The organism is Sphingobium sp. TomTYG75 (genome assembly GCF_054771635.1).
Map to the genome: position 1 here is coordinate 57672 of NZ_BSRE01000002.1, position 57671 is coordinate 115342.

Consider the following 57671-nt stretch of genomic DNA (forward strand, 5'->3'; position numbering starts at 1 on the left):
TGACATTGAGACGATGGCGCAATTCGCAGTGCTGCAACCCTATCTCGAAGCGAAGAGACAGGAGATCGAGCGCTGGAATAGCGAGCAGGGCGCGGACGGCACCGTCAATGGCCGACGATTGACCAATGTCGGCACTTTCCGTGCCTATGTGCTGGCCTATCTGCAATCCCGCAGCGACATCGCGCAGGACAAGACGTTGCTGGTGCGTCAGCTCGCGCCTAGCGAGAACGGCCTGCCGATGGAAATCTATGCCTTCGCCACCAGCACGGTCTGGGATGAATATGAAGGCATTCAAGGCGACATATTCGACCACCTGATCGCCATCCTGCCCGATTTCGACCTGCGACTGTTCCAGCGTCCGACCGGCGCCGACGTGACGGCATTGGCGACGGCCTAGGGGCCGATGTCGATCGCCTCTGGCTGTGACTTGCGGCCTGCGCCGGTGAAGCCCAGGCGCTGTGCGACTGCATCGTTCCAGCCATAGGGGTCCGCGCGGAAGGCGATGTCGCCCGAAGGCCTCATAAAGACATTGCGGTAGAGCAGGCGCACCGGAATCTCGCGCGGCAAGGCGACAAACTGCTCCTGCCCGGATTGACGCGCCGTCAGCCATTGATCGAGGACACCCTCATCGGACGCGAGCATCTCCGCAAAACCAAGCGCATCTTCGACCCGGACGCAGCCATGGCTGAGATGCCGTTCGCTCCTGTCGAACAGGGCGGGCGCGGACGTGTCGTGCAGATAGATGGCATGACCGTTGCGCATGTCGAACTTCACCTGCCCCAGCGCATTGTCCGGCCCTGGCTGCTGGACGATCCAGCCGCCGCGCAGAACCATGTTGTTGCGCTGGAGATAGGCGGCATCCACATGCGCCAGCTCCGTGTTCTGGATGGATTTCGGCACGGTCCATGTCGGATTGGCGACCAGCCGGAATATCGGCGAGCCGAGCAAGGGTGTCGGCCGGTCGGGGCGGCCCGCAACCACTTTGCGCTGATCCACGACTACGCCATCACGGATATATTGCATGCGCGCGGCCGCGATGTTGACATCGATACGCGTCGCTGGCTGCGACCGGGGCATCCAGCGCCGCCGCTCCATCGCAACGGCAAGCGCGCGTGCACGGTCCGGTGCCCGCAGATTGAGGACGCTGAATGTGTCAGGGCCGATAATGCCATCTGCCGCTATGCCGTAGTCCTCCTGAAGGCGCTTGACCGCGCTTTCCATCGAGAAGGTGTAGAGCGCACCTTCATCGACAGTTGCCGGGCGCGACCCCGCGCCGACCCGGGACAGGAGATAGTCATTGTCCGCAAGCTGCGCCGCGATGGCAGGGATTCGAGCGTCCCGGTCGCCGACATGGATGAGCCCATCGTCGGGCAAAGGCTTGCGTGCATCTTCCAGCGCTTTGGCGGAATATTCGCGATAGGCCGTCGACAGCCGGCGATACTCGTCGGTCTGGGGCGCTAGGCTGGCGAGCCAAGCGCCAACTCCCTCTTCCTTCATGGCCCCTGCCAGTCCAGCGGGCACATCTGCCGCTGGCCTGGGCAAGGTGTAGATTTCGCGCAGGGAGGCGGGATTGACGACGCCGCGCGCGAGCGCCGATGCATAGGCGAGCGCAAGTCGGGTGAGCTTCAGTTCACGCTGGAGCGCGCTGTCGGACGCGGACGGCCGCGCGCCAAAGTTAATTTGATCAAGGCCATGTTGCGATCGCCGATCCAAAGCGCTGAGCAGTTCCTGTTCGGCCGTAAGTGACCAGCATGCGCGCCACCCCGCCACTTCATAGAAGCGACGGACATTTTCATCCCGGGCGGCGGCGCGCAGTTCCTCGCCCAACGCGGCAACGTCCATGGCCGTCGCGGAGGGGGGCTGGACAGCTGACAGCGCCGGACGATGTGGCAGACCGCTGGCGGAAATCGCGACAAAAGGCAGAAAGAAGGAGCGAAACTTCGAATTCCTCATTGTCGATGAACGGCTTGTCGACGATTTGGCTCCCTCCGCAGGCGGAACGAGCAGCCGCCTCCCCGGTTATAGAATCAACGGCGACAATGATGGCACCGGACGGCTTGGCCGGATACCGCGTTCCCCGCCCCGGAACGATGCGGTGGACCCACCTCCGTTTTCACGGCGGGATATCGCACCGGCGACGAGGGAAAGGACCGCTATGTTCTTCGATAATTGGTGTGGTCTCTGGCGAGTGATGCTGGTGGGCACCGCCGCCTATGCCGCGTTGGTCATCGTGCTCCGGTTCAGCGGCAAGCGGACGCTGGCAAAGCTGAACGCATTCGATCTTGTCGTGACCGTGGCGCTCGGATCGACGCTTGCGACGGTGCTGCTGACCAAGGACGTCGCGCTGTTCGAGGGAATGGTTGCCTTTGTCTTGCTGGCGCTACTGCAATTTCTCGTTGCCTGGAGTGCGTGCCGCTTCCGCATTGTCGCGCGGTTCGCCAAATCCGATCCCAGGATCCTTCTTGCTGATGGCCATATTCTGGAAGATGCTCTGCGCGAGGAGCGCATATCGCCGGACGAGGTGAAGGCGGCCGTTCGCGGCGCGGGGGTGGGCGACCTTTCGGATGTAGCCGCGGTCGTGCTGGAAACAGACGGCAGCCTGAGCGTCATCGCGCGCGATCGTGCCGGGGCACGAACCGCATGGCCGCAGGAGCGTGGGTCGTGAAGGCTCGTCTGCTCCGCTTGGCCGATATGCTGCGGCAAAGCTACTGGTTCCTGCCCTCCATCATGGCCTGCGGCGCGATATTGCTGGCAGGAGGCATGATCTGGCTGGACAGTTATGAAGGCTCGGTTTGGATGGACCGCTTCGCCTGGTTGCGCGCCTCGCGCCCGAGCGGGGCGCGGCAGCTTCTGTCGGCCATCGGCGGTTCGATGATTACCGTCGCGGGCACTGTATTTTCCGTGACGATCGCGGCGGTAGTCTATGCCTCCGGCCAATATGGACCCCGCTTGCTCAGCAACTTCATGCGGGACCGGGGTAATCAGGTCACGCTCGGCACCTTCATCGCCACCTTCCTCTACTGCCTCATCGTCCTGCGAACGGTGCGTTCGCCCGAGGAGTCCGGCGGCGTGGGCTTCGTGCCGAACATCGCCCTGCTGGTCGCGGTGCTGCTAGCGCTCTGCTCCATCGCCGTGCTGATCTTCTTCATCCATCACGTCCCCAGCAAGATCCACATCAACAATGTGATCGAGGATGTCGGGAAGCGCCTGCTTCGGGAGGTAGGCCATCGTTTCCCGCGCTTCCTGGGCGAACCCGCCGATCGGGGTCGTCACACAGGCGACACTATCGTGCCCGAACCCTTTCGGCAGGATGGCGAAGCGGAAGCGGCTGCGCCGGTGCGGCTGGTGACGGCGAGCCATACGGGCTATATCCAACTGGTCCGCGACGAGGACCTGCTCCAGCTGGCGTCGCGCCATGATCTGGTGCTCCGCCTGCGCTATCAGCCGGGGGATTTCGTGCATGCCGGGCGCGCGCTGATCCTCGTCTTCCCAGCGGAGCGTTGCGATGAAGAGGCCAGCCAGGCGTTGGCCGACGCCTTTGCCATCGGATCGCAGCGCACGGCCTTGCAGGACCTGCGCTTTCTGATCGACGAGCTGGTCGAAATCGCGGCGCGGGCCCTGTCGCCGGGCATCAACGACCCGTTCACCGCGATCACCTGCCTGGACTGGCTCGGCGCGGCCATGTCTGACCTGTCGGGACGCGAGATCCCCTTCCATCTACGGCAGGATGCCCACGGGGCGCTGCGCGTCATCGCCCACCCGCAGCGCTTTGGGGATTTTCTCGAACGGAGCTTCGGCTCTCTGGCGCAATATTGCGCAGGCGACCGGGTGGCGGCTCTCCATTTCCTGAGTTCGCTGGGCGAGGTGGCGGTCGCATGCGAGGACCGCGAAAGACTAGCGGCCGTCAGGACTCATATCGACAAAATCGCGAGGCTTGCCGGAAGCAAGCTGGATCGCCTGAACAGCCAGGTCGTGGCCGATCGCGCCAACCTTTTGCGCGACGCCCTGGCCAAGCCCGATCACCGGCGAAGACTGCGCGATGACTTCAGCTGGTTGGGCGGCGCGGCGTGACCGTGCCGGGGACGAGACTAAGCGCAGGCCGGTTGCTGTGGGTGATCGCGCTGATCCTGATCCTGGCGGCTTTGCGGGCAAGCTATGCCGTGACTATGCCGATCCTATTCGCGGCGATCATCGTTGCGGCGTTATGGCCGCTCAAACTGTGGCTGGACAAGCGACTGCCGAGCTGGCTGAGCTATACACTGACAGTTGCAACACTCGTCATCATCCTGACCGTATTCGTCGCGGCGGTCTATCTCTCACTTGGACAATTGATGAGCGTACTGGGCGCACAGTGGCCCAAGCTCGTGTCTCTCTATGATGCGGCAGCCGACAAGGCTCGGGATTGGGGTGTGACAGTTGACGCGCGGCTGCTCGATCAGCAGCGCATTGTTGCCTTCGCGCAGATGCTGGCGTCAAGCATCTACAGTTTCGTCACCTATGTAGGGTTCATCGGGCTGTTCGTGATTCTGGGACTGCCTGAAGTGGCTCGTATGCAGGACAAGATGCGGGCCGAGCTGGAGTTGGAGACGCGTGGCCAATTGCGTTCGACTATGATCTCCATATCCGAGCAGGTGAGGCGCTATTTCAGCACGACGCTGGCGACGAGCCTGCTGACAGGGGCGGCGTCGACCCTGTGGGCTCTGGCAACCGGGCTGGACCTTCCGATTGTCTGGGGTCTGCTCAATTTCCTGCTGAACTTCGTTCCCCGTCATCGGAAACATCATCGGCATCATTCCGCCGACACTCTATGCGGCGTTGCAATTTCACGGCATCGGCATGCCAGTCCTGGTGTTCGCAGGCTTTGTCGCGTTGCAGATCATCATCAGCAATTTCGTCTATCCGATCCTGCAGGGACGCCGCTTGTCGCTTTCGCCGCTCGTCATTGTCGTCGCCATGACCTTTTGGGGTCGGATGTGGGGCATCGCGGGGACGCTGATCGCCGTTCCCTTAACAACCTCAGTCGTCATCATATGCGATCATTTCGACAGGAGCCGGTGGGTCGCCAAGCTGCTTTCCGCCTGATCGTGCGGGGCGTGAACAGGGCTGCCGCAGAGCCGAGACAAAGGATAGTCTGGAGGGCAGCGACGGGAACATCGGACAGCCTTTCTCCGTTAGAGTGGTAGCTCCCACGATAAACGGATGTACCATGCTGAATGCTGCGTCGCCCGCCCGCGCCCGATCACAATGGGCTACCACAATCGTCGGATGCCTGATCGGCATGATCGGCCTTGCGCTTGCCATTGGCGGGGCATGGCTGCTGATCCTTGGCGGGTCGCCCTATTATCTGATCACGGGCGTGGCGATGATCGCCTCGGGCTGGCTGCTGTACAGCCGCCGAATGCTGGGCGCATGGCTCTATGTCGCGGTGGTCGCCGCAACGCTTGCCTGGGCTTTTTGGGAAGTCGGCGCAAACGGCTGGGCGCTCGTCCCCCGCGTGATCGCGCCGCTGATCTTGTTGGTCGCCGTTCTGCTCGTCATGCCGCTAATGTCATTTCGCGCGGATCGCTGGAAGCTGGCAGGCGGGGCGATTGCCGCCGTCATCCTCCTGACTGCCGTCACCGGCTTCACGCTGAGGGAGGTCAACGAACATGAGGTGCTGGCTGCCCTTCCCGCCGCATCCACCATGATGAGCGACCCGGCACTGCGACAAGCGGGTGCCGACTGGCCCGCTTACGGGGGATCTGAAAGCGCCCGGCGCTTCACGCCCCTGACGCAGATCACGCCCACTAATGTCTCCTCGCTGGAGCAAGTCTGGCTGACGCACACGCGCGACCTGCCGTCAAAGGCTGCTAAGGGGACCTATGGCGCGGAGAACACGCCGCTGAAGGTCGGCAACATGCTCTATGTCTGCACGCCCAAGAGCATCGTCGTCGCGCTCGATCCAGCCACCGGACATCAACGCTGGCGTTTTGATCCCCGCGTGCCCGATACGGCCATTCCCTACACCGCCGCCTGCCGGGGCGTCAGCTATTATGAGGTGCCCGGCGCGGCGGCGGGCCAGGCCTGCGGCAGAAGGATCATTTGGGGAACGCTGGACGCGCGCCTGTTCGCGATAGACGCGCAAACCGGAAGGCCATGCCAGGATTTCGGGTCGAACGGCCAAGTCGATACCAAGATCGGCATGGGCGAAACGCCAGCCGGCTATGTCTCGATCAACTCACCTCCGACCATCGTGCGCGGCGTCGTTGTGACGGGGCATCAGGTGCTGGACGGGCAGGATCGCTGGGCGCCTTCCGGGGTGATCCGGGGTTTCGATGCCGTGACGGGCAAGCTGCGCTGGGCATGGGACATGATGCATCCCGACTGGGATGGCTATCCCCCGCCGGGACAGACCTGGGCGCGCGGCACGCCCAACATGTGGACGATCGCAAGCGGCGACGAGCAACTGGGCCTTGTCTATCTGCCCATGGGCAATGCGGCCGCAGACTATTATAGCGGCCTGCGCCGTCCGCCGGAGAATTTCTATGCGACCTCGCTGGTGGCGCTCGACGTCGGCAGCGGCAAGCCGCGTTGGCGGTTCCAGGCCGTGCGCAAGGATGTGTGGGATTATGACTTTGGTGCGCAGGCGACGCTAGTCGATTATCGCGGCACACCCGCACTGGTCCTGCCAAGCAAGCAGGGCGACATCTACATCCTCGACCGCCGCACCGGAAAACCGCTGACGCCAGTGGGGGTGATGCGCGCGCCGGTCGGCGGCGTCGAGCCGGGGCAGCGCTCGCCGGTCCAGATCTATTCCGGCTGGCACACGCTGCGTAAACCGGATCTTACCGAACGCGACATGTGGGGCATGTCGCCGATCGACCAGATGATCTGCCGGATCCAGTTCCGCCAAGCGAGCTACAAGGGCTTCTACACGCCGCCCGAGAGCAACAGGCGGTCCATCCAATATCCAGGCTATAATGGCGGGACGGATTGGGGCGGCATTGCCGTCGATCCCCGGCGCGGCGTGATCGTTGCCAACTATAACGACATGCCAAACTATGTGCGTCTGGTGCCTCGCAAGGAGGCGAACAAAAAAGGATGGGCGCCGCGCCAGCAGGCGCGGGGCAAAATCGGCGGGGCGGAGGGAGCGGGCGATCCGCAGGCCCATACACCCTATGCGATCGACGTGAATGCTGGATGGCGGCTGAAATTCACCGGCATGCTATGCAAGCAGCCGCCCTATGGCGGCATTCGCGCGATTGACATGGCGAGCGGCCGGACGATTTGGGATCGGCCCTTTGGCACTGCACGAACAAATGGTCCTTTCGGCATACCCTCGATGCTGCCGATCACCATCGGCACGCCCAATAATGGCGGCGCAGTCGTGACCGCGAGCGGTCTCATTTTCATCGCTGCGGCGACTGACAACCTGATCCGCGCCATCGACCTCGCCACGGGCAGAACCCTTTGGCAACGGAAACTGCCTGCCGGAGGCCAGGCGACACCAATGGTTTACGAGGCGCGTGGGCGCGAATATCTCGTGATCTATGCGGGCGGCCACCATTTCATGGAGACGCCAGTGGGAGATTCTGTCATCGCTTATGCTCTTCCATAAGCTGAGGTCGGCACCGCCCAACAGCCTCTAGATCACCAGATCGGATTGCAGTGCGCAGGCTGCGGCATCATAACAAGATGCGCTGTGGGCGCAGTTTCGGTCGTACTCATTCCCCAGATGTGCAGGTCATGCACGGCTTCCACCCCCTGCAACTGCTGAAGCTCCTGAAGCACCTTCCCTGTATCGATTCCCGCCGGTGAGGCTGAGGCTCATGGCAGTGGCCTCGCGCAGCAGGCCCCAGGTCGTCCCGACTATGACCGCCACGATGATGAGGCTGACCACGGGGTCGAGCCAGTCCCAGCCGGTGAGACGAATAGTAAGCCCCGCGACGACAACGCCCGCCGAAACGGCCGCGTCCGCAGCCATGTGAAGGAAGGCGCCTTGAATGTTGATGTCGCCCTTCCGACCGGACATGAACAGCAGCGCCGTCGCGGCATTGATGGCGATGCCTATGCCCGCGACGATCATCACTATATTGCCTGCGACGGGTTGGGGATCGCCAAAGCGCTGAACGGCTTCGACGGCGATTGCCCCTGCCGCCAGCATTAGCAGGATGCCGTTCGCGAGCGCCGCGAGGATCGATGTGCCGGTCAACCCATAGGTGAACCGCCGGCCGGGCAATTTCCGCCCGAGAATGATCGCTGCCCATGCGATGCCAAGGCCCGCGACGTCACTCAGATTATGCCCAGCGTCCGCGAGCAAGGCGAGCGAGCGGCTGGCCAGACCATAGACGACCTCGGTAGCCACAAAGGCGATGTTGAGACAAATGCCAATCGCGAAAGCCCTGCCGAAGCTGCCGGGTGCATGGGCATGTCCACCTGCGCCAGACGAATGCACGTGTTCGCTCTAATCGTGCCGATGGGCATGAGCGTCAGCCATTCTCATCTCCCAGCAAGCTTGCTCATCAGAGGGAATGCAACGCCTCCGGTCTCGTTCCGCCTCCAACGCGCAGGTGCCGCTTCAGCCTAAAATGGGAAGAACCAGTGGATCGCGGTCACCGCCGCCGCCCAGGTGATGAGGTTGAGAGGAAGGCCGACCTTGGTGAAATCGAGATAGCTGTATCCCGCCATCTGATAGACCAGAACATTGGTCTGATAGCCAAAGGGCGTCGCAAAGGCCGCGCTGCCCGCCATCATCACCGCGACGAGGAATGGACGCGGGCTGACGCTGAGGCTTTCGGCCAGCGCAACGGCGACCGGCGTGACGAGCACGGCGACCGTTGCATTCGACAACAGCTCCGTCAGCACCAGCGTTGCCCCGTAGAGGAGGATCAGCGCGCCCAGCGGGCCGAACAGCCCTACCCTGCCGACTAGCGCATTGGTCGCAGCGGCGGCAAGCCCCGTCTGCTCGAGAGCGATGCCGATGACGACCATGCCCACAATCAGCATCAGTATTTCCGGCCGCAGCCCGCCATAGGCTTCCTCCGGCCGGATCACGCGCAGAAGGATCAGCAGTACCGCGCCCGCGAAGGCTGAGGCAGCGATCGGGGCGATGTCGAGAGCGGCAAGGGTGATGACGCCTACGAATATCGCCGTCGATGCCACAGCCTTGGTTGGCGCCAACGGCCGTTGTACGGCGAAATCTTCCGCGTCGCCAATCATGTCGCCAGCGAGATCAACATGACTGACGTGGTGCGGGAGTGCGGCCTCCACCCGCTCAAGCGATGCCGGCAGCGGCCTGGCCAGCAGCCGGCCGGAAAAGAAGAAGAGGTAAAGACCCCCGGCGGCAGCGACCACAAGACCGACGGGCGTGATCTCGAAGATCGAAAATGGCGGCTGCCCCGAAGATCGCGCCATGTCATCGACGAGGAGGTTGGTCGAGGTGCCGATCAGCGTACAGCAGCCGCCCAGCACCGCGACATAGGAAAGCGGCATGAGAAAGCGCTTGGGATCGAGCTTCAATGATTTCGCCACGTCTCGCACCACCGGCGCGGAAAGGACGACGATAGGCGTGTTGTTGAGAAAGCCAGATGCGCCGCCGCAAAGCACAATCAGCAGCCAGATCCCCAGCGCCCCGATGCGGCGGCATAGCGCCACCGCCTTCGCGATCAGCAGGTCGAGCAGACCGGACAGTTCCATCGCATGGGCAATGACGAACAGAGAAGCGAGAGCAATGATTGCAGGGCTTCCAAACGCGCCCTGGACCTCGCTCGGCCGCACAGCGCCTGTCAGCAGCAACAGCGCTGCCCCGGCTAGAGCGACTACATCGGCGCGCACCCTGTCCCAGATCAGTGCGGCGACCACGCCGCCGAGCACGAAAAGGGTGACAATTTGCTCAAGCGTCATGGGCTTCGGCTAGCATAAAGGGGCCGCCAAGGCAGGAAAAATGCAAAAAAGTTGGCGATTTGAAAGGCAAGGGGTCAATTTACCAGACGCCATATGGTAGCTCTGGTCCATGGCAGAACAGAATATCCGGTTGCGCATCCTGTCCCATCTGATTGCGGCTGGGGCAGGTGCCGCGCTGACCTTTGTCATCGTCGACCAGCAGGCCGCGCGTGAGACGGTCAAAAACAGGGAGTCCGCTCAGGCACCCAAAACTGTCGTCCAGGTGCCGAAGATCCCGGTCATCCCGACGACGCCGCCGCCGCTCGACCGGGCAGAGTTGTTGGCGGCCGCGGCCGCCGCAACGGATGCCGTGGCGAGTGGCGCCGCCCTGCCCCAGTCCAACGCAGCGCTCGTGGGACGATCATTCATCCTGCGCATGCCGTTCGGATGCGGTGGGGAGATGAGCGATGAGGAGAAACAGGAACGATGGGCGGGATGGACGTTCAACCCCAAGAGCCGGGCTTTAAAGCTGACAGTGCGCTCAGCCGAATTCGCCGAAGCGGAATGGGTTAAGCAGATCGCGGGTGAAATGACCTTTGATGCGGTCGAAGGCTTCTGGATAGGGCGCCCATGGACAAGCGCGGATCGGTGTGGGTCGGGCGGCAATGCATCGTCCAATGTCGTTCTGAGTGAGCCGAACCAGCAGCTGGCGATCGCCCAATTCTACTCCCCGGAAGGATCACGCACCTTGCGGCGCGGTGATCGGCCCTACTCCTCCACCGTTAAACTGGACGAAGGCCAATCCCCCTCCCCCGCCGGTTATCAGGTTCAGCTGGAAGGCAAGTTGTCCGGCTTCCCTGATGGGCAGCCGGTCCATTGCGTACAGCAGGATTCAGCCGTCGCCCCGCGCTGCCTCATCGCAGTGCAGTTTACGCGCGTCGCCTTCTTCGCTCCCGGTCAGGACAACGCCATCGTCGAGTGGCGCTGAGTTAAGACGTAGCGCGCCACCAGTGTGCAGGGCTGAGGCGCGCGTCCTCAGGCGGCCGTCAACCCGCCTTGGAGCTCTGCGCCAGAACCTGAGCGGAGGGCCTGTTGGCCGCGTCCACCGTGCCGTCCGCTATCATCGCCTTCGACATGGTCGCCGCTTCAGCCTTGAGTGCGGCATCCTCGCTGGTCTGGCTGGCGCCGATAAGCGCGGCGAGCAGCAGGTTGCGGTTTACCGCATTGGTCTGTTCAGCGACCGCCTTGCGGGCCAGGGGAACAGCTTCGGCATAGAGCGGCGCGGCTCCTGCCTTGTCCTGCTTGCCCAGCTTGAAATTGGCCGTTTGGATGAGGATCCCGGTCAGCACGCCCCTGCTCTGCGCGTCGGTGGGCTTGGCCTGCACAACCTGCCGCCAGTAAGGCAAGCTCTCTTCATAGAGCGGCGCGACAGCGTCCAGTTTCTGAAGGGCGGCATTAGCCGCCGCCGCTGCGTAGAGCGCATTGGCGAGGAAATTGACATTCTCGATCTTGCCGGGCTGGGTCTTGACCGCATCACGGATCGCCGGAAGCGCCGCCTCATATTTCCCAAGAGCGGTCGCATTGTCGCCCTTTTGCTGCGCCTGCTGGCCCGCGGTGAAGTCCGTTACCCCCTTGTTGAAGGCAGCAATCTGCGCCTGGCTGAGCGCGGGCGCGGGCGTCGCAGCCGGGGTTGCGGCAGGAGCTTGCGCGGCGGGGGCGGTTTCCTGGGCGGCGGCCGGCAAAGCGGCGGTAAGGAAGAGGGTGGTGAGGAAAGCCTTATGCATTGTTCTTCTCCGGGTGTGTAGGCCGTTCACGGGTTTCAACTCCGACCCGCGACCACGGTTGCTTTAAGAAGTGTCAGGTCGCGAACAGGGTGATCGGCTCCGAAGGCGGGAAAATGGCGTCGATGATTTTCGATGCCAGAGCGTCCAGATGGTAGGGTTTTGGCAAGACTGGTCCAAACTGCCGCAGGTCGTCGGGAAGCTCTTGGCCTCCCAATCCGCCGGACGTGATCAATATTCGAGTGCTGGGCCAACGACTGCTGACCTGCCGCGCCAGATCGAACCCGTCCTGCTGGCCCGGCATGTTCACGTCCGTGAACAACAGATCGACCAGGCCATCCAGCCGATGAAGGATGCCGAGCGCCTCTTCAACGTCCTGTGCGGCAAAGACGGTAAATTCCTGATCGATCAGGAATTCGCACACATTCATGCTGACCAGAGCCTCGTCTTCGACGACGAGGATGATAACGGGCCTTGGGAAGCGGGGCCTGCCAGTCAGTCCTGCCATTTCGAACCGTCCGTGCGGTTTCATGCCATCCCCACGGTGTTCGAGCAGCGGCTGTGGGGTGCGGTATCCCCGAGCCAGGATCGGAAGGATGAGAGTTGAGGTTGAGCAGAAAGTGGCGGCAGGAAATTCATTCGTCTCATCGGGTCCGCTAGCCCAGGCATTTCATCTGACCTATCTAAGCACCCGCAGCGGTGAGCGTTATTATAGCTTTTATATGCATGGACCGGGCGGGAGGGACTGACTAAGCTTGGAAATGCCTCCTCGCCGCCGTTCCTCAGATCAGCGCCCATGGTAGATCGGAACCATCCAGCGGTGCCTTCGTCCCTGGGGGCAGCGCCACGCACGCTTGACTGCCGAGCGTTAATACTGGCGGCCGCTATCGTCCTTCCATCCTGGTTCATCGCCATATATGCGCAGCCAGGACTTGGGCGCGTCACGGCGGCGTTATTCTTCGTCCTTGGGGTGGTAATCTGCGGTGCGCTGGGCGGGCTTGGCGCGGCACTTTTGGCCGCGACAGCGGCATTCCTGCTCTATAATTTCTACCTGGTCGAGCCCGTCTTCAGTTTCCAGATCTCCACCGGCCGCGACATTATTCCCTTGCTCCTGTTCAGCCTGTGCGCCGTGGTCGCTGGCGTCCTCGCGGCCCGGCTGAAGGATCGGGCTAATGCGGCGAATTCCAGCAACCGACAACTAAGCAGTCTGCTCGCCTTCAGCCAATCCCTTCAGTCGGCAATGCGCGTGTCCGATATTGCCACGGCGCTCAATGAACATCAGTCCGAAGGTATCGGCACGACAGCAACGCTCTTCCTGGTCAGGGACGGCTCGTTCGATGCAGTCACGGATCAATCAGATGACAGCGGCGGACTTCAACTTGTCGAGCAGGCGGCCAGATTTCGCGAGAGCCAGCGGGAAAATGGTCCATACACGGTTTGTCGCCTCGACAGCAGTGCCGGTTTCGAGGGAGCCGTTCTGTTTGAGCATGACCCCTCACAGCGGCTTGAGAGCGCTTTCATGTCGGCGCTGGCCAATCTGATCGTCCTGGCGGTCGAACGCGCCGCTCTTTCAGAAAGCCATGCCGAGCGCCGAGCGCAGGCCCGCACCGAGGAGCTCAAGACCGCGCTGCTCTCCTCTGTCAGCCATGACTTTCGAACGCCTCTGACCGCGATCAGCGCCTCCGCATCAAGCCTCATCGAATTTCGCGAGAAGCTGGAGCCTGCCGCAGCCGAGCGCCTTCTGCGGGGCATCGTCAACGAATGCGAACGTCTGAACCGCTACACCTCCAATCTGCTGGAAATGAGCCGCTTGGAGGCAGGTCAGTCATTGGCTCGCAGGCAGACGTTGGGCGTTGCCGACACCATCGGCGCGGTAGTGCAAAGGATCCGTTCACGAGCTGGCTGCCGGGACATCGTGCGGCAGTTGAGCGGCGATGATCTTCTGGTCACCGTCGATGCGGCCATGTTCGAACTTGTGCTCGTGAACGTGCTCGACAACGCGATCATCTACAGCGAAGACGGAACGCGGATACAAGTCAATGTCGTCCGCGAGGGTGACTATTGCGTGATCACCGTGGCGGACGAGGGCCAGGGCATACCGCCCGACGATCTCGAGCGCGTGTTCACCCGCTTTTACCGCGTCTCCCGACCTCGCGCCTCACCACGGGGCAGCGGGCTCGGCCTTGCAATCGCCAAGGGGTTCACAGAAGCGCTTGGAGGCCGGATCAGGGCTGACTCTCCCGGTAGGGAAGGCCGCGGCACCACCATCACGATCATGCTCCCCCTCGCCACAGAAAACCTCGCCAAAGAAAACGCAGCCTCATGACCACCCCGCATATCCTTGTTGTCGATGACGAGCCCTCGCTGGTCGACGTGCTCAAATCCGTTCTGGAAGCAGCTGGCTACATCATTACTGTCGCGCACGACGCGCGGGACGCCATGTCCGCCATCGAATCCGTGGAATTCGATCTGATTTTGCTCGACCTCGGCCTGCCCGACATAGACGGCAAGACGCTTCTTCAGCGCATCCGGCTCGATCACGATGCGCCCATCATCGTCATTTCGGCGCGGCATCAGGAGGTGGAAAAAATCGCCGCTCTCGACGAGGGCGCGGACGATTATGTCAACAAGCCGTTCGAGATTGGCGAGTTGATGGCGCGGATGCGCGCGGCGATCCGACGTCATTCGCTAAACAAGGCGGAGGCATCGACCTATTGTGCCGGTGGGCTGGCAATCGATTTTCCCACACGCCGAGTGACGCTGTCGGGAGAGCCGGTCAAGCTGTCGCCGAAGGAGTATGATCTTCTCCAAACATTGGCGCGAAAGGCCGGACAGGTCGTGACCCACAAGCGATTGCTGGCGGCGGGCTGGGGAGCAGAGGCAACCGACACCCAATATCTGCGCGTCTACATCGGCCTCCTGCGCCAAAAGATCGAGCAGGATCCTTCCGATCCCAGTCTCCTTCTTACCGAACCGGGTGTCGGATACCGCCTGATCGCGGCCAGCTGACATGAGTCGCCTGATCGTCGTTTCCAACCGGGTCCAGCCGACGAGCCTTCATGATGGCGGGGGCAGCCAAGGTGGGCTCTCTGTCGCGCTTTCCGCTGCGCTGCGAGAGGACGGTGGTATATGGTTCGGCTGGTCAGGCGAAGTAACAGAGAACTACACCGGAGGCATGCACTTCGAAAATCCCTACAGCTGCGAAGAGGTTTCCGAGGCGATCATTCAGGCGCTGGCGATGCCCCTGCAGGAACGCCAGCGACGCTGGCGCCAACTGAACGACACCGTCTGTTCTCAGGATGCAGCCTGGTGGCGCAAAATGTTCATCAACTTCCTGAGCGCAGAGCCTGTAGCACTACCCATCAGATCATGACCCGGCGGAGCCGAGAAAGCTTGTTGCTCCTTCCACTGTCATGGCGCCGTCGACGCAGGGAAGGTGCCCACCAAATTTTCGAGGAAAGGATTTTCGGGAAGTCGCTGCCGCGCCATCCTAATCGCCGTCTGCACAGCGACGGGCGCCGCGTCAGTCCGTCCTGATGATCGCGCGCGTGACATTCCCCATGAGCCGCATGCGGGTCGGGATCGGCACGCGCGTGCTCGCGATCATCACCGCCAAGGCGTAGCGATGACCTTCGGGCGAGACGAGAACCCCCACATCATTATAGCCTGTGGAGAGGTTCCCCAGTTCCTGCCCCGTCCCTGTCTTGTGCGCCAGCGTCCAGCCGCCGCGAAGCCCCGACCGAAGGCGAAGCGGGCCGGTCCTGCTCGCGCGCATCAGGCTGAGAAGATGTCGCGTTGAAGCTGCGCTCAGCAGCTTCCCCTTCTTGAGCAGCATCAGGCCCTTGGTGATGCCGTCGGCCGATGCTCCGTCATAGGGAGCGGCAAGATAGCGCTTCAGGGCTCGGTTGCGGGCGGCATAGGGCATGGCTGCGCGCGCTTTCAAAAAGCCCCAGCCGCCTGCCCATTCGGGTCGCCACTCCAGCCCTGCCGTTTTCGCCTGGAGCTTGCGCTCTCCAGGACCGAAGCCGACATCGTCTATGCCCTTGCGCGCGAGCATGGCGCGGATCGCCTGGGGACCGCCCACTTTCCACAGCAGAACATCATTGCAGCTGTTGGCGCTGCGCGTCAGCGCCATTTTCAGCAGATGGCCGATCGTCGTGCGATAACCGGCCTTCGTCACGAGAGGCCGAATGGGCTGATGGAAGACGGTCAGGTCGGATTTCCTGACGGTCACAGGATCTGACAAGGATAATTTGCCGTGATCGACCGCATCCATGACCGCAATCGCCACCCACAATTTGCTGACGCTCTGTTGCGGGACGAGCCGGTCTCCGTTGAACGACACGGTCCAGCCCTCATCCATGTCGCGCACCGAAATGCCAACCTGCCCGTTAAATGCTTCGCCCAGACCCTGCACCGCGTTGAGAAGGTCGGCGGGAGGCTGCGGACGCTCCGCTGCGGTTGGCTCTGCCGCCTTCGTGAGATGTTTTACAGAAGCTGCATGAGCGGCGGACTCGAGGCGCGCCCCGGGCGCGCAGCTCATGAGCAACGACAATAGCAAGGGAGCCGTGAAAAAGCGGCTTGGATGAGCGACCGGCAATGTAAACCCTCTTCGCGCAAGTTGGAGGAAGCAGGCTGAGCAAGCCCATCGATCCGAATGGATCGCCGCCGTTGCGATGATTTGACCGCGGTGGCGCAGACAATCTGATAAACCCTGATGCTGGAGTTTTTCAATGGCTTGGCCTAAGATTGTTTCCGACGACGCTCCTGTCCGGTCATTATCCGCCGAGATCCGCATTCATTTGTCGAGGATAGCTCATGCCCAGAATTTTCCACGCAGCCGCTCCCTTGCTTTTCCTGACCGCCTTCCCGGTCGTCGCATCGAGCAGCGGCCAATCGGTGGCAGCTTCGACCGTTGGCACGCCGGAATTTTCACCCCGGCAAATTCATGCCTATGCATCCGCCCTGTTGGAGATTCAGAAGATGAGGCAGGTCGTCTCCGCACGCGCGGCGAAACTGGAGCCGGGCAAGGCTGCCCTGCTCAAGAGCGAGGCGAAGGCCGAAATGATCCGCATCGTGCAGAAACACGGGCTGGAGTTGAAGAACTTCAACGCGATCAGCGCCAAGGTCGAGCAGCAGCGCAAGCTTCGGCATCAGGTAAAGCAGCTCATGATGGAACAGCTTCTTTCCACCTGAACTGGTCTGGCTCCTTCAGGGATACTTCAACGGACTTTCGACAATAGCGCAGCCCTGCCGTTACAATCAGGATCATAGCGCGCAAGTGACATGTAAGGAGGTAATCATGGGCCGACCTTTCTTTCTCATGCTCTTGGCGACGGCGGTGCCCAGCCCCGGCCACACCGCAGAGCCGACGCGAGAAATTCCCGCTTTTTTCTCGGGCAATCAACTGTTCGAAATCTGCTCAAATCCCAATTACGGCCAATGCTCCATGTACGTCGCTGGCGTCATCGACGGAATTTTCCTCGCTGACGGCGAGGGCGGCAGGCAGTCGCTGTGCCGTAGCGCAATCACCAACCAAGGTGCGGCGGAACTGGTGCTGAGCAAGCTCTCAGATGACACCGCCTTGCGTGACCTCTCCGCCGCAGCCGCCGTTCGGGCAGCGGTCGCTGATCGACTATCCTGCCCGGTTTCCCCTATCCTCGCCAAACATTCCTGATCGCATCCGCCTCAACGGTTCAGCCACTATTTGCACGGATGCGCACCGGCACGGATTTGGCGGCCGGCGTCTTTGACAGCTTATCGTGGTGCGAGAGCGGCACCAGCGGGTTCATCTCTGGATAATAGGCCGCGACACATCCGCGCGGCAGGGAAAAGGGCGTCACCGTCAGACCGCCCACTTCCCGATGCACCCCATCTTGCGCATCGCTGACCAGCGCCACTACCTGCCCGTCCGTCAGGCCCGCACGGGCGATCTCTTCCGGGCTCATGAGCAGCACGTCGCGTGTGCCCTCAACGCCGCGCAGGCGATCGGAATAGCCGTATATGGTGGTGTTGAACTGGTCGTTGGATCGCAGCGTGATGAGCCGGTATCGTCCCGGCGCGTCTTCAAAGCCGCAGCTCGAAAGCGTCGTGGGCACGGTGAATTCCGCCTTACCGCTTTCGGTTTTCCAGATCCGCTCGCGCGCCTTGTTTCCGCGATAGAAGCCGCCGGGGGTGAACAGCCGATTGTTGAAATCGGTGAACTTGTCGGGATAGCTTGCCTCTATGAGATCGCGCACCTCGCCATAGTCACCGACCCATTCGTCCCACTTGACCTTAGGATTGTCGGGCAGCGTTTCCCTTGCGATCCCGGCAACGATCGCCAGTTCAGAAAGCAGATGCTCGCTTGCGGGCTTACGCTTGCCGACCGAGCCATGAACGCAGGACAGGCTGTCCTCGATCGTCACGGTCTGCGGGCCGCTCGACTGCGTATCCGCTTCCGACCGGCCGAGGCAGGGCAGCAGATAAGCGACCTCGCCATTGATGAGGTGGCTGCGGTTGAGTTTCGTGGCGATCTGGACGGTAAGGCGCATTGTCGGCCAGGCTGCCTCCATCTTCTCCCGTTCCGGAATGGCGCGCACGAAATTGCCGCCGAGGCTGACGAATGCCTTTACCTTGCCCGCGATGATCCCTTCACAGGCTTCGACCGTGTTCATGCCCTTTTCCATCGGCGGATCGAAATCGAACAACTTCTTCAGCCGGTCGTTGGGGACCAGTTCCGGCTTTTCGGATATGCCAACGGTGCGCTGACCCTGCACGTTGGAATGGCCGCGCACCGGCGAGACCCCCGCCCCTTCCCGCCCGATATTGCCGCGCATCAAGAGCAGGTTCACCAGCATGCCGATGGTCTGCGATCCATGGACATGCTGGGTAACTCCCATGCCGTAGATGCCGATGACCTTCTCCGCATCGCAATAGATGTCGGCCGCCGCCTCCAGATCCGCGCGGGACAGGCCTGACTCCTGCTCGATCTCTTCCCAGCTGGTGCCGCTGGCGCAGGCGACGAACTCGTCGAAGCCATGACAATGCTGATCGATAAAGGGCTTGTCGATCAGGTGGCGCTTGTCGCGCGCGAACAGGTCGGCGTCACGCGCCAGCACATGCTTGCACAGGCCCATGATGGCGGCGATGTCCCCGCCTGGACGGACCTGGAAATAAAGTTCGGAAATCTGCGTCCGCTTGCCCGTCAACATTTGCGTCGGGCTTTGCGGATTGATGAAGCTGATCAGCCCCTCTTCCTGCACCGGATTGAAGGTGACGATGCGGCAGCCGCGCTTCACCGCCTCCTGGAGCGGATGGAGGAAGCGGGGGCTGTTGGAGCCGGTATTCTGGCCGAAGAAGAAAATGGCATCGCATTTTTCAAAATCGCTCAGCACGCAAGTGCCGACCGGCGAACCCGTCACCTTCTTGAGGCCGACAGAAGTGGTTTCGTGGCACATGTTGGAACTGTCGGGCAGATTATTGTGCCCATAGAGACGGGCGAACAGGGCATACAGATAGGCGGTTTCCAGGCTGGCTCTGCCCGATGTGTAGAATACGGTCGATTTGGGATCGAGCGCGCGCAGTTCCGCGCCGATCTCGCGGAATGCTTCCGACCAGCTGACCGGACGATAGCGGTCGCTCACCGGATCGTAGCGCATAGGATGAGTCAGTCGGCCCTGCTGCTCAAGATCATGATCGCGCCATTCCTTGAGTTCCGATACGCTGTGCTTTTCGAAGAAGTCCGGCGTGCATCGGCGGCTCGTCAACTCCCACAAGGTCGCCTTCGCACCATTCTCGCAAAATTCGAAGGCATGTGGATGGGCAGGCTTCGTCCAGGCGCAGGATACGCACATGAAACCGCCCGGCTTGTTCTGCCGCCGCAATGTTTCAAGAACTGCCGGAGAGTCCAGTTCCTTGCCGAAGATGCGCGTGATGCCCTGGAGAGAGCCCCAGCCACCTGCCGGTCCATCATAATGCACCGTGTCATCTTCGGGCTTGCTCATGATGCACTCTCCTGATGATTAAGCCGGGACCGCGATCGCCTGCTGGCGCAGCAGACAATGCCCGTGGCTTCAGAAATATCCCGACCACAGTTCACCCACCCATCCATCCGCGCGTCAGATAGTCCGACGCCGACAGCGTCATCATCATGATCAGCCAGATGCCTGCCGCCAGCATGGCCAGCCGGGCGATCGCGCCTTCCTTGCGCATCTCCATGAAGAACCAGAGGATGAGTGCCGCCTTGGCGAAGGCGATGACGTAACTGATCCAGGGCTTGGCGGCCCCAAGCGGCAGGTGCGCGGCAATCACGGTCGCGGCGAGCAGCAGCAGCAGCGCCGCCCAGACGAGCGCGAGCCGGATGAACCGCGTTCTCACGAAACCCCCGGCAGATAGAGGGTGGGATAGAGAAAGACCCAGATGATATCGACAAGGTGCCAGTAGAGCGCGACATTGCCGATCAGCAGGGCGTTTCGGTCCTTCCGCGCCGCGCGGCGGACCGCCGCAAGCCCGAGCAGCGTGATCCCTCCGATGACATGCAGCGCGTGCAGGCCTGTGCTCACGAAATAGAAGTTCATGAACAGCTGCTGCGTCCGGCTTTCGAAATGCGCATTAGCAACGCCCGGAACCAGCCCTTCGCGATATTCACCAAAATATTCGTAGCCCTTGATCCCCAGGAACAGCAGCGCGAGCAGGATCGCGACGGCCAATGCCAGCCCCGCCAGCCGCGCTCCGCCGCTTCGCGCCGCCTCGACCGCGACAGCGACCATCAGGCTGGAGGTCAGAAGAACCCCCGTGTTGGCGGTGCCGAGCCAGACCTTCAGATGCGCGGAAGAGGCGACATAGTCCGCCGGGTGGAGGAGCCGCAGCGCCATGGCGGCCGCAAACAACCCGCCAAACAGCATCGCTTCGCTCGCGAGAAAGATGATCATGCCTAGCCGGTCGGCCTCTCGCTGGCGCGCCATCTCGTGAAAGGGTTCGTGCAGGGCGCGCTGGTCAGGCATTGGCACGGCTCGCGGGATGTTCGAGCGGATAGTCGTATGGGCCACGCACAACCACCGGCTGCTCGGTGAAATTATGCTTGGGCGGGGGCGAGGATGTCGTCCATTCCAGTCCGGTCGCGCCCCAGGGATTGGCCGGCGCGCGCGGCCCGCGTCTCAATGACCAGAGCAGGTAGCCGGCGGGCATGGCGTAGCCGACGGCGAGCAGCGCCGCACCCGCCGAGGAGAAGACCTGGAGCAGCTGGAACTCCGGCGGATAGACATGGTAGCGGCGCGGCATTCCTTCATAGCCCAGCATGAATTGCGGGAAGAAGGTGAGGTTGAAGCCGACCAGGATGACGATCGCGGCGATGCGCGCCAGCGTCTCATTATACAGGCGCCCGGTGATCTTGGGCCACCAATAATGGAGCGCGCCGAAGAAGGCCGTCACCGTCCCGCCGACCATGATGTAGTGGAAATGGGCGACAACGAAATAGGTGTCGTGGACATGCACGTCGATCGCCAGCATCGCCAGCATGAGGCCCGTCAGCCCGCCCGCGACGAACAAGCCGATAAAACCCATCGCGAACAGCAGCGGCGCATCGATCATGATGTCGCCCTTGTAGAGGGTCGCGGTCCAGTTATAGACCTTGATCGCGGACGGCACGGCGACAGCGATCGACAAGAAGGAAAAGACCGCGCTCGCATAGATGGATTGGCCAGACACGAACATGTGATGGCCCCAAACAAGAAAGCCGATCACCGCGATCGCGATCGAAGCGATAGCGACGAACCAATAGCCGAAGATGCGCTTATGCGCCGCCGATGTGATCAGCTCGCTGATGACGCCCATGGCGGGCAGCACCATGATATAGACAGCCGGATGGCTGTAGAACCAGAAGAGATGCTGGAACAGCAGCGGATCGCCGCCCAGCGCCGGATCGAACACGCCGATGCCGAACAGCCGCTCTGCCGCGACCAGCAGCAGCGTGATCGCCAGCACCGGCGTTGCCAGCACGAAGATGATCGACACCGCATAATGCGACCATATGAACAGCGGCAGGCGGCTCCACGTCATGCCGGGCGCGCGCAGCTTGTGGATTGTCACGATGAAGTTGATGCCGGTGAGGATCGTCGAAAAGCCGCTTATGAACACCGCGATGACCGTCGCAACCACCATGCCGTTGGCATACATGGTGGACAGCGGCGTATAGAAGGTCCAGCCCGTGTCCACGCCCCCGCCCAGCACCACGGCCAGCGTGATGAACCCCGCAACGATGTAGATATACCAGCTGAGCAAATTGAGCCGAGGAAAGGCGAGATCCCGCGCGCCGATCATCAGCGGGATGATGAAATTCCCGATGGTGTTGGGAATGGACGGGATCAGGAAGAACCAGACCATGATGATCCCGTGCAGCGAAAAGGCGCGGTTGTACCCCTCGTTCGTCAAAAGATCGCCCGCTGGCGTCAGCAGGTCGAGCCGGATCAGCGCCGCCGCTATGCCGCCGATCAGGAAGAAGAAGGTGATCGACACGAGATAGAGGATGGCGATGCGCTTGTGGTCGGTCGTGAAGAACCAGGATCGCAAACTGTGCCCGGCGCGCAGATAGCTGACATCCTCCACTTCCTCGTCAGGCTTGTCGATGTCGAGCGCGGCGTCACTCATCGCGATCCTCCTGCCGGCTGCCCGGCTTTCCCGCGCCAATGTCTTTCAGATAAGCTACCAGCGCGTTCACCTGCTCAGGCTGCAACACATTGCCATAGGTCGGCATGATCGGCCTGTATCCGCCCGCTACGTCCTTGTTTGGCAGCATGATGGAATCGTGCAGATATTGCTCGTCCGCGATCAGGCTGCGCCCATCCGCCAGGCCGACCGCACGTCCGTAAAGCCCCTCCAGCGGCGGCGCGTGAACGGCAGATGCCGCACCGTGGCAGCCGCTGCATCCGGCAGAACGGAACAACCGCGCACCCGTCGCCGACAGCGTCCCGTCCTCCCCCCCATCATGGTTGCGCGCGAGCCAGTCCGCATAATCCTGCGGCGCCATGACGATCAGCCGCCCACCCATGACACTATGGTCGGTGCCGCAAAACTCGGCGCAGCGCAGCGCATAGATGCCGGGCTTGTCGGCGGTGAACCACATGGTCGTGTAGCGGCCGGGGAGCACATCCTGCTTGATGCGCAGAGCCGGGACATAGAGGCTGTGGATCACATCCTGCGAGATCAGGACCAGTTTGACCGGCCGGTCCACGGGCACATGCAGGTCGTTGATTTCTCGCGCGCCTTCTCCATGCTGATATTTCCACATCCATTGCTTGGCGACGACATTGATCGTCATCGCCCCGGCTGGCGGTCTCCGAAGGTCGAAGAACAGGGCAGTCGCCCAGACGAAGAAGACCAGCGTCAGGATGAACGGGATTATCGCCCAGCTGGCCTCCAGCCAGACATTGCCGCTGGACGCATGTTCGCGATTGACGTCCCGGCCGGTGCGGTATCGGATTGCGAAGAAAGCCATCAGCACGAACACCGGCAGGGTCAGCAGCCAGACCATTACCCCGAAGGAGCCGATCAGCAGGTCGACCTTTCCGGCATGCTCGGACGCCTGCACCGGCCAGAGGAAAAAGCGGTGGCTCATGCCGTCCGCTTCCTGAGCCGAAATATCAGCAGACCGATCGCGGCGACGGTGATGCCGCCGGCAAGGCGCAATATCTTTTCGATGGCCGGGGTATAGCGGCCCGTCGCGGGATCATAATGATAGCAGAGCAGGAGCAGCGCCTCGCCAAAGGAGGCCGACCGTTCCGACCGGGCGGTGCGCAATGCACGCTCCAGGTCAGCCGGACGCGGCGTCAAGCCGTATAGCCAGCCTGTCAGCCGACCGCCCGGCGAGATCACCGCGCTCGCCGCTACATGGGCGTATTGGCCGATGCGGTCATCCCACGCATAACGATAGCCGATGGCGTCAGTGACGCTGCGGATCGCCTCGCGCTCGCCGGTGAGGGCGTGGACGCCCGCGCGCTGCCCGATCCGGGCGAGATCGTCGCGCGCGGCCTGCGGCCCCTCGCGCGGGTCGATGCCAAAGGCGACGAGCCTGAAGTCGCGGCCAGGACGCAGCGGCTGCGCGCCGATAGCCTGCGCCACGCCGGCCAGCGTCGCGCCGCATATATTGGGACAATGATGCAGCACCGGCACCAGCAGCAAGGGCTTGCCTGCCGCCAGCGCGCGCAGGCTGGTATGGCGGCCCTGCGCATCGAGGAACGGTGCATCGACGGGCACGCGTGCGCCCGGACGCTCCTCGATCCGAGCTTCGCCAAAGGGGTCAAAGCCGCTCTGCGCGAAGGATGGACCGATGGTCAGCAGCGCCAGGCAAAAGATAAGGAGGCGCAGAATCATTGAGCGGCCTCCCGATGCGCCCGCGCAACCGCTTCCGGCGGCGGCGCGGGTTCCACCTCTTTCCAGCCCCGCTCGATGAGGCTGCGCCGGGCGCGAGTAAGGGCGGCGTCCTTCAGGTGCCTTCCCATCGCCGCATCATAACGGCGGCGAACAGACTGGGGCTCGGCAAGCAGATGAGGCAGCGGCGGGGATATGGCCATGACGGGCGCAAGGTCGCGCGGCTGGTCGTCCTGCGTCCTGAGCCAGCTCAACGTGCCCGCTGCGAAGGCAAGCCCAACCAGCATCAGCCCGAGGAAGCTGGCGATGCCCAACACAACCTTGCTGGGCGAGGCGTCGCGCGGTTCATAGCCGCGCTCGCGCTGCCGATCCGACGGGTGGTCGCCGCGCTGTACCTTGGTCTCGACATGGAGCGGACGCGTCATGGCCGCGCCTCCCGCGACAGCCGCTCCCTTATGCGATGCCGCAGCGCCATCGGCAGCAGCGCCGCCGCAATCAGGCCAAGGCCCGCCGTGCTGGTGCAAAAGGCCAGCGCCGCCAGCCCTCCCCTCCCCGGCAGGGCCACCCAGGCGAGTTGCAGGAGCGCTGACATCAGCACGGCGAGCGACAGCGGCATGAGCCAGCCCGCACTTTCCCGCGCCCTGGCGAAGAGCAGCGCCAGCAACGGCAGGCCGCCCAAAAGGCCAAAGCTCCATGCGACCACCTCCCATTCCGGGCTCCAGCGCCGGGCGTACCATTCCACATCAGGCGCAAGATTGCTCGACCAGATGACGAAGAAGGGCAGGAACAGGAAATAGGCCGACAGCAGCAGGAGCGTGAGCAGCAACGCGCCCAGCACGCCAATTCGCCTTGGCACGCGCCCGCTAGCCAGTCGCAGGAAAAGGAGCGCACAAAAAGCGATCGTCACCTCCCGCTGAAGAAATTCGAGTCCGAAGGCGGAAGACGCAAAGTCCGGGTCCAGCGACATCAGCCAGTCGACCGCGACAAGCGATGTCAGGATCGGCATCAGCACGACGCCCAGGCCCGCCGTGGCGGTCTGGCGCTGCCGTCTCTGCATCCGATGACCGAGAGCCCATTGCGCGCCAAATCGCAGCACTGTGCGCAGCATGAACGGCAGGGGACTGAGCCAGAACAACTGAAAAGGATGGAGCGAGCGGTCTCCCGCCCACGGATAGATTGCTGCCATGCCGATCAGCACCGGCAGCATCACAAGGGCGGCCAATGGGGTCAGCAACGTCGCGGCCTCGGTGCTCAGGCGCAGTTCCTCCCCCCATATACCGGGGATGAGGCGCATCATCATCATGAGCAGTAGGGCGCCCGACGGCACCGCTCCGAACGCCACCGCTCCGCCCAGCCAGCCGGTCAGCACGGCACGGGGCGACCAGAGCGAGCCCACAAGCACAGCGCCGCAGATGAGCGCGCCCGCCATTATCATCAGCCGCTCGCGGGGCAGCATGCTAGCGGGCACGTGTGGCCTCCTGCTCCGCATCGCGGAACGGTTGGGCCGCCTGAAGCACGCGAATATGCGCAGCAATGGCCCAACGATCGGCGGGCGGCACCCGGTCGGCATAGCTGTACATGACGCCATAGCCGTTGGTGATGACATCATAGAAATGCGATGCGGGCGCGCCGCGCAGCCGGGGCGACAAATAGCTTGGCGGATGCGGAAAGCCGCGCATCGTGACATATCCGTCGCCTCGCCCATCCTGCCCATGGCAGATGGCGCAATAAATGCCGTAGCGTTCCTCTCCCCGCTTGAGCAGCGCGGGCGTGATGGCGGCGGGGCGCCGGGCAGCTGCGGCGCGCAGCGGTGCATCACGGGCGACCGTGCCATCCGGCGGCGCCTGCATCACCTTACCGTCCGGGAACAGGCTGCTATCCTCATAAGCATCGTCGCGCGGTTGCTGCACCATGTCGTTGCAGGCGGCGAGCAGCAGGGCGCAGGGCAAGGCGCGGATCATGATCGTGCCCTCTCACGCACGTCGATGATCGCGTCCGGCCCCAGTGCGGCGAGCGCCTTGCCCGCCTCGTCACGGTCGAACGGCTCCTCCGCAAGGATCGCCAGATAGAAGCGGTCATCGGCGGAGAGGTCAAAGCCATCGGCATCGAAGATCGGATGATGCAAGCGCGGCAGGCGGTTGGCGATGAACATAGTGGCAAGGCAGGCGAGGACAGCGCCCAGCACCATCAACTCAAAGGTGATCATCATGAAAGCGGGCAGCGCGACGAGCGGCCTGCCGCCGATGCGCAGCGGATAGTCGAGGTTGGTGCCGACCTGCATAAAGAACCCTGCCGCTGCTCCGACGATACCGCCGATCAGCATGGCCGCAGGAACACGCCGATCCCGGAAATCGAGCGCATCCTCCAGCCCCTTCACCGGAAAGGGCGTGAAGGCGTCCACCTGGCAAAAGCCCTGCGCGCGTATCGCACGGACAGCCTCCACCAGCCGCTCGGGCGTATCGAACGCGGCAAGCACCGCAAAAAGGCGCTGGCTTTCAACCATCCGCCGCCTCCTCGCGCACTTCGAAGGCGGAAATGACGGGCAGGAAGCGTACGAACAGCAGGAACAGCGTCAGGAACAAGCCGATCGTGCCCGCGAATAGGCTCCAGTCCCAGAAGGTCGGATGGAAATAACCGGTCGAGCTTCCCAGCCAGTCACGATAGAGTGAGCTGACCAACAGCATGTAGCGTTCCATCCACATGCCGACCGTGGCGCTCGAGCCTATCAAGAACAAGGCAAGAGGCTGCACCCGCCAGCGCCGCCACCATAGCAGTTGCAAGGGCAGGAAGTTGAAAAGGATGGCGCCCCAATAGCTCCAGGCATAGGGGCCACCAAAGCGGTCGAACAACGTCTCGGCTTCCTTGCCCCCGGCATAGGCGGCGGTGAACATCTCGGCGGCATAGCCATAGGCCGTCATCATGCCGGTCGCCAGCAGCAGGCATCCCAGCATGTCGAGGTGGCGTGGCGTCACCAGCGTATGAAGCCCCAGCATCCAGCGCAGCCACACCGTCAGCATCGACACCACGGCAAAGCCCGAAAAGGCCGCGCCCAGAACGAAATAGGGCGGAAACACCGTCGACACCCAGCCCGGCACCGGCCCGGCGGCGAACAGCAACGATATTTCTGAGTGGACGGAAACGACCAGCGGCACCGCAATGGCGGCGGTCAGGCGATAGGCCTGTTGCCAGCGCGCCCAATGCGTAGCCTGCCCCCGCCAGCCGAGCGCCCCCAGACCGAAAAAGATCTTCCACCGCATCTTGCTCGCCCGGTCCCGCGCCGCCGCCAGATCGGGGATGATGCCGATATACCAGAACAGCACGGACACGATCAGATAGGTGAGGACCGCGAAGAAATCCCAGGTCAGCGGACTCTTGAACTGCGGCCAGACATCCATCGTGCTGAAATAGGGCGCCATCCAGTAGAAGAGCCACGGCCGCCCCAGATGCAGGATCGGGTAAAGCCCAGCGCAGGTAACCGCGAACAGCGTCATCGCTTCGGCAAAGCGGTTCAAGGAATTGCGCCAGTCCTGCCCCATGAGCAGCAGCATCGCGGAAATCAGCGTCCCCGCATGTCCGATGCCCAGCCACCAGATATAATTGGCGATGGGAAAACCCCAGCCGACCGGAATATTATTGCCCCAGATGCCGGGGCCATGACCGAACAGCCAGCCAACCGAAATGAAGAACATCATCAGCAGCGCCAGCGCGAAGCCGAAACATATCCACCAGGCACGCCGCGCCGGAAAGCGCGGGGGCAGGCGCAGGACGCGGTCGGCGGCTTTCAGGTCCGGGCTCATACTTTGCCCTCCCCGCGTCTGATCCGCGCCTGATAGGTGGTGCGCGGCCGGGTGTTGGTTTCGGGCAGCAGGTCATAGTCGCGCCCGCTCGCCTTGCGGCGGCTGACGTGACTCTTCCCGTCGGATATGTCGCCAAAGACAATGGCCTGCGTCGGACAAGCCGCCTGACAGGCGGTGATCACCTCACCATCGCGGATCGCGCGGTCTTCCTTCTTGGCGTCGATCCGGGCGGCGCTGATACGCTGGATGCAATAGGTGCATTTTTCCATGACGCCGCGCCCGCGGACGGAAACCTCGGGATTGCGGGCGGCTCGAAGTTCCGGCGGATCCTTGGTGGTCAGGTCGAACCAGTTGAAGCGTCGTACCTTGTAGGGACAATAGGCTGAACAGGTGCGCGTACCGATACAGCGATTATAGACTTGCAGGTTGAGCCCGTCGGGACTGTGTACAGCAGCGTTGACCGGGCATCCCATCTCGCAGGGCGCGTCCTCGCAATGCATGCAGGGCACCGGCTGGAATGCATGCTGCGGATCGTCGGGCGACCCCTCATAATAGCGGTCCACGCGCAGCCAGTGCATCTCGCGGCCCTTGGCTACCTGATCCTTGCCCACCATGGGGATGTTGTTTTCTGCCACACAGGCGACGACGCAGGCATTGCAACCTATGCAGAGGTCAAGATCGATCGCCATGCCCCAGGCCGGGCTGGAGCGCTGGGGTGGGTAGAAATTCGTCGGCGGCGGCTCGGGGGGCAAGGCGTCGGCCAGCGTATCGACGAAGCGGATGAACTCATCCCCCTTCATCGCGAAATGATGTTGGGTGGTGGCGATTTCCTCGCTGCCGTCGATCCTTTCGAGGCGCACCTCGCCGCTCGCCCCAAGCAACGGATAGGCGTCGAAGCCAACATCCTTCGCCACCGGCCCGCCGCTCCGCCGCCCATGGCCGAGATGGACGAGCAGGGTGCGCCGTTCCTGCCCCGGCAGGATCCACACCGGCCCGGTGACGCTTCGGCCCCCTACCCACAGGCGCACCCGCTCGCCCGAGGCCAGGCCCTGCTCCCGCGCCAGAGCGGGGCTGATGTGGATGGCATTGCCCCATGTGATCTTCGTCAACGGCTTGGGCAGTTCCTGAAGCCAGGGGTTACTGGCAAAGCGGCCGTCCCAGATTGTGGGGTCAGGGCGGATGAGCAGGGAAAGCCGGGCGCTGGGCCTGTTTTCGCCAGGAACAGGCCCAGGAACAGGAGCGCCCTGCGGCGACGCGGCGGCGGGGTGGCTGTTCAGGATGGTCCCGCTGACCAGCGCCCTTGACCAGGCGTCATCGTCCAGCGTGTCGCGCCAGCTCTCCCGTACTATCTCCCGGTCCGGGCGGTTGCCTCCCATCAGCCCTTCCAGCAACGCATGGCGGGAACGGACCTCGAGCCAAGGTCGCACCAGCGGCTGCACCAGCACGGCAGACCCATCAGCGACGCGCCCGTCGCTCCAGCTTTCGAGCAGGTGCGGCATGGGCAGGTGCCAATGAGCGATCGCCGCGCTTTCATCGGCATGCAGCCCCGCATGGATGCGCAGCGGCACACGCGCTAATAGCGGCTTGAGGTCGGGGGCTGTGTGCACCGGGTTGGCGTCGAGCAGGAAGACAGTGTCGACTTCGCCCGCCTGCAGGGATCGGGCGAGGGCTGCCATGTCCAACGGTTGCGGCCCGGATGCTTTCACGAAATGGCTCCGCGTCGCTGTGCCGTTGCCCAGATGCGCGTCGATGGAGCGGGCCAGCGCGTGGAGTAAGGGCGGATGCTCTGGCCCCACCACGACAAGTCCCCGCCCCGCATTGCTGCGAAGCGCAGCGGCCGCTTCGAGCACCCACGCCCGTTCGGGCGAGGAAAGCCCCTGCCGCGCCGCGGTTCCGATGCCCAACTCTGCCGCGACAGCCGACAGCAGCGACTCCATGCGTTCTCCGCTCGCAACCAGCCGACGGGTCGCCGTAACGCCGGTGATCGTCGGGCTGGGTTCCGCAACCAATAGGCGCGCGTCGCCTTCGCCTGACTGAAAAGCGCGCCGCCGTGCACCCCAGCCGATCGCCTGCCAGGTCTGAAGCGGCCCCGGTCCCAGCAGATCGGCGTCGAAGCTGACGATGGCATGCGCCCGATCCAGGCGCAGCCTTTCTCCCGTAACGGTCGGGTCGCCGACCGGCGCATGCACATGCCAGCGCGCCTCGGGCCAGCGTCCCAGCAGCGCGCCGATCTGGCGGCGCAACGTCGGGGAGCCGACCGGGCCGGTCACGAGGTGGAAGCCCGCTCCGCCCTGCCCGTCCAACCGCCGGCGCAATCCGGCAAGCGCCGCATCGTAGCGCGTCCAGCTTGTCGGCTGCCCCCTATATTGGGGCGCAGCCGAGCGAGCGGGATCATAGAGGTCCAGCAATGCGGCCTGGACGAAGGGATCGGAAGCGCCACGGCTGGCGGGATGATCGCCATTGCCCTCCAGTTTGATGGGACGGCCCTCGCGGGTCTTGCCAATCACCGGCTGCGCCACGCCGTCCATCTCCACCGCCGTAGCATAATAGCGGGCGATGCCGGGTTCCTCGCCCTCGGGCTGCTCGACAAAGGGCAGCGCTTCCTCGTCCGGCGCGCGCTGGCAGCCGTCGAGACCGGCGAGCGCGATGGCGCCACCCAGACATTTCAGGATATCGCGCCGCCGCCAATCGCCGGAACCTTGCCCCAATGCTGGAAAGGCCGCGCCGATCCGTTCTCGAAAGCCCGGCTGGTCCACCAGTTCGTCGAGCGCGCGCCAGAAGCGTTTGCCGGTCAGCGAACGCAGCGCCGCCATGTCAGGGGGACCGCTCATCGGTGGCATATCTCGCAGTTGTCGAGTGTCTTCGGATCAATCCGATGCGCTCGCATCACCCGTTCGCCATAGGCCCGCTGCTCTTCCTCACGCCATCCGAGCGGCTCCATGCGCGTCACCAGTTCACGCGGGCGCAAATGCGGCGCGGGATCGCGGTGGCACTCCAGGCAGAATTGCATCTGGAAAGGTTTCGCTCGCCATGTGAGCGGCATCTGATCAATACGCCCGTGACATTCGACGCAGGCTACGCCCCGGTCGATGTGGATGCTATGGTCGAACTGGACATAATCGGGCAGTTGCGCCACCCGCTGCCAGTGAATGGGCTTGCCGGTGAGCAGACTTTTCCGAACGGGCTCCAGCACCCCCGCACCGGTCCACAATTGCGAATGGCAGGTCATGCAGGTGTGCGTGGGGGGCAGTCCGGCGCGCTGGCTCACCTCCACGCTCGTATGACAATATCGGCAGTCGATCCCGTCGTCCGCCACATGATGCTTGTGACTGAAAGGAACTGACTGGTCCTGCACCCATCCGACCTGCGACTGATAAGAGGACTTCGCATAATCCCAGCCCCCAAGCGCCAGGCCCAACACCGCTATCGCCAAGGCCGCAAGACCTAGGCGTAGCCATGTATCGGCGGATGGCGGAAAGATTTGCGCGTTCGCCCCCTGTGTGTCTGGAATGTTTCTGAGAGAATGCGAAGCGCAAGCTTCGGTTCCTTTCGCGTGACCCTGCGTCAGGAATTGCGCTGATCGGCCGGTAATAGACGGGGATCGAACCTGCCGCCCAACGGTTCAAAACGAATCATGCCCGTTTCCATCAATCCCGAATGGCAGAACATGGCGATGTACGCAGTGGTCGGGGCAATCCTGCTGACCCTGCTGTTCAACATCCCCTATGTTGGCCGGCTGCTGCGGCCTCTCTTTTCGTTCGCGCTGCTCGCTTTCTGCCTTTTCCTGCTGATCCAGCAGGCGCCCTTCGATCCTCGTCTGGCCCGGATCACCTCGCGGCTCGGCATCATGGCCAGCAGGGGAGAGGGCAAGAGGTTCATGTGCGCATTTCGCCTGATGGGCATTTCTGGGCGCGGGCGGAGATCAACGGGGTCGAGCGAAGGCTGTTGATAGATAGCGGCGCGACCGTCACCACCATTTCAGAAGAGACGGCCCGGCTCGCCTCCGTCAAAAGCGGCAGCGGCTTGGTACCCATCGTCATGTGAACCGCGAACGGTATTGTTCCGGCCCAAACCGGCACTATCGAGCGGATCGTGCTTGGCGGCATCGAAGCACATGGGCTGAAGGTCGCCATTTCTCCGGCGATCGGCAATATTGACGTGTTGGGGATGAATTTCCTTTCCCAGCTCGCGTCCTGGCGGGTGGAAGGCCGGACCATGATCTTGGTCCCGCGCAAGGCCAGCTGAAATCGCTGCTGTCATTCATGCAAGCCGGCGCGCATGCCGGAAGCGGGCATAGCGGTTGAGCAGATCATTGATCAGCTGGTCGGCAGTATAGCCTGTAACGTCGTGCGGCTGGTCCGCTTGCGAGCTTTGGGCCATCGCGCGATAATGGCGGTGGTCATCACTCTCGGGCCGCCGCGTCTCTGCGAAGGCGAAGCTAGCCGCGCGAAAGGCGCGGGCGCGCACAGCGTAGCGGAACTCGCCACGCTCCCCATGTGGAACGCGCAGCTCGACATGGTTTCCGTCCTGCGTCACGTCAGGCGCAAGGCCGCTATCACGCATTTGAGAGGCTACAGCCTCGAGCGCGGGGCGCGCGGTGTCCGTCAGGAACCCGGCAATCTCCCCCTTTTCATGATAGCGCGTGATACTGGCAAGGCGCTGCTGCCAGCCCAGCCCCTCCGCCGCCGTCGGCGCGGCATGCGCATCGGCAGACAAATCGATCGCAGACCCTTCGCTCTCCATCTGCAGCGCGCGCATCAGACCGAAGCAGATGACGATCATGATCGCTGCGAAGGGCAGCGCGCTGGCGATGGCGGCAGTCTGCAGCGCCTCCAGGCCGCCGGCGACGAGAAGAACCGCAGCCACGACTCCCGCGCTAACCGCCCAGAAGATGCGCTGCCAGACCGGAGGATTATCCTCCGCGCCCGAGGTGATCATGTCGATCACTAACGCCCCGGAATCGGCCGAGGCCACAAAGAAGGTGATGACGAGCAGTGTCGCCAGCCCCGAAGCGATGGAGGAGAAGGGGAGATGCTCCAAAGTCTCGAACAGGGCGACGGGCATGTTGTTGACCGATGTGGTGGCGATATCCGCAACGCCGCGCAGGTCCATGTCGATGGCGGTGTTGCCGAAAACCGTCATCCACAAAAAGGTGAACAGGGATGGCACCAGCAGCACGCCCGTCACAAATTCACGGATCGTGCGCCCGTGCGAGATGCGCGCGATGAACATGCCAACAAATGGCGATCAGGAAATCCACCAGCCCCAGTAGAAAAGCGTCCGGTTTCCAAACCATTCATTGGGCTCATGGGCGTACATGCGGAAGGTGCGCTGCACGAGATTACCCAGATAGGCGCCGACATTCTGGACATAAGCCTGGAGCAGGAACACCGTGGAGCCAGCCAGCAGGACGAAGGCGAGCAGCGCGATCGCGAGGATGATGTTGAGTTCCGACAATCGTTTGACGCCCTTGTCTAGCCCCATTCCGGCGGAGAGGGTTGCCATGCCGGTGATCGCCGCAATCAGGATGATCTGAACCATCGGCCCAGTGGGCAGGCCGAAAAGATGGCTAAACCCGGCATTTACCTGAAGCACACCAAAGCCGAGCGAGGTTGCCACCCCGAACATGGTTCCCAAAACGGCGAATATATCGATGGCATGCCCGATGGGGCCATGAATGCGTTGGCCGATCAGGGGGAAGAGCGCCGAACGAATGGTGAGCGGCAGCCCCCGTCGGAACGCGAAATAGGCTAGTGCAAGTCCCACCACGATATAGATCGCCCAGGCGTGAAGGCCCCAGTGGAAAAAAGTGAGAACCATCGCCTGGCGGGCGGATTCTATCGTTCGCCCGTCCCGACCGGCGGCCGCGCATAATGCTGCATCGGCTCGGCCACCCCGAAGAAGAGGAGCCCGATCCCCATTCCCGCGCTGAACAGCATCGCGAACCAGGAGATATAGCTATATTCAGGCTCGCTATCATCCGGACCAAGCTTCACGTCGCCATATTTGCTGAACATGAGGAAAAGGACGAACAAGAGGAATCCAGCTACCGCAACGACATAGAACCAGCCCATATCGACCGTGATCGTCGCCTGCACGGCGGCGAACAGGCGCGACGCCTGCTCACTGAAAACCGCGTCGAAAAGTACGAAGATCACGAGCAGTCCGGCCGAGATAAAGAAGACCGGCGGATTGACTTGCATCCATGATCCTGTGCGACTTTTCGAAACATCGGCGAGGGCAGGGTCGTTCATGATGGGTGCGATCTCCTACGGACCGTTGCGAGATGATAACGGAACGAGGAACAGTCTCGGGGGTTGCTTTTTCTCCTCCAAAAAGTGAACGACTGGCGCACGGAGAGCCATTCGCCGGAATCGAGGAGCATTCATGGCCGATTTCGACCTGCTGGACTTCGGCATGTTGCTCGTCATCGCCTGTTTGGTGGCGATGCTCTCGCGACGGATCGGACTGCCCTACACAGCTGGGCTCGTACTCGCAGGGATCAGCCTTGCCCTACTCCCGTTCGGGCTCAAACTGCCGCTGTCCCGCGACCTCATTTTCAACATCTTCCTGCCCCCGCTGATCTTCGAGGCAGCCTTGCAGATGCCGTGGGGCCGATTTCGCCAGCAACTGCCGCTGACCGTCACGCTCGCTTTTCTGGGCGTCGCCGTTTCGGCCGCCGTCGTTGCGGGAGGGCTCCACTGGATGCTCGGCTGGAGTTGGCTGGGCGCGGCATTCATCGGTGTTCTGATCGCTGCGACCGATCCGGTTTCCGTGATCGCCGCATTCAAGGAGATGAAGGCGCAGCCACGTCTGGGCATGGTCGTCGAATCCGAAAGTCTGCTCAATGACGGGGTCGCCGCCGTCGGATTTGCGATCCTGATCGGATTGGCCGGGGGCGAGGCCTTCGCACCGGCATCGGTGCTGGCATCGCTGCTCTGGACGGTGATCGCCGGGACGGCGGTGGGCTGCATCATCGCCTTCGCAGTGCTAAAGGTTGCCGGACGCACCAGCGATCATCTGGTGGAAATCACGCTGACCACAGTGATCGCCTGGGGCAGCTTCCTCCTGGCCGAGCGGATCGAGGCGTCAGGCGTGTTCGCTGCCCTCGCCGCTGGCGTGATCGTCGGCAATCATGGATGGCGCGGGCCGATTTCAGAAGAAGGCAAGCCGCACGTGCTTGGTTTCTGGGAATATGCCGCCTTTCTCGCGAACTCCGTGCTGTTCCTGCTGATCGGTAGCCATGAAGCGCATCAGCCTTTGGCGCTGGTGTCTGGAGCGTTGGCGGTTGTTGTGCTGCTCACACTGCTCGGACGCGCTGTGGCGGTGTACCCGATTTCCTTTCTGTTCTGCCAATCCGCGCTCCGGCTTCCAGCCACCTACCAGCATGTGCTCGTCTGGGGCGGACTGCGCGGGGCTGTGGGACTGGCGCTCGCGCTTGCGGTGCCGACCAGTGTTCCCGAACAACGCGAGATTGTCGTCCTGACCTTCGGCGTCGTCGCCTTTTCGATCTTTGTGCAGGGACTGACGATGCCCCCGCTACTGCGCCGTTGGAAACTCTCCGAAGCCGGGGAACCTGGCCCCGACAGCGGATAAAGCATTGTTGCCATTCATGGCACGACGGGGTTGCGCTTCCTTTCCCCGGTTGCAATAGCGGAGGCGGGTGTTCGCTTGAGGGGCTCAATCGAGCAGGTTCAATTGTGCTGGTCGGGCCGCCAGCACCGCTGAATCTCATGCGGAGCGCCCAATGCCCGATCAACGTCCCCATCACCGCCACGCCCACCCAAGCGCCCTGCGCCAGTTCCTGAGCAGCCAGTCCGCCGCCGGGCTGATCCTCATTGCCACGGCCTCCGTCGCGCTTGCCATCGCCAATTCGCCGATAGGTCCGGGCTATGAGGCGCTGCTGCACGCCCATCTCGGCCCCCTCTCCGTCATGCACTGGATCAATGACGGGCTGATGGCCCTCTTCTTCCTACTCGTCGGGCTGGAGATCAAGCGAGAGATGCTGGACGGACAGCTCTCCACCTGGTCGCGCCGCCTGCTCCCCGGCATCGCGGCGCTGGGGGGCATGGCCGTGCCCGCGCTGATCTATGTCGCGTTAAACATGGGACCGACCGCGCGCGGCTGGGCCATCCCCGCCGCGACCGACATCGCCTTTGCGCTCGGTGTGATCTCCCTGTTGGGAAGTCGCGTTCCCGCCTCGCTGCGCATCTTCCTCGCCGCTCTCGCCATCATCGACGACCTGGGCGCGGTCATCATCATCGCCCTTTTCTACACGGCCAATCTGTCGCTCGTGGACCTTGCCGGAGCCACAGTAGTCGTTGCGCTGCTTTTCACTTTGAACTGTAAGGGGGTGCGCCGCCTCCTACCCTATCTGCTGCTTGGCACCCTGCTCTGGCTGCTTGTCCTTCGATCAGGCATCCATGCGACGCTCGCAGGTGTCATCCTTGCGCTCGCCATCCCTATGGACGCCACCCCCGCCCAGTCCGACAGCGACGCCACCAGCCCCCTCCATCGGCTGGAACATGCCCTGCACGCACCCGTCGGCTTCCTCATCATCCCCCTGTTCGCCCTCGCCAACGCCGGCGTCTCCTTCGTCAATTTGCCCGCGCAAGCCCTCGCCGCTCCCGCCACGCTAGGCGTCGCCGCCGGGCTGCTGCTGGGCAAGCCGCTCAGCGTCTTCGGCCTCTCCGCCATCGCCCTCCGGCTGCACCTCGCCGACGCGCCCGCCCATGCCAGCAGGTGGCAGATGTTCGGCGTCGCACTTTGAACTGATGCGGTGGATGCCTCCCTTCGCCCGGCATCGTATGATGCTGACTAGCGCCATGGTGGCGCGCGAAGGAGGAGCATATGTCGGACGCACACATGCTGGCGATCGATCTGGCAAAGCGGAGCTTCCAGGTCTGCGCGACCGATCAGGCAGGGTCGTGTGTGGATGCCTCCCAGATTGCAAGGTGATTTTCTGACTTTGCTCGGCAGAGCGCTTCATCGGTCGTGTGTCAGGCCTCTGGTGTGGCTTGCTGACGCCACGGGCCGTTATGCAGTTCGAACGATCCGGGCCACATCGGCTCAGCGAGCTTGGTTCGCTCTCGCCCCGGGACTGGTTAGCCGCACCGTGAACATTGAAGTCCTTGCCACATAATATCAGTCGATCTCCTTGCCGGGACCAAGGCCCCGAGCGCTATGGCAGTTACGCCATTCACGCCAAACGGTAGTCTTCCTCGCGTGTCATCATCGCCCAGATTGTCCGCGCCATTTTGTTCGCCAGCGCGACGGCAACCACCATCCGCGGTCTGCGGGCCATCAGCCGTCCCAGCCAGTTGTCGGGGAGAACGCCTTTGCGAACAATCCATCGAATCCTGCTCATCGCACCGACAACGAGAAGCTTGCGAATGTCGCTTTGTCCCATTTTGCTCATGGACCCGAGCCGCGCCTTCCCACCCGTCGATCGCTGCTTCGGTACCAGGCCGAGCCATGCCGCAAAGTTTCTGCCGCTGCCGAATGTGCGCAGGTCTGGCGCGAAGGCCATGATCGCGCCGGCGGTCACTGGTCCGACACCCGGTACCGTGCAGAGGCGGCGAAGCTCGGCGCTGACCGTTATAGCCTCTCGTAATCTGAACGAAAGTTCGTCGATTTTGGCAGAGAGGGCGTCGATGTGCTCCAGGTAAAGGCGTGCGATATCCCGGATACTGGCAGGCACGTCGATGTTATCGTTGTCCACCGTCGCGCGGATATCTTTCAGGTGAGGAACGCCTTGGGGGAATACCAGACCGAATTCGGCCAGGTGCCCTCGCAGGGCATTGATGGTCTGCGTACGCTGACTGACAAAACATTGGTGGGTTCGGTAGGCAACCGCCCGCGCTTGATGTTCCGCACTCTTTACCGCCACGAAATGCAGGTTCGGGCGCACAGCTGCTTCGGCAATGGCCGCCGCATCTGCCGCGTCGTTTTTCTGCCTCTTCACGAACGGTTTTACATAGATCGGTGGGATCAACCGAACCTCATGACCTTCTGCGCCCGCAAACCGGCCCCAGAAGTGGCTCGTCGCGCAAGCCTCCATCGCGACGATGCAGCGAGGCTGACCCTTGAGCAAAGCCTCCAGTTTGGACCGAGAGACCGTCCGATTATATAGAACCGACCCTGCTTGATCGGTCGCGCAGACCTGGAAGCTCCGCTTTGCCAGATCGATCGCCAGCATGTGTGCGTCCGACATATGCTCCTCCTTCGCGCGCCACCATGGCGCTAGTCAGCATCATACGATGCCGGGCGAAGGGAGGCATCCACCGCATCAGTTCAAGACGGCGTAATACAAACAGAACACTTGCAGATGGAGCGCATCCCGCACATCGGCTTGCGCAGCTATTCACCTGGCCGCGCAACCTTCTCCCCGCTGTGTAGCGGGGAGAAGGTGATAACAACTCTGTTTAGAAGTTCAACTCAGCAGACAAACCGATCGACCTGAATGAGCCGTAGGTAAACTGCTGAGTTAGAACACCTCCGGTGAGAGGCGCGCCCTGGATATAACCGACGAAACGTTTGTCGGTGCAGTTGCGACAGAACACACTAAAGCGCCATTTGCTGTCAGCGGCCCTCAGACCCAGATCGAAGTCAACCGTCGTATAACCCTCTTGTTTCGTGTCGGGATCGCCATTCGACGTGTAGTTGACGGCAGAGCGTGAATATAGAGAGCTTCCGATGCTCGCCACCAGGCCCGCTGTAACTGGCCGCTCATATCGTACGCTCAGCAATCCAGTCCAGGCAGGAGCATTGGGAAGTCGCCGTCCGCTCGAATCGGTCACCCCGCCGACACAATCCGGCTGACCAGTATAGCAGATATCTCCCTTGAACTCTTTGAACCTTGCATTGGCATGGGCAAGCCCGCCCGATATCGTTAGCCCATCAACTGGCTGTGCCGCCAGTTGCAGCTCAAAGCCTTTTGTCACGAGCTCGCCGGCATTTTGGACAAAAATGGAGAGCGTCCGCGGATCAAAGGCTTGCGCCTGAAAATCACGGAAGGAAGTATGATATAGCGCAGCGTTGAAGGTTAAGCGTCTATCAAAGAACTGCGACTTCAACCCCAATTCATAGTGCCGGGAAATTTCGGGCCGTACATAGATCGTCGAGAACTGGGCGAAACCCGGGCCCTTATAACCTCGAGAAGCAGTGGCATAAATCATGTGGTCACGCGTGACGTCATATTGCAGCGTCCCCCGCCAAGACAGGTCGGTATTGTGCCGCTCGACGGTCGGCGTGTTAGCTACAGGAATGATTTGGATCGGCGCTCCCAACCCGTCCGATGAGTATTGGATATCCACTTCGTCATAGGTCAAGCGAGCACCGCCGATCAAACGGAGCTTATCAGTCAGCCTGCCGGTGATTTGGCCGAAGCCTGCATAACTGCGAAGATTCTGGACCTGGTTGACTGAGTTCCCCAGTAAATATGGGACGCCCGGCGGCGGGGTCGAACCCAAATTGCCAGTGATGAAGTTGAATTGTTGGATACGAGCATTCAGCACATATAGACCGAACTGATAGTCGATCGCTCCTCCACCTGTGGAAGCAACACGGAGTTCGTTTGAGAACTGCCGAAACTTCTTGGGCTCAGTGAACCTGTCGAGCAACGGCACAGGAAGGAAATCGGGATCGAACTCGACACCGACCTTATAGAAGCGGGCGGCTGCTATATTGGTCAGCTGAACATCATCGCTAAGATCATACTGGATCTTGATCTGCGCACCACCGACTTTAGAATTTTCGAACGACGGTGTGTCGAAGCTCACGCGCGTATTGCCTGGCCCCGGCTCGATCCCAACTGAGGCGATAATAGGAGCCACGGGATTGCCTGGTGATACTGACCTGATCGACGACGCCCCCGTGTTGAGGCCCTTCGAGTCCATGTAGTCAGCGCCAAGATAGATCGATAGTCGGTCACTTGGCTTCCACAGGATCTTGCCGGACCCACCGATTTGCCGCAAGCCAAGGTCCAGATGTGGATTGGGGACAACATTCCGAAGAATAGGAGAATTATCCCGGTAATATGCGTTCAATCGAACGGCGGCATCAGCGGACACCGGCAAATTCAGTATTCCATTGACGCGAAACTGATGCGTGCCGTTCCCTGTGTGTAGATCGCTATATTCGGAGTTCAACCGTCCACTTGCTTCCCCGATAACCGGATCATTGGTGCGGATGTGGACAAGACCGGCCGATGCGTTTCGTCCGAACAGCATGCCCTGTGGGCCGTTGAGAACTTCAATCTGGCTGACGTCAGAAAAATTTACAACCCCCATTTCCGTCCGCGCCAGAGCCACATCGTCGATCACCAGCGCCACGCTGCTGTCGATGGTACGTTGGAAGCTCGTTGTCCCTACGCCGCGAATGGAGAAATTGCTGCCTTGCGATTTCGCGCCGCCGTTTTGCGTTTGCAAGCTCGGCGACACCGCCGACAGCCGATCAGGGTCGTTCACCCCTCGCCGCGCCAGTTCATCTCCGCGCACCGCAGTCACGGAAATCGGAACGTCCTGCAAACGCTCAGCGCGCCGCGTGGCGGTCACGATAATTTCACTGACGGCAGTGGATTGAGCTGTCGCCGGTGAGCTTCCTGGCTCCTGCCCGACTTCTTGCGCGGCCGCTCCCGAAATAGCAAACGGAAGCGCAGCGCTATTTAGAAGCACGCAACCAAGAACGCCTTTTAGATGCGTCACGGATTCCCCTCCTCATATTATCGAATCCAGCGAGAATTAATATAGAATATATAATCTGTCAATATTTATTTCGGCATCAATATTCTGTCTACAGTCGAAGGGCGTCGCCGAGATATGACACATGCCTGCGGCGCCAAGCATCGAGGGCACTCAGGACAGCTTCAACCTTGAAGAGACGGAACCGCCGAGCGCCACAGGATCCCAAAGTATAGTTTATTACAAAAAGATTTCTCCTTCGCCGAGAGCCGCTTCGGATCCTGTCCGCTTTTAGGCACTCCTTCTTGGACAGAAGCATTGCAAGGCCGGCCGATGACTTCGGTCCGCCTTTCAAATTGGCCCGTCGCCATTCCATAAATGTTGTTGAGTAGGATATATGGAACAAAACTTCCATATTGATCCTCATTCGTGTATTTCCCTAAACCTCTGCACACGGAGATTGCGAGACATGAAACTTCAACGGTTCATTTCAACTGCCATGCTGCTCATGGCACCGGGGACAAGCGTTGCCGCGGTAGCTCAACACCACGCGCATAAAGCTCATGTAGCGACTGATCATCGCGCTTCGGTCAAAGCGGGCGAGATAAACCTGGGCATATCGTCAGGGCCCGATACAGAGCAATGGGGAACGATTTTCGGAGTGCGCGGCGTACGCAATGTATCTCGGGCGACACTCACCCCTGTGCTGCCCGCCGCGAGCACGGCCACCGGCGCTGCAGTAATCGTGGCGCCCGGCGGGGCCTTCAAGTACCTCTCGATCAACAATGAGGGATATGATGTGGCCCACTGGCTGGCCGCGCACGGCATAGCCGCCTTCGTCCTGAAATATCGTACCGAGCCAACGCCACGAAATGCAAAGGACTTCGATGCCATGATGATGGAAGCGGCGAAGGCAATGACGGACCCTGCAAACCTTCCACAAGCTGCGCCCACGCTTCCTAAAGCATCTTTCGAAGATGGTCAGGCAGCACTCAAGCTGGTCCGAAGCCAAGCTAAAACCTGGGGAGTCGATCCTCAGCGCATAGGCTTCTTGGGTTTCTCTGCGGGCGCCGTCCTGACCATGGGCATGGGGCTTGCGCCTGAAACAGCGGATCGTCCCGACTTCATAGTACCGATCTACGGTTCGCCCGAGGCGGTAGCCGTGCCCGCCGACGCACCACCTATCTTTTTCGCGCTCGCGCTGGACGATCCTATTGTGGCGCGCGGACAACTTGGTCTTCTAAATTCATGGCGGGCCGCGAAGCGGCCGGTCGAAGCGCACTTTTACGAGACCGGCGGGCACGGCTTCGGCATGAACGCAAAGACCGCAGCCGCAGGCATGTGGGCAGAGGAAATGCTCGCCTGGATGGAAGATCGCGGCTTGTTGAAAATGCAGGCGAAGTAAATTCAACATCGGCCCTTTGTTTGAGTCGTGCGGGGGATGACGGCATCGGCGCTCGGAGCCAGGCGGCGCTCCCCCCGCACCGTGATGGAGGCGATCAGCAATCACACTCCTCAGAGAAATACCGGTCAGCGCCGATCAGATCAGTTCTATCGCCATGGCTGTCGCCTCGCCGCCGCCGATGCATAGGCTGGCGACGCCGCGCTTCAGGCCGCGATGCTGCAGGGCGCCCAGCAATGTCGTCAGGATGCGCGCGCCCGACGCGCCGATCGGATGACCGAGCGCGGTCGCGCCGCCGTTCACATTGAGCTTGTCCGCCGGAATGCCGAGATCCTTGGCGGCAATCATAGCCACAACGGCGAAGGCTTCGTTGACCTCGAACAGATCAACATCATCTACCGCCCAATCGGCCTTCTGCAGCACCTTGCGCATCGCGGGCACCGGAGCAGTGGTGAAGGCAGCGGGCTCCTGGGCATGGGCGGCCGTTGCAACGACGCGAGCGATGACGGGAAGGCCGAGCCTGTCCGCAACACTTTTCCGGGTCATGACGAGCGCGGCGGCGCCATTGGAAATGGAGGATGCGTTAGCGGCGGTGATGCTGTTCTGGATCGAAACGATGGTGGACAGCGCGCCGTCGGCCGCCGCAATCTCGATCAGCGCCAGAGCGTAGGACACTGCATCCGCCCCCGCTCCACCTATATTTCCGGCGCTATCATGCCCCATAGGTCCAATGCGCCCATTTCCTCGAACAGAGCGCTGGGATAGCCCCCTTCCCTTTCGAAGCGTACGCTATGGGGCCGGATTTCGGCTTGGGCGAAACTCCTCACCAATCTCGGTTCGCCAGCTGATTTTCGTCTAACATCATTTAATGGCACCTTGTCGATGTCGCGCTGGGCGCTGCACCAGGCAGTTCGGAGCGCTTTTCTTGAGAAGCTTGACCGTGTTTCGCTCGCCCCTTTTTTTGACCAGCTCTAGCCGTCTTCCACGACAATAACTCGCTAGCGGCAAGTCATCAGCACTCACGGCCTATGGTCCTGACGAGCGTATCAAACAGAAGGGGAATAGCGTTGCCGAAGTGTTTTCTTGTCCAACTTGCCTACGCTTGTCTTTTCCAGCGAGGTTTGAAACATCACTCGCTCGGGCACAGCCCATTGCGAGATTTGTCCGCGGTCGGAAAATGTTTTGACATGCGCCTTAACCGAGCACTCCGTAAGGGCCTCAAAGCCAGCCTTTGGGACCACGATTGCCAGAGGACGTTCGCTCCATCTTGGGTCTGGCACTCCAATGACGGCCACTTCACTAACGCCTTCAAGCTGCGAGATGATATCTTCGATTTCTAGCGATGAAATCCATTCACCACCCGTCTTGATCACATCCTTGATGCGGTCGGTGATCTGCAGCACCCCGTCCGGATGGAGGACGCCGACGTCGCCGGTATGCATATATCCCCCTTCCCAGAGCATCTCGGAAGAGTGCGAGTCACTTAGATATCCTTGCGTCAGCCAAGGAGCGCGCACGACAATCTCCCCTGCACTTTTCCCATCGCGCGGAAGGGGATTCATGCCTGGGTCAACGATGCGCAGATCGACAAGAGGCACCGCCGCACCCGCACGCGTGCGGGCCTCCACCTCTTCAGCCGACCCGTCCGCCAATTGCTCCGCCGTCATCTGTGCTATGCTGAGAACGGGGCAGGTTTCCGACATGCCGTAGCCTGCAAAAATATCGATGCCCCGGGCGAGCGCAGCATGGACGAGCCCTTTGGGCAAAGCAGCCCCCCCGATCACGATCTTCCACCCTGTAAGGTCGGCGTCAGCCGCTTCGGCAGAGGTCAGCAACATGTGCAGCAAGGTCGGCACGCAATGGGAGAAGGTCACCCCCTCGGACTGTTGCAGCCCCAGCAGGGTCGCGGCGGCATAGCGCCCCGGGTAAACCTGCTTCAGTCCGAGCATCGTTGCGATGAATGGCATGCCCCAGGCATGGACGTGGAACATAGGCGTGATCGGCATATACACGTCGGCGCGATGCAGGCGCCCTTGAACCTGGGAAGCTGCCATCGCACCTGCCATCACCAATGAGTGAAGAACAAGCTGGCGATGGCTGAAGAACACGCCCTTTGGCGAGCCGGTGGTGCCTGTAGTATAAAAAGTAGTGGCGCGGCTATTCTCGTCAAAATCCGGGAAATCGTAATCCGGCGCGGCGCCTGCCAGCAACCCTTCATATTCGGTAATGACCGGGAGCGTCGATACCGGCACTTCTCCCGTGTCGGTAAGGACTATGACGGTTCGAACATGCTTGATCCGATCCCATATGCTTTCCAGCAGCGGAAGGAAATCGGCATGGACGAGAAGCGCATCGTCGCGTGCATGGTTGATTGTATATAGTATCTGCTCCGGCGACAGGCGTATGTTCACCATGTGGAGCACCGCCCCCATTCCCGGAATGGCGAAGTAGCTTTCCAGATAGCGGTTGCTGTCCCAATCCAGCACGCCGACCGTGTCGTCGGCCTTTATGCCAAGATTCGAAAGACCATTGGCCAGCCTCCCAACACGGTTGGCAAATGTTCGATAATTGAACCGTGCCACATCGCGGTAGACGATCTCCTGTTCAGGCGCGCGTGCGAGACCTGATGCCAACAAATGCTTCAGAAGAAGCGGAAACGCATAAGCCGAGGGAGCCGGTTCATCCGCTCGGCAGATCGCCTGTTGTCCGGTCATCATCAAGGCCTCGCAGAAAGGGTATCGTCGTGCGTCGCGTCACAGAACTAAAGTCCTCGCCAGGAGGAGCGCACCGGCGCCATCACCGAAGCCTGATGAAGGCCACACACAGACCTCCAATAAATGCTACCCCTGCGCCAAAGAGGAAGAGCGCAGGATAGCCGCTCGCCGCGATGATCGCGCCTGCAACTGCGGGGGCGATCACTCCGGGCGCCGAGCCCGCGGCGAGCAGGATCCCAAGATCCCGGCCTGCGGTCTTTTCGTCAGGCAGGACAAGGGTGGCGAGCTTCAGGTCCAGGACGAAGTAGCTGCCAAACATGAGGCCGGTTCCAAGGCCGAAGAGCAGGAAGATGGTCCAGCTATTCGAAAACGCCGGTAGCAACGTCACGACGCCCGCCAAGATGGAAACGGTAGCGACGATCATAACGGTTCGCTGGAATCGACTGGCCAACCACCCTGTCACGAGGGTGACGAAAAGCCAGGCAGCTGTCATGACGCTGGAGAAGATGCTGATCCCGGTGCTGAGGCTTCGATAGGGAAGCTGTCCTTGCCCCACATAATCCTGGAGCAGGAAGAATATATAGCCAGTTATGCTGAAGTAGCAGAGGAAAAGCAGCGCCCTTGATATCGCCGCGAGCGAGTAGTTGCGATGCGAGAAACTCGCAAATTGTGCCCGGCACCCCTTCCAACTGAAGGGTCGCCGTTCTTCTACCGGCAGTCCGAGAGAAGACGCTTCCGGTTCCACCAAAATAAAAGCACAGGTCAAAATGGTCAGTGGGACCGCAAGAAGCACATAGCCCATCATCGTCGTGGAAGCTATTGTCGCGATGTTGACGCCGACGAAAATTCCCACGGGCGCACCCAAGCCAATCGCTGCCGAAGCGAAGCTCAAATCATGTGCAGGAATTCGGTCGGGCAAAGCGGCCAGCAGTACGGACTGATAATAATTAAGTGTGAACCATAAAAGCGGCAGCAAGATCGTCAGTTGGACGATGGAGGTTGCGCTTCCGACCAAGGGCATCAAAGCGATGCTCGCGAATAAGGTTACGAGGAGGGACGGAGTCCGCTTTCCCCAGCGGGATCTCGTGCGATCAGAGACTGCGCCTCCAGCGAAAAGCGCAATGACCGATGCGATCGCCGCGATCGTGGAGAGGAATGCCAGTGTACCCACCTTGGCATCGGGGGCAAGTCTCGCAACAACCGGCGGCAGAAGAACATTCAAGATGCCCTGGAAAACAGCGATCAGAGAAGCGTATGCAAGGAATAGGAGAACCGCGAGACGTCGCGAACTCCGCATTCCTGACACGCCGGGGATATCCGCTTCCACACAGGTTTGTTCAACAGCCACTCCGTCCATCCTTCGTATCAGTCGACCGGTCCCCATTCCGACATTGCCATCGATCATAGCGGCCCGCTGACGAGGTTCGGCACATCTTCAAGGCCCCTGCTGCATTCGTGATGCAACGGGAATTCGGGCATACTGGCCGCCTAGTCAGCGTGGGGGCGGATTGCCACTTCAAAGCGGTAGGGCTTTTACCCTCGGCCTCCTGCTTCGACACGGCGGCCATATCGCCTGAGTAGATCCAGTGAAGAGGTTCCTCAGCCTCGGCTGAGGAACCGATCTCTATTCTGTGATCATATACTTTCAGATTGATGCGCACCGCTTATGCATGGCCGCGGCATCGAGCTCACATCTTATAGTTCAAGCTCACTCCAATAGTCCGGAACGAGTTTGGTCCAAAGCTCTGCCAATAGTTGCCCCCAAGCGCTGCGTCGCTTTGGCCGGAAGAACCGACATAAAAGGCAGACACCGGATCGGCGAAGATATAGCTTGGAACCCTCTTGTCGAAGAGATTACGGACGAAAGCGGAGATTGAAAGCTTGTCATCCGCTGTGTGAACCCCCGCCGACAAACCTGCGATCGCATTCGCGCGGACCCGAAGCTGGGGATCACGCGTCTGGCTGAAACTGAAGGCGCTACGGTGGTAAACATCGCCTTGCAGGAATCCAACCCAATTGCTGGACACAGGATGCTCATAACGCGCAGTAATCGTCGTGGTCCATTTTGGCGCGTTTTCAAGCTGGTTTCCGCTCACATCGGTCGTGCCGTTCGGCAAGCACACATTTGTGCCGCTAGTCCCCGCAGGCTGCCCGGTGTAGCATGGCACACCGGAAAGGTTGCGGTATTCCGTCTCATTATATGTCGTACCACCACTGATCGTCAGCCCTTCGAACGGGAGAGCCGTGAATTCCAATTCCACCCCGCGGGACTTCAGCTGTCCTGCATTGAGGGTCGTGAACCCGGCCGCAGTTCCCGGCCGCTGTGCCTGGGTCTGAAAGCCATCGAATGTCGTGTCGAAAAGGGCGACGTTAAGACGAAGCTTGCGATCAAACAGCGTCGATTTGACGCCGACCTCAAAGCTCTTCGGAATTTCTGGAGCCACAGGCGACCCGGACAGTTGATCGAAGGTCGGTCCCTTATACCCTCTGGTATAAGTGAAGTAGGCAAGTACGTCCGGATTGATGCTATAGTCCAGGCCAACTCGATAAGAGAAGTTGTTCTTTTTGACTTGCCGATCGAACGATATGTCAGGCCCGTAAAGCCCAATCACTGCTGCGGGATTTGTTAGATCGATGCCGTAACGGATGTTGTCGTGAGTGTAACGGCCGCCAGCGGTGACGCGCAGGCTGTCGCTGATCTTATATTGCCCTTCGAAGAATCCAGCATAGCTCTTCGTTGGAGAAATACCGTCCGCATAACCTCCGAAGTTGGAAAGTCCTGGAACCAGTACAGGAATCCCCAGATTTGCGCCTTGCAACAGATATTCCCGGGCGACGAGGTCCAAATAGAAGAGACCAACTTGGTAGCTGAAGCGTCCGTCGCTTGGCGATGTGAGCCGCAACTCTTCGGTAGTCTGGCGCCGCGTAAGTCCACCGGTATTGACGTTGAAAAGATCTGCGGTGGTGGTGTCCGTATCGATGGAGGTACGCATGCGCGATCGCCGATGGGCCAGCACGTTGGTCAACGTGTACCCTCCGCCAATGTCCCACTCTGCCTTCAGAGACACACCGTATACAGTGGAATCGTTCGTGTTCCGGACGTCACTGGCCAACAGCGTATTGTTTGGCGACGCAACGATCCCGTTCGCCGCATCGATGCTCTCGATCAACCCGCCTGGCGCATTAAATCGCCGCACAAGCACGCCCTCACCCGGACCATTCGAATGCTGATAGTCGCCGGCAATTGTCAGACGCAACGCGTCACTAGGTTCCCATAGAATCTTTAGTCGACCGCCATATGCGGTATTTCCCAAATTCTGGCGGAGGGCGATGTCTTTCGTAAATGCATCTTGGCGGGTCACGAAGGCAGAAAGCCGGAGAGCGGCATTAGAGCTAAGCGGCGTGTTGCCTGCAACTTGCAAGGTTGCAAGATTGCCCGAGCCAGGCGCGGTCGTGTCGCCATAAAGAATATTGGCCAGAAATTCCGACTGATTTAGTCGCGGCTGCGCCGTAACGATGTTGATCAGGCCGGCCGCTGCGTTCTTGCCGAACAGCATACCCTGCGGCCCACGCAGTACTTCAACGCGATCAAGATCGAAGAACTGCACATTACCGAGCTGAGGACGGCTCATCACGACATCATCGATTACGATGCCAACACTTTGCTCAATCTGCGGCCCGAACACGGATGTTCCGACGCCACGGATCGTGAAATTGACAGCACCTGCCTGCTGATTGGTCGATCGCGTCTGCAAGCTCGGGGTCAGATTGACTAGCTGATAGGCGTTGAGAACTTGATGCTGTTCCAGTGACTCCGCCGATGCGACGCTGACAGCGACTGGCACAGTCTGCGCGCTCTCGCTGCGGCGGCGGGCGGTGACGATGATGTCCTTCAGCCCTTGGCCCGATGCCTCAACCTGCGCACCTGTTGGCGCCGAATTAGCAGACGCCGCGACGGATTGCGCGATCTGCGGATTCGGATCACCAACAGCGTCCTGTGCCTGTGCATATGTCGAAAAAGCAGGCATCGCGACCAAGCTGGCAACGGTACCAAGCAAACAACCCCTCAAGTGCATCCTATCTCTCCTAGAATGGGACTGTCATGCTGCCCCCCAGCAGCATGCCCCTTCTGACCATTTTATAAATGGAATTGTAATTCCGTCAATTTATATTTTGGAATGAGATGTTTGTTTCATGGGTGAGCAGGTCCAACCGCCTCTGGTTGTGCAGCGTCTAAAAGAGAGGACGAAAAGCAACGGCGCCTCCCGCTTTTAAGCGAGCGCGATCTCATCCTGTGTCAGGCGGTGCCGATCCGATACACTCGCAGCCCGACCTAACCGTACATGACGCCCCGAAGGCTTAATCAGCGCGGCGCCATCCGGATTGCACCATCCAGTCGGATCACTTCGCCATTCAACATGGGATTGCGGATTATGCTTTCCACCAGCTGCGCATATTCGGTCGGCTTCCCCAAGCGGCTAGGATGCGGCACCTGCGCACCCAAAGCATCCTGAACCGCCTGGGGAAAGGACTCCAGCATCGGCGTCAGGAAGATACCAGGAGCGATCGTCATTACTCGGATCTTATGCTGGGCGAGGTCGCGCGCGATCGGAAGGGTCATGCCGACCACCCCGCCTTTCGACGCGCTATAGGCTGCCTGGCCGATCTGCCCGTCATAGGCGGCGACCGACGCGGTGTTTACGATGACGCCTCTTTCGCCGTCAATCTCGTTCACCGCAGCGAGCCGGGCGGAGAATTTGGCGATGACATTGAAGCTGCCGATTAGATTGACCGTCACCGTCCTGACAAAAATGTCCAGCGGATGCGGCGCATTTTCCCTGCCTACTGTCTTTACAGCCGGAGCGATACCAGCGCAGTTGACGAGGATGCGCGCTACGCCATGCGCACGCTCGGCAGCTTCCAGAGCAGCCGTTACGCTGGCGTCGTCGGCGATGTTGGCTGCGACGAAAATACCGCCCAAGGCTTCGGCAGTTGCCCGTCCCGCTTCCTCGTTCAAATCGAAAATTGCAACCTTTGAGCCCTGCTCGGCCAGCATATACGCCGTCGCCTTCCCCAATCCGGACGCGCCGCCCGTGACGACGGCGGCCATTCCATTGATGTCCATGCTCAATCTCTTAATTCTATAGGTTGTTAATCGCGTGTCGCGCCCACCACTCCCCTGGCCCATGGGATCATGCAATGTGGTTTGCAGAAGCCGGGCCAAGACGCCTCTCCATGAAGCGTCCGATCTGGAAACGTCAGCTGTTTGCCTGTCGCTGTTTGGCGACTTCCTCATTTCGGAGCAGGAAACGCTGTAGCTTGCCGCTTGGCGTCTTGGGCAAGGACTCCACAAATGCGATCTCGCGCGGATAGGCGTGGGCGGACAGCCGTGTTTTGACGTAGCGCTGTATCGACAACGCCAGTTCCGGATCTTGGCCCTCATAGCCTTGGTTGAGTACGATGAATGCCTTGATAATTTCGGTCCGTTCAGGATCGGGCTTGCCGATCACTGCGGATTCCATGACGGCCTCATGTTCGAGCAGCGCGCTTTCGACGTCGAAGGGGCCAACACGGTAGCCAGAGGTGGTTATGACGTCGTCGGCCCGCCCGATGAAGGAAATGCTTCCGTCTTCATTCTGCTCGACCGTGTCGCCGCTCAGATAATAGTCGCCGACGAACGCCGAGGTTTTCCGCCCAAGATAGCCGGAAAACCACATCATTGGCGATGCCTTGCGGTCCAGCGCCAGGATGCCCGGTTCTCCTTGAGGCAGCTCCTCACCCTCCGGCGAGCAGACGACGACGCGGTGTCCGGGTGATGCAAAGCCAGCCGATCCGATATGGACCGGATGATCGATGCCGTGATGATTGCACAGCACCATGCCGATCTCGGTCTGCCCATAATGATCATAGATGGGGGCATGTAGATGCTCGCCGAACCAGCGAATGATCTCGGGGTTGAGCGGTTCGCCCGCGCTGCTGACGGCGCGAAGCTGGTCTTTCACTCGCTCGGCTTTTCCCGGGCCGCCGGCGAGCAGCAGCCGGTAAGCTGTTGGTGATCCCGCGACATTGGTGATGCCTAGGTCGGCGATTGTGTCATAGGCATCGTCGACGTCGAAACCGCGCTGGTTAAACGTCGTGGCAATGCCGAGCGCAAGCGGGCCGGTCACAGCGTAATAGAGGCCATAGGCCCAGCCCGGATCGGCAAAGTTCCAGAAACGGTCATCTGGGCGCAATCCCACCGCATCGCGCATATAGGCGGCGAAGGCAGCAATCGCCCTCACCGGAACCAGCAAAGGCTTGGCAGGTCCGGTGGTTCCAGAGGTGAACATGATGAGAAAGGGATCGTCCAAGCCACAAGGCACAGCAGGATGACCTTCCTTCTCGCCTTCGATCATGCTCCAGAAGTCGCGCTGGGCGCTTGCTTCTCCGGCCCCCACCACAATCTGCGCGATCGACGGGGGAACATCGGCGATCTTGGAAAGATTATCCTGATCGGCCACGATCAAGCGAGCGTTGGCCACCTCAAGCCGATATTCGATCGCCTTGGACCCGAAGGCCGTGAACAAAGGCTGGTAAACCGCCCCCAGCCGCCAGGTTGCGAGGATCAGGATCAGCAGTTCAGGCGAGCGCGGCAGCAGTCCGGCAATCCGGTCCCCTTTGGTAACCCCTAAGGACGCCAGCGCGGCTGCGAGCCTGGCGCTATCATGGGACAGCCGCGCGAACGTCCACTCCCGCGTAACCCCATCAAGCCCACGGTGGCGCAAGGCGACTCGCGACCTGTCCGCAGCGTACCGATCGCAACATATCACCGCCGCATTGGTGTGGCCGGTATCGTCCAGATCCAGAACAGCCAGCGGCTGTGACAAATCAAACGTAAATTCAGTGCCGCCGGCCCAAATGCCGGATTGCGCCACCTCGTCCATAATGGACCTCCTCAGCGAACAAAATTTCCATCCATCTGCGTCGGCACTCTCTCCCTCGCTGAAGATACTGCCGACGACTCCGCCGAACTTCAGCCTGCGGCGCTTCGCGCCAGCAGCGTCTTCAGATGCTGTCCCACCAGCTCGGTCGCTTCGGCGGCAGCTGGCACCAGCGCGGACAGATTGGGGAAACCATGGGTCAGATTGTCGAACTCCACCAATTCGACATCGACGCCCGCCTCTCGCAACCGATCAGTATAGGCGACGGCTTCGTCGCGGAGCGGATCGACCTCCAGCACAACGATGACCGCAGGCGGTGCCGCATCCAACCGTTCGGAGGTGATTGGCGAAAGGCGGGGATCCGCTGGATCATGCTCACCGCAATAATCCTTCATCATCTGAGGCAGCGTTCCCGTGCGAAGCGTCGGATCTGCATTGGCGATCCGGGAAGGATAATTCGCCGATTCCTTTCGCAAATCGACCGCCGGGAAGAAAAGCAATTGAGCGTCGAAATTCTCGCTACCCGTTCCTGCAAATTCCAGGGCCACTGCGGTCGCCAGATTTGCTCCGGCGCTCTCTCCCGCAATTACTACCGGGTTTCCGGCACCCCCGAGTTCAGCCGCATGCTCTATGGTCCAACGCGCAGCGGCCAAGCAATCATTGAACCCGGCGGGAAAGGGATTTTCAGGAGCGAGCCGATAACCACTTGCCACGACAACCATCGAGAGGTTTCGCGCAAGCCGCCGCGCCAACGGCTCGATGAATTCGATGCTGCCGAACGCCCAACCGCCACCGTGCAGAAGATGCAATGTTCCGGTAGGAGCTGCCAGGGGGCGAATGATGCGAAGCGGTACCGGCCCGTCCTCGCCATCAATAGCCACATTCTCCACCGACGCAGCGTCGATGGGACCGTCCGGCCCGTAGAAGAGCGGTATCAAAGCTTCCATATCGCGGCGCATTACTTCGTGGTCGATCTTGTCGGACGTGGGCAAGGGAAGTTGCGCTACGATCTGCTGCAATACGGGGTCTAAGGCCATATCAGTATCTCCTTCATTGTGCTTTCTTCAGCGGTCCGCAGAGCGGGCCAGCTTGACGACCGACCCGCTGCGAGCCGACTGGTCGGCGGCTTCGGCAAGGATGAGCGCTTTGATGCCGTCGCTTTCATCGGCGACGGGCGTTGCCTTGCCCTCGATGATGTCGGCAAAGTGCTCGACCTCGATGGCGTAGGCTTCGGCGTAACGATCGAGGAAGAAATTCTGGAAGCAGTCCGACCGTGCGCCCCCCTCAGTCCAGGTCTGGACGCTGCTTTCCAGCTTGTTCTCGGCCCGGATCATGCCCTTCGACCCGAAGGCTTCGATGCGTTGGTCATAGCCATAGCCGCTGCGGCGGCTGTTGGAGATGACGCAGATCTTGCCGCTGACCGTGCGCAGCAGGATTTTGGCGGTGTCGAAATCGCCCGCCGCGCCAATTTCAGGATCGATCAGCACAGCGCCCGAAGCAAAGACGCTTTCGATCTCTTCATCCAGCAGCCAGCTGGCCATGTCGAAATCATGGATCGACATGTCCTTGAAGATGCCACCGGACACGGCGACATAGGATGGAGGCGGCGGCGCTGGATCGTGACTGATGATATGCAGCGTCTCGAGCGCGCCGATCTCGCCCTGCTTCAAGCGTCGCTGCAGGCTGGCGAAGCTGGGATCGAACCGCCGGTTGAAGCCCAGCAGGACGTGCCTGTCGCTCCCGGCGACTGCCTGCTGGACACGCGCGGCGCGGCCCGCATCCTGGTCCAGCGGCTTTTCACAAAAGACGTGCTTTCCAGCGCGGATGGATTCGAGCGTATATTCTAGATGGGTGTCGGTCGCGCTGGCAATCACCACGCCGCTGATCGCAGGGTCGGCCCAGACTTCGTCCACCGTCGATACGCGGGCGCCGTAGCGCTCGGCCAGTTCTACCGCCCCACCGAACGGATCAACGATGCGCGACAACGTCAAGCGAGGATTGGCGGCGATGTTCGCAGCGTGGATCTTGCCAATCCTGCCAGCGCCAATCAGAGCGATTTCAGACATGGAATACCTTTCCTAAAACAGGATATTGTTGTTTGCGCGCTGAAACAGAGCGCTCATTTTCTCTATTGGCGGGCTTTCGCCAGCTCATCCTCCATCATCTCGCGCAGCCGGGCCTTCTGCACCTTTCCGGATACGGTCATGGGAAAACTGTCGATGAAGCGCACGTAGCGCGGCACCTTATGATGGGCCACGCGCTCCCGGCAGAATGTGATGATCGATTCAGCATCTTCCTGCTCGCCATGGCGGAGCTTCACACAGGCCATTACCTCTTCGCCGAACCGATCATCCACGATGCCGACGACCTGCACGTCCAGCACGGATGGGTGGAGGTAAAGCAGCTCTTCCAGTTCGCGCGGATAGATATTTTCGCCGCCACGGATGATCATGTCCTTGATCCTGCCGACGATCCGCGCATAGCCCGCGTCATCGATGGTCGCCAGATCACCGGTGTGCATCCAGCCGTCGCGGACTGCCTCCGCCGTCTTTTCAGGCTCCCCCCAATAGCCGAGCATCACGGAATAGCCGCGAATACAAAGCTCACCCGGTTCGCCGCGCGCGACGATCTCGCCGGTTTCGGGATGGACGATCTTGGCTTCGATATGGGGCTGAATGCGCCCGATCGTTGCGACCCTGGCTTCGACCGGATCGTCCAGCGAGGTCTGAAAGCTCAACGGGCTGGTTTCCGTCATGCCATAGCCGATGCCGATGTCCCGCATGTGCATCCGCGTCATCACCTTACGCATCAGTTCTTCTGGACAGGGCGAGCCCGCCATCAACCCGGTTCGCAAGGAGGACAGATCGAAGCGCGAGAATTCAGGATGCTCCAGTTCCGCGATGAACATCGTGGGCACGCCGTGCAATATCGTGCAGCGTTCTGCTTCCACGGCTTCCAGCACCGCGAGCGGATCGAAGCCTGGTGAGGGATAGACCATGGTGACACCATGGAGCATGCTCATAAGGTTGCCCATCACCATGCCAAAGCAATGGTAAAGCGGCACCGCTATGCAAATGCGGTCGCCTGGCACCAAGCCCATCTCACGTCCACACATGAACGCGTTATTGAGAATGTTGTGGTGCGAAAGGGTTACGCCTTTTGGCGCCCCTGTGGTTCCACTGGTGAACTGGATGTTGATCGGATCGTCCGCCTTCAGCGTTGCAGCGATGCCGATGAGTTCCGCTTCCGAAGCTGCCGTCCGCAGGTCCGCAACCTCTTTAAAATCCAACCAGCCCGGGCGTGGATCACCGCCGATCTTGATGGCATAGCGGAACGCTGGAAGGCCAACCGACACAATCTCTCCGGGTCGCCCGCCAAAGTGCGTGACGAACGTCTCCGTCATGGCCAGATAATCACTGGTCTTGAACGAGGCCGCGCAGATCAGCGCCGTCACTTCCACCTTGGCCAGCGTATATTCCAACTCCGCGACGCGATAGGCCGGGTTGATATTGACCAGGATCATGCCCGCACGGGCAGTCGCGAGCTGCGCGATGGTCCATTCGGCGCAGTTAGGCGCCCATATGCCAACCCGGTCGCCCGGCCTCACCCCCAACGCCAGCAGCCCAGCGGCGAAGTCATCCGTGGCGGCCTTCAGTTCCGACCAGCTGTAGCGATCATTGCCATGCCGCGCGACGAGCGCATCCTCATCGGGCCAGCGCTGTGCGGCGCGGTCGAGCGCTTCGCCGATCGTATCGTCACGCAAGCAAGGTTGCGAAGCTCCGACAACTTGGCTGAGTTCTTGCGTGGTCATGAGAAGCTGCTCACCTGATTGCCGACCCGGCGTGAACCGGGCCGACGGAAACATCATTTCATCGTCGGGATCATAAAGGCATCGGACAGCGACGATCCCGAAGCGGCACCCGATGCGTTCGGCCAGCGCTGCGTCACGGTCTTCACCTTCGTCCAGAAACGGACGCCCTCTTCGCCATGCTGGTTATGGTCGCCAAAGCCCGAGCGCTTCCAACCGCCAAAGCTGTGATAGGCGACCGGCACCGGTATCGGCACGTTGATACCAACCATGCCGACATTCACCCGCGCGGCAAATTCCCGTGCGGCGTGACCATTGCGCGTGAAGATGGCAACGCCATTGCCATATTGATGGCTGGACGGGAGAGCCAGCGCGTCTTCAAAGCTGTCGGCCCGCACCATCTGCAACACGGGGCCGAAAATCTCCTCCCGGTAAGCGCTCATGCCCGGCGTCACATGATCGAACAGGGTCGGGCCGACGAAAAAGCCGTCCTCATGCCCCTGAAGCGAGAAGCCGCGCCCATCGACGACCAACTCCGCGCCCTCATCCACACCGGTCTGAATCCACTGTTCGATGCGCGCCTTGTGCTGCGCGGTCACCACAGGACCATAATGCGCCTCCGCATCGGTGGAGACGCCTACGCGCAGAGCCTCGATGGCGGGGATCAGCTTCGCCTTCAGCCGCTCGGCTGTGTCCTGCCCAACCGGAACCACGACCGGCAAAGCCATGCAGCGCTCGCCCGCCGACCCAAAGGCCGCTCCGCAAAGATCAGCTACCGTCTGGTCGAGATCGGCGTCGGGCATGACGATGCCGTGGTTCTTGGCGCCGCCCATCGCTTGGACGCGCTTGCCGTTGTCGACGCCGCGCTTGTAGACATAATGGGCGATGTCGGAGGAGCCGACGAAGCTGACCGCGCTGATCGCCGGATGATCAAGGATGGCATCCACCATTTCCTTGTCACCCTGAACGACCTGGAAAATGCCCGCAGGCAGCCCGGCCTCCATAAAAAGTTCCGCCAGGCGGATCGGAACGGACGGATCGCGTTCCGAGGGCTTCAGGATGAAGGCGTTGCCGCAGGCCATCGCGACGGCGCTCATCCAAAGCGGGATCATCGCCGGGAAATTGAAGGGGGTGATCCCTGCGCCGATGCCGATGGGCTGGCGCATCGAATAGACGTCGATCCCGGGGCCTGCGCCCTGCGTATGTTCACCCTTAAGCAAATGAGGAATGCCGCAAGCGAACTCCACGACATCAAGGCCGCGCTGAATGTCGCCCTTGGCGTCGGCGACCACCTTGCCATGTTCGGACGCCAGCAGGCGGGCAAGTTCGTCCATGTCGCGTTCGACCAGCCGCTTGAACTCGAACATGACGCGAGCCCGACGCTGAGGATTGACGGCCGCCCATGCGGGCTGCGCCGCTTGAGCGGCATCGACCGCCTGCTGCAATTCGCTGGCGGTTCCCAGCCCCACGCGCGCCTGCACCTGTCCGCAATTCGGGTCGAACACATCACTGGTGCGAGACGCGGTAGCAGTCACCGCACGCCCCCCGATGAAGTGGGGAATGTTTCGCGTTTCGGCTTCTACGGTCATGGTCAAATCTTCCTCATCATCTTTGCACAACGCCGTCGCGTAGATTGAGGGCGGGGATGCTCCCTGCCCTCACGGGCGCCCAGCCGCCGCCATGGATAAAGTGCAGATCTCCACCGGCGGGGCTGGACAGGCGATAGACGTCAAAACTTTTGGTTCACTTCGCTCGGCAAGCAGACGAACGAAGGCAGCAACTCATTCTCCCGTGTCAGGCCCTGACGGCGCGCCGCGCGCGATCCACTCATGCGCGGGGTCATTGGCGAACACCCAGTCGCGACGTGGGCCAGCCATGACGTTCAGATAATAAAGGTCGTAGCCGTGCGGCGCGCCGACGGGATGGTAGCCGCGCGGCACCTGCACCACGTCACCATCTTCGACGGCCATGGTCTCGTCGATCGAGCGGTCGTCGGTATAGACCCGCTGAAAGGCAAAGCCCTGCGGCGGCGACAGGCGGTGATAATAGGTTTCCTCAAGGAAGGTTTCCTGCGGCCAGGCGTCTCGATCATGCTTGTGCGGCGGATAGCTCGACCAATGACCGCCGGGAGTGATGACTTCCACGACCAGCAGGCTTTCCGCATCGCCAGCATCATCCAGGATGTTGCGTACGAAACGCTGATTTGTGCCCTCCCCCCGCGTTTCCAACCTTACGTCTTCGGGCGCGATGACACGCGGACGACGGTTGCCACCGCCCGGAGCAGTGCAGATCGCGACTTCCGCATCGCTCGCTGCCCGGATGCTGTAGAAGGTCCCTGCGGGGACATAGGCCGAGGTCGCAGG

General features: G+C 61.3%; 49 protein-coding genes and 2 pseudogenes (2 of these 51 cut by a window edge). 17 read left to right on the forward strand and 34 right to left on the reverse strand.

Features of this window, described 5'->3' with window-relative positions; genetic code table 11:
- Nucleotides 1-397, forward strand: partial view of a mechanosensitive ion channel family protein gene (locus ACYU81_RS14045; protein WP_460988242.1) — the 3' end only. The gene continues 851 nt to the left of window position 1, outside the view; the window shows 397 of its 1248 coding nt (coding positions 852-1248); its start codon lies beyond the left edge, outside the window; it ends in the stop codon at nucleotides 395-397.
- On the opposite strand, the gene ACYU81_RS14050 is transcribed toward ACYU81_RS14045, so the two are convergent.
- Nucleotides 394-1842 (reverse strand): L,D-transpeptidase family protein, encoded by a 1449-nt coding sequence (locus ACYU81_RS14050; protein WP_460988243.1) that lies wholly within the window; start codon nucleotides 1840-1842, stop codon nucleotides 394-396. The genes ACYU81_RS14045 and ACYU81_RS14050 overlap by 4 nt on opposite strands.
- 313 nt (nucleotides 1843-2155) lie before the next feature.
- Between ACYU81_RS14050 and ACYU81_RS14055 the strand changes: the two genes are divergently transcribed.
- From ACYU81_RS14055 to ACYU81_RS14070, 4 genes are read left to right on the forward strand one after another with little or no spacing between them, the layout of a single operon-like run.
- Complete coding sequence (locus ACYU81_RS14055; protein WP_449469202.1) at nucleotides 2156-2665, forward strand: DUF421 domain-containing protein; 510 nt, start codon at nucleotides 2156-2158, stop codon at nucleotides 2663-2665.
- The gene (locus tag ACYU81_RS14060; protein WP_460988244.1) at nucleotides 2662-4071 is read left to right on the forward strand and encodes a DUF2254 domain-containing protein; all 1410 of its coding nucleotides are present in this window, start codon (nucleotides 2662-2664) and stop codon (nucleotides 4069-4071) included. The genes ACYU81_RS14055 and ACYU81_RS14060 overlap by 4 nt, the downstream gene beginning before the upstream one ends.
- Nucleotides 4068-5183 carry an AI-2E family transporter gene (locus tag ACYU81_RS14065; RefSeq protein WP_460988245.1) on the forward strand — a complete coding sequence of 372 codons (1116 nt, stop codon included), beginning with the start codon at nucleotides 4068-4070 and terminating at the stop codon, nucleotides 5181-5183. Before ACYU81_RS14060 ends, ACYU81_RS14065 begins: the two co-directional genes overlap by 4 nt.
- Before the next feature lie 23 nt (nucleotides 5184-5206).
- A complete protein-coding gene (locus tag ACYU81_RS14070; protein WP_460988246.1) occupies nucleotides 5207-7597 on the forward strand; it encodes a membrane-bound PQQ-dependent dehydrogenase, glucose/quinate/shikimate family in 2391 nt (796 codons plus the stop codon).
- 32 nt (nucleotides 7598-7629) lie between these two features.
- Here the strand turns inward: ACYU81_RS14070 and ACYU81_RS14075 are convergent, their stop codons facing one another.
- The 3 genes from ACYU81_RS14075 to ACYU81_RS14085 all read right to left on the reverse strand — a co-directional run bounded on the left by ACYU81_RS14075 (nucleotide 7630) and on the right by ACYU81_RS14085 (nucleotide 9882).
- Entirely contained in the window at nucleotides 7630-7770 is a 141-nt protein-coding gene (locus tag ACYU81_RS14075; protein WP_460988247.1) for a cation transporter dimerization domain-containing protein, read from the reverse strand.
- The gene (locus tag ACYU81_RS14080) at nucleotides 7724-8434 is read right to left on the reverse strand and encodes a cation diffusion facilitator family transporter (RefSeq protein ID WP_460988248.1); all 711 of its coding nucleotides are present in this window, start codon (nucleotides 8432-8434) and stop codon (nucleotides 7724-7726) included. The genes ACYU81_RS14075 and ACYU81_RS14080 overlap by 47 nt, the downstream gene beginning before the upstream one ends.
- Nucleotides 8435-8562: 128 nt before the next feature.
- Nucleotides 8563-9882 carry an SLC13 family permease gene (locus ACYU81_RS14085; RefSeq protein ID WP_460988249.1) on the reverse strand — a complete coding sequence of 440 codons (1320 nt, stop codon included), beginning with the start codon at nucleotides 9880-9882 and terminating at the stop codon, nucleotides 8563-8565.
- Nucleotides 9883-9991: 109 nt separating this feature from the next.
- Here ACYU81_RS14085 and ACYU81_RS14090 point away from each other — a divergent pair, with 109 nt between their 5' ends.
- Nucleotides 9992-10849 carry a hypothetical protein gene (locus ACYU81_RS14090; RefSeq protein WP_460988250.1) on the forward strand — a complete coding sequence of 286 codons (858 nt, stop codon included), beginning with the start codon at nucleotides 9992-9994 and terminating at the stop codon, nucleotides 10847-10849.
- Nucleotides 10850-10907: 58 nt separating this feature from the next.
- Here ACYU81_RS14090 and ACYU81_RS14095 read toward each other — a convergent pair whose 3' ends face one another.
- Both ACYU81_RS14095 and ACYU81_RS14100 read right to left on the reverse strand, forming a co-directional pair.
- Nucleotides 10908-11645 (reverse strand): hypothetical protein, encoded by a 738-nt coding sequence (locus tag ACYU81_RS14095; protein WP_460988251.1) that lies wholly within the window; start codon nucleotides 11643-11645, stop codon nucleotides 10908-10910.
- 73 nt (nucleotides 11646-11718) lie between these two features.
- Nucleotides 11719-12174: a response regulator gene (locus tag ACYU81_RS14100; RefSeq protein ID WP_460988252.1), complete on the reverse strand. Its 456-nt coding sequence runs from the start codon at nucleotides 12172-12174 to the stop codon at nucleotides 11719-11721.
- A 264-nt stretch (nucleotides 12175-12438) separates the two neighbouring features.
- Here ACYU81_RS14100 and ACYU81_RS14105 point away from each other — a divergent pair, with 264 nt between their 5' ends.
- The 3 genes from ACYU81_RS14105 to ACYU81_RS14115 are packed head-to-tail and all read left to right on the forward strand — an operon-like array spanning nucleotide 12439 to nucleotide 15015.
- Nucleotides 12439-13968: a sensor histidine kinase gene (locus tag ACYU81_RS14105; RefSeq protein ID WP_460988253.1), complete on the forward strand. Its 1530-nt coding sequence runs from the start codon at nucleotides 12439-12441 to the stop codon at nucleotides 13966-13968.
- The gene (locus ACYU81_RS14110; protein ID WP_460988254.1) at nucleotides 13965-14651 is read left to right on the forward strand and encodes a response regulator transcription factor; all 687 of its coding nucleotides are present in this window, start codon (nucleotides 13965-13967) and stop codon (nucleotides 14649-14651) included. Before ACYU81_RS14105 ends, ACYU81_RS14110 begins: the two co-directional genes overlap by 4 nt.
- 1 nt (nucleotide 14652) lies before the next feature.
- Nucleotides 14653-15015, forward strand: coding sequence for a trehalose-6-phosphate synthase (locus ACYU81_RS14115; RefSeq protein WP_460988255.1), 363 nt, complete (start codon nucleotides 14653-14655; stop codon nucleotides 15013-15015).
- Between the two features lie 150 nt (nucleotides 15016-15165).
- Here ACYU81_RS14115 and ACYU81_RS14120 read toward each other — a convergent pair whose 3' ends face one another.
- Nucleotides 15166-16185, reverse strand: coding sequence for a serine hydrolase (locus tag ACYU81_RS14120; protein WP_460988256.1), 1020 nt, complete (start codon nucleotides 16183-16185; stop codon nucleotides 15166-15168).
- Nucleotides 16186-16460: 275 nt separating this feature from the next.
- Here ACYU81_RS14120 and ACYU81_RS14125 point away from each other — a divergent pair, with 275 nt between their 5' ends.
- Both ACYU81_RS14125 and ACYU81_RS14130 read left to right on the forward strand, forming a co-directional pair.
- On the forward strand, nucleotides 16461-16838 hold the full coding sequence (locus ACYU81_RS14125) for a DUF4168 domain-containing protein (RefSeq protein WP_460988257.1): 378 nt from the start codon (nucleotides 16461-16463) through the stop codon (nucleotides 16836-16838).
- Between the two features lie 106 nt (nucleotides 16839-16944).
- Entirely contained in the window at nucleotides 16945-17319 is a 375-nt protein-coding gene (locus tag ACYU81_RS14130; protein WP_460988258.1) for a Rap1a/Tai family immunity protein, read from the forward strand.
- A 19-nt stretch (nucleotides 17320-17338) separates the two neighbouring features.
- Here ACYU81_RS14130 and ACYU81_RS14135 read toward each other — a convergent pair whose 3' ends face one another.
- The 13 genes from ACYU81_RS14135 to ACYU81_RS14195 form a co-directional block, all read right to left on the reverse strand.
- Nucleotides 17339-19627 (reverse strand): FdhF/YdeP family oxidoreductase, encoded by a 2289-nt coding sequence (locus ACYU81_RS14135; RefSeq protein ID WP_460988259.1) that lies wholly within the window; start codon nucleotides 19625-19627, stop codon nucleotides 17339-17341.
- A 91-nt stretch (nucleotides 19628-19718) separates the two neighbouring features.
- The gene (locus ACYU81_RS14140; protein WP_460988260.1) at nucleotides 19719-20000 is read right to left on the reverse strand and encodes a cytochrome C oxidase subunit IV family protein; all 282 of its coding nucleotides are present in this window, start codon (nucleotides 19998-20000) and stop codon (nucleotides 19719-19721) included.
- Nucleotides 19997-20626 (reverse strand): cytochrome c oxidase subunit 3, encoded by a 630-nt coding sequence (locus ACYU81_RS14145; protein WP_460988261.1) that lies wholly within the window; start codon nucleotides 20624-20626, stop codon nucleotides 19997-19999. The genes ACYU81_RS14140 and ACYU81_RS14145 overlap by 4 nt, the downstream gene beginning before the upstream one ends.
- Complete coding sequence (gene ctaD, locus ACYU81_RS14150) at nucleotides 20619-22268, reverse strand: cytochrome c oxidase subunit I (protein WP_460988262.1); 1650 nt, start codon at nucleotides 22266-22268, stop codon at nucleotides 20619-20621. Before ctaD ends, ACYU81_RS14145 begins: the two co-directional genes overlap by 8 nt.
- Nucleotides 22261-23235, reverse strand: a complete 975-nt coding sequence (gene coxB, locus ACYU81_RS14155) for a cytochrome c oxidase subunit II (protein WP_460988264.1) — start codon at nucleotides 23233-23235, stop codon at nucleotides 22261-22263. Before coxB ends, ctaD begins: the two co-directional genes overlap by 8 nt.
- Nucleotides 23232-23990, reverse strand: coding sequence for an SCO family protein (locus tag ACYU81_RS14160; protein ID WP_460988265.1), 759 nt, complete (start codon nucleotides 23988-23990; stop codon nucleotides 23232-23234). The genes coxB and ACYU81_RS14160 overlap by 4 nt, the downstream gene beginning before the upstream one ends.
- Nucleotides 23987-24412 carry a hypothetical protein gene (locus tag ACYU81_RS14165; protein WP_460988267.1) on the reverse strand — a complete coding sequence of 142 codons (426 nt, stop codon included), beginning with the start codon at nucleotides 24410-24412 and terminating at the stop codon, nucleotides 23987-23989. The genes ACYU81_RS14160 and ACYU81_RS14165 overlap by 4 nt, the downstream gene beginning before the upstream one ends.
- Complete coding sequence (locus ACYU81_RS14170) at nucleotides 24409-25455, reverse strand: hypothetical protein (RefSeq protein ID WP_460988268.1); 1047 nt, start codon at nucleotides 25453-25455, stop codon at nucleotides 24409-24411. The genes ACYU81_RS14165 and ACYU81_RS14170 overlap by 4 nt, the downstream gene beginning before the upstream one ends.
- Complete coding sequence (locus ACYU81_RS14175) at nucleotides 25445-25948, reverse strand: c-type cytochrome (protein WP_460988269.1); 504 nt, start codon at nucleotides 25946-25948, stop codon at nucleotides 25445-25447. Before ACYU81_RS14175 ends, ACYU81_RS14170 begins: the two co-directional genes overlap by 11 nt.
- Nucleotides 25945-26490 (reverse strand): DUF3341 domain-containing protein, encoded by a 546-nt coding sequence (locus tag ACYU81_RS14180; RefSeq protein ID WP_460988270.1) that lies wholly within the window; start codon nucleotides 26488-26490, stop codon nucleotides 25945-25947. The genes ACYU81_RS14175 and ACYU81_RS14180 overlap by 4 nt, the downstream gene beginning before the upstream one ends.
- Entirely contained in the window at nucleotides 26483-27784 is a 1302-nt protein-coding gene (gene nrfD, locus ACYU81_RS14185; RefSeq protein ID WP_460988271.1) for an NrfD/PsrC family molybdoenzyme membrane anchor subunit, read from the reverse strand. The genes ACYU81_RS14180 and nrfD overlap by 8 nt, the downstream gene beginning before the upstream one ends.
- Nucleotides 27781-30615: a Fe-S-cluster-containing hydrogenase gene (locus tag ACYU81_RS14190; protein WP_460988272.1), complete on the reverse strand. Its 2835-nt coding sequence runs from the start codon at nucleotides 30613-30615 to the stop codon at nucleotides 27781-27783. The genes nrfD and ACYU81_RS14190 overlap by 4 nt, the downstream gene beginning before the upstream one ends.
- Nucleotides 30612-31217 (reverse strand): cytochrome c3 family protein, encoded by a 606-nt coding sequence (locus ACYU81_RS14195; RefSeq protein ID WP_460988273.1) that lies wholly within the window; start codon nucleotides 31215-31217, stop codon nucleotides 30612-30614. Before ACYU81_RS14195 ends, ACYU81_RS14190 begins: the two co-directional genes overlap by 4 nt.
- 201 nt (nucleotides 31218-31418) lie before the next feature.
- On the opposite strand from ACYU81_RS14195, the gene ACYU81_RS14200 reads away from it, so the two are divergent.
- The 3 genes from ACYU81_RS14200 to ACYU81_RS14210 are packed head-to-tail and all read left to right on the forward strand — an operon-like array spanning nucleotide 31419 to nucleotide 32029.
- Nucleotides 31419-31733 (forward strand): hypothetical protein, encoded by a 315-nt coding sequence (locus ACYU81_RS14200; RefSeq protein WP_460989128.1) that lies wholly within the window; start codon nucleotides 31419-31421, stop codon nucleotides 31731-31733.
- Nucleotides 31664-31828 (forward strand): retroviral-like aspartic protease family protein, encoded by a 165-nt coding sequence (locus tag ACYU81_RS14205; RefSeq protein ID WP_460988274.1) that lies wholly within the window; start codon nucleotides 31664-31666, stop codon nucleotides 31826-31828. Before ACYU81_RS14200 ends, ACYU81_RS14205 begins: the two co-directional genes overlap by 70 nt.
- 48 nt (nucleotides 31829-31876) lie before the next feature.
- Nucleotides 31877-32029: a hypothetical protein gene (locus ACYU81_RS14210; RefSeq protein WP_460988275.1), complete on the forward strand. Its 153-nt coding sequence runs from the start codon at nucleotides 31877-31879 to the stop codon at nucleotides 32027-32029.
- Nucleotides 32030-32044: 15 nt separating this feature from the next.
- Here the strand turns inward: ACYU81_RS14210 and ACYU81_RS14215 are convergent.
- Nucleotides 32045-34038: pseudogene (locus ACYU81_RS14215) on the reverse strand (BCCT family transporter).
- A 133-nt stretch (nucleotides 34039-34171) separates the two neighbouring features.
- Between ACYU81_RS14215 and ACYU81_RS14220 the strand changes: the two are divergent.
- Nucleotides 34172-35380, forward strand: a complete 1209-nt coding sequence (locus ACYU81_RS14220; RefSeq protein ID WP_460988276.1) for a cation:proton antiporter — start codon at nucleotides 34172-34174, stop codon at nucleotides 35378-35380.
- Between the two features lie 151 nt (nucleotides 35381-35531).
- Complete coding sequence (gene nhaA / locus ACYU81_RS14225) at nucleotides 35532-36554, forward strand: Na+/H+ antiporter NhaA (RefSeq protein ID WP_460988277.1); 1023 nt, start codon at nucleotides 35532-35534, stop codon at nucleotides 36552-36554.
- Between the two features lie 429 nt (nucleotides 36555-36983).
- Here the strand turns inward: nhaA and ACYU81_RS14230 are convergent, their stop codons facing one another.
- Together ACYU81_RS14230 and ACYU81_RS14235 are read right to left on the reverse strand one after the other, a co-directional pair.
- Nucleotides 36984-37997 carry an IS110 family RNA-guided transposase gene (locus ACYU81_RS14230; protein ID WP_449470744.1) on the reverse strand — a complete coding sequence of 338 codons (1014 nt, stop codon included), beginning with the start codon at nucleotides 37995-37997 and terminating at the stop codon, nucleotides 36984-36986.
- 211 nt (nucleotides 37998-38208) lie between these two features.
- Entirely contained in the window at nucleotides 38209-40488 is a 2280-nt protein-coding gene (locus ACYU81_RS14235; protein WP_460988278.1) for a TonB-dependent receptor, read from the reverse strand.
- Between the two features lie 445 nt (nucleotides 40489-40933).
- Here ACYU81_RS14235 and ACYU81_RS14240 point away from each other — a divergent pair, with 445 nt between their 5' ends.
- Nucleotides 40934-41869, forward strand: a complete 936-nt coding sequence (locus ACYU81_RS14240) for an alpha/beta hydrolase (protein WP_460988279.1) — start codon at nucleotides 40934-40936, stop codon at nucleotides 41867-41869.
- Between the two features lie 135 nt (nucleotides 41870-42004).
- On the opposite strand, the pseudogene ACYU81_RS14245 reads toward ACYU81_RS14240, so the two are convergent.
- The 11 genes and pseudogenes from ACYU81_RS14245 to iolB all read right to left on the reverse strand — a co-directional run.
- Nucleotides 42005-42728 (reverse strand): annotated as a pseudogene (locus ACYU81_RS14245) (acyl-CoA dehydrogenase family protein).
- A 184-nt stretch (nucleotides 42729-42912) separates the two neighbouring features.
- Nucleotides 42913-44580 carry a long-chain fatty acid--CoA ligase gene (locus tag ACYU81_RS14250; RefSeq protein WP_460988280.1) on the reverse strand — a complete coding sequence of 556 codons (1668 nt, stop codon included), beginning with the start codon at nucleotides 44578-44580 and terminating at the stop codon, nucleotides 42913-42915.
- Nucleotides 44581-44662: 82 nt separating this feature from the next.
- A complete protein-coding gene (locus tag ACYU81_RS14255; protein WP_460988281.1) occupies nucleotides 44663-45928 on the reverse strand; it encodes an MFS transporter in 1266 nt (421 codons plus the stop codon).
- A gap of 340 nt (nucleotides 45929-46268) precedes the next feature.
- Nucleotides 46269-48656: a TonB-dependent receptor gene (locus ACYU81_RS14260; protein WP_460988282.1), complete on the reverse strand. Its 2388-nt coding sequence runs from the start codon at nucleotides 48654-48656 to the stop codon at nucleotides 46269-46271.
- A 287-nt stretch (nucleotides 48657-48943) separates the two neighbouring features.
- Entirely contained in the window at nucleotides 48944-49705 is a 762-nt protein-coding gene (locus ACYU81_RS14265; protein WP_460988283.1) for an SDR family NAD(P)-dependent oxidoreductase, read from the reverse strand.
- A gap of 133 nt (nucleotides 49706-49838) precedes the next feature.
- Nucleotides 49839-51503 carry an AMP-binding protein gene (locus tag ACYU81_RS14270; RefSeq protein ID WP_460988285.1) on the reverse strand — a complete coding sequence of 555 codons (1665 nt, stop codon included), beginning with the start codon at nucleotides 51501-51503 and terminating at the stop codon, nucleotides 49839-49841.
- Between the two features lie 89 nt (nucleotides 51504-51592).
- Entirely contained in the window at nucleotides 51593-52537 is a 945-nt protein-coding gene (locus ACYU81_RS14275) for an alpha/beta hydrolase (protein ID WP_460988286.1), read from the reverse strand.
- Between the two features lie 27 nt (nucleotides 52538-52564).
- Nucleotides 52565-53566: an inositol 2-dehydrogenase gene (gene iolG, locus ACYU81_RS14280; RefSeq protein WP_460988287.1), complete on the reverse strand. Its 1002-nt coding sequence runs from the start codon at nucleotides 53564-53566 to the stop codon at nucleotides 52565-52567.
- A gap of 62 nt (nucleotides 53567-53628) precedes the next feature.
- Nucleotides 53629-55311 (reverse strand): AMP-binding protein, encoded by a 1683-nt coding sequence (locus ACYU81_RS14285; protein WP_460988288.1) that lies wholly within the window; start codon nucleotides 55309-55311, stop codon nucleotides 53629-53631.
- A 53-nt stretch (nucleotides 55312-55364) separates the two neighbouring features.
- Complete coding sequence (locus tag ACYU81_RS14290; protein WP_460988289.1) at nucleotides 55365-56897, reverse strand: CoA-acylating methylmalonate-semialdehyde dehydrogenase; 1533 nt, start codon at nucleotides 56895-56897, stop codon at nucleotides 55365-55367.
- Between the two features lie 192 nt (nucleotides 56898-57089).
- Nucleotides 57090-57671 carry the 3' portion of a 5-deoxy-glucuronate isomerase gene (iolB, locus tag ACYU81_RS14295; protein ID WP_460988290.1) on the reverse strand. Its footprint extends 243 nt past the window's final position, so only the last 582 of its 825 coding nucleotides appear in the window; its start codon lies off the right edge, out of view; it ends in the stop codon at nucleotides 57090-57092.

Bases quoted from the DNA above. Each gene is read 5' to 3' on its own strand.
- ACYU81_RS14230 (WP_449470744.1), bottom strand. From the start codon at position 37,997: ATGTCGGACGCACACATGCTGGCGATCGATCTGGCAAAGCGGAGCTTC.
- ACYU81_RS14270 (WP_460988285.1), bottom strand. From the start codon at position 51,503: ATGGACGAGGTGGCGCAATCCGGCATTTGGGCCGGCGGCACTGAATTT.
- ACYU81_RS14135 (WP_460988259.1), bottom strand. From the start codon at position 19,627: ATGAGCAAGCCCGAAGATGACACGGTGCATTATGATGGACCGGCAGGT.
- ACYU81_RS14190 (WP_460988272.1), bottom strand. From the start codon at position 30,615: ATGAGCGGTCCCCCTGACATGGCGGCGCTGCGTTCGCTGACCGGCAAA.
- ACYU81_RS14145 (WP_460988261.1), bottom strand. From the start codon at position 20,626: ATGCCTGACCAGCGCGCCCTGCACGAACCCTTTCACGAGATGGCGCGC.
- ACYU81_RS14165 (WP_460988267.1), bottom strand. From the start codon at position 24,412: ATGACGCGTCCGCTCCATGTCGAGACCAAGGTACAGCGCGGCGACCAC.
- ACYU81_RS14175 (WP_460988269.1), bottom strand. From the start codon at position 25,948: ATGATCCGCGCCTTGCCCTGCGCCCTGCTGCTCGCCGCCTGCAACGAC.
- nhaA (WP_460988277.1), top strand. From the start codon at position 35,532: ATGCCCGATCAACGTCCCCATCACCGCCACGCCCACCCAAGCGCCCTG.
- ACYU81_RS14105 (WP_460988253.1), top strand. From the start codon at position 12,439: ATGGTAGATCGGAACCATCCAGCGGTGCCTTCGTCCCTGGGGGCAGCG.
- ACYU81_RS14180 (WP_460988270.1), bottom strand. From the start codon at position 26,490: ATGGTTGAAAGCCAGCGCCTTTTTGCGGTGCTTGCCGCGTTCGATACG.
- iolG (WP_460988287.1), bottom strand. From the start codon at position 53,566: ATGTCTGAAATCGCTCTGATTGGCGCTGGCAGGATTGGCAAGATCCAC.
- ACYU81_RS14285 (WP_460988288.1), bottom strand. From the start codon at position 55,311: ATGACCACGCAAGAACTCAGCCAAGTTGTCGGAGCTTCGCAACCTTGC.
- ACYU81_RS14240 (WP_460988279.1), top strand. From the start codon at position 40,934: ATGAAACTTCAACGGTTCATTTCAACTGCCATGCTGCTCATGGCACCG.
- ACYU81_RS14250 (WP_460988280.1), bottom strand. From the start codon at position 44,580: ATGACCGGACAACAGGCGATCTGCCGAGCGGATGAACCGGCTCCCTCG.
- ACYU81_RS14200 (WP_460989128.1), top strand. From the start codon at position 31,419: ATGCCCGTTTCCATCAATCCCGAATGGCAGAACATGGCGATGTACGCA.
- ACYU81_RS14130 (WP_460988258.1), top strand. From the start codon at position 16,945: ATGGGCCGACCTTTCTTTCTCATGCTCTTGGCGACGGCGGTGCCCAGC.
- ACYU81_RS14090 (WP_460988250.1), top strand. From the start codon at position 9,992: ATGGCAGAACAGAATATCCGGTTGCGCATCCTGTCCCATCTGATTGCG.
- coxB (WP_460988264.1), bottom strand. From the start codon at position 23,235: ATGAGCCACCGCTTTTTCCTCTGGCCGGTGCAGGCGTCCGAGCATGCC.
- ACYU81_RS14055 (WP_449469202.1), top strand. From the start codon at position 2,156: ATGTTCTTCGATAATTGGTGTGGTCTCTGGCGAGTGATGCTGGTGGGC.
- nrfD (WP_460988271.1), bottom strand. From the start codon at position 27,784: ATGAGCCCGGACCTGAAAGCCGCCGACCGCGTCCTGCGCCTGCCCCCG.
- ACYU81_RS14275 (WP_460988286.1), bottom strand. From the start codon at position 52,537: ATGGCCTTAGACCCCGTATTGCAGCAGATCGTAGCGCAACTTCCCTTG.
- ACYU81_RS14070 (WP_460988246.1), top strand. From the start codon at position 5,207: ATGCTGAATGCTGCGTCGCCCGCCCGCGCCCGATCACAATGGGCTACC.
- ACYU81_RS14220 (WP_460988276.1), top strand. From the start codon at position 34,172: ATGGCCGATTTCGACCTGCTGGACTTCGGCATGTTGCTCGTCATCGCC.
- ACYU81_RS14100 (WP_460988252.1), bottom strand. From the start codon at position 12,174: ATGAAACCGCACGGACGGTTCGAAATGGCAGGACTGACTGGCAGGCCC.
- ACYU81_RS14160 (WP_460988265.1), bottom strand. From the start codon at position 23,990: ATGATTCTGCGCCTCCTTATCTTTTGCCTGGCGCTGCTGACCATCGGT.
- ACYU81_RS14260 (WP_460988282.1), bottom strand. From the start codon at position 48,656: ATGCACTTGAGGGGTTGTTTGCTTGGTACCGTTGCCAGCTTGGTCGCG.
- ACYU81_RS14115 (WP_460988255.1), top strand. From the start codon at position 14,653: ATGAGTCGCCTGATCGTCGTTTCCAACCGGGTCCAGCCGACGAGCCTT.
- ctaD (WP_460988262.1), bottom strand. From the start codon at position 22,268: ATGAGTGACGCCGCGCTCGACATCGACAAGCCTGACGAGGAAGTGGAG.
- ACYU81_RS14265 (WP_460988283.1), bottom strand. From the start codon at position 49,705: ATGGACATCAATGGAATGGCCGCCGTCGTCACGGGCGGCGCGTCCGGA.
- ACYU81_RS14050 (WP_460988243.1), bottom strand. From the start codon at position 1,842: ATGGACGTTGCCGCGTTGGGCGAGGAACTGCGCGCCGCCGCCCGGGAT.
- ACYU81_RS14290 (WP_460988289.1), bottom strand. From the start codon at position 56,897: ATGACCGTAGAAGCCGAAACGCGAAACATTCCCCACTTCATCGGGGGG.
- ACYU81_RS14085 (WP_460988249.1), bottom strand. From the start codon at position 9,882: ATGACGCTTGAGCAAATTGTCACCCTTTTCGTGCTCGGCGGCGTGGTC.
- ACYU81_RS14125 (WP_460988257.1), top strand. From the start codon at position 16,461: ATGCCCAGAATTTTCCACGCAGCCGCTCCCTTGCTTTTCCTGACCGCC.
- ACYU81_RS14120 (WP_460988256.1), bottom strand. From the start codon at position 16,185: ATGAGCTGCGCGCCCGGGGCGCGCCTCGAGTCCGCCGCTCATGCAGCT.
- ACYU81_RS14095 (WP_460988251.1), bottom strand. From the start codon at position 11,645: ATGCATAAGGCTTTCCTCACCACCCTCTTCCTTACCGCCGCTTTGCCG.
- ACYU81_RS14110 (WP_460988254.1), top strand. From the start codon at position 13,965: ATGACCACCCCGCATATCCTTGTTGTCGATGACGAGCCCTCGCTGGTC.